This window comes from Massilia brevitalea (assembly GCF_030711405.1).
In the GTDB taxonomy this organism is placed as follows: Bacteria; Pseudomonadota; Gammaproteobacteria; order Burkholderiales; family Burkholderiaceae_D; genus Telluria; species Telluria brevitalea.
The window spans coordinates 1-57671 of sequence record NZ_JAULSI010000010.1; the positions used below are offsets into that span (position 1 = coordinate 1).

Genomic DNA, 57671 nt, shown 5'->3' on the forward strand with positions numbered 1-57671 from the left:
GTTATCAGGAGGGTGGAGTCCATCACATTAGGGTGGGCACTTGTGTCCACGCGGTCGTCCCCGCGCCTACCCCTGTCGCGTGAGCGCATCAGTCTGTTAACAACGTTTCTATGTTGCAATAGCCGGCTCCGGCAGGGTTTGAAAAGCGCAGATATAATCGACCCATGCTCAAACAACGAACCATCAAACAACTGGTGCGCACGACTGGCGTCGGGCTGCATTCCGGCCGCAAGGTCGAGTTGACGCTGCGTCCGGCCGCGCCCGATACCGGCATCGTGTTCCGCCGCGTCGACCTCGACCCGGTGGTCGAATTTCCGTCCAGCGCGGACGTGGTTGGCGACACGCGCATGGCCTCGGTGCTGGTCAAGGATGCAGCGCGCGTCTCGACGGTCGAACATTTGATGTCGGCCTGCGCCGGCCTGGGTATCGACAACCTCTACATCGAGGTCACGGCCGAAGAGATTCCGATCATGGACGGTTCGGCGTCGTCGTTCGTGTTCCTGCTGCAGCAGGCCGGCGTGGAAGACCAGCCGGCGGCCAAGAAATTCATCCGCGTGCTGAAGGAAGTCGAAGTGCGCCACGGCACCGGCAACAACGAGAAGTGGGCGCGCCTGAAGCCGCACGACGGCTACAAGCTCGACTTCTTCATCGAGTTCAACCACCCGGCGGTGGACGGCACCATGCAGAACGCCTCGGTCGACTTCGCCCAGGTGTCCTACGTGCACGACGTGGCGCGGGCGCGCACCTTCGGCTTCATGCAGGACGTGGAAAGCCTGCGCGGCATGGGCCTGGCGCGCGGCGGCTCGCTGGAAAACGCGATCGTGATGGACGAGTACCGCATCCTGAACGCCGACGGCCTGCGCTACGACGACGAATTCGTGCGCCACAAGATCCTGGATGCGATCGGCGACTTGTACCTGGTCGGGCACCCGCTGCTGGCCGCGTACGAAGCGCACAAGTCGGGCCACGCGCTGAACAACGAGCTGCTGCGCGCACTGCTGGCGCGGCCGGATGCGTATGAGATCGTGAGTTTCGATGCCGTCGACAGCGCGCCGCCGTCGTATGTGCGCCAGATGCGCGAGGAGTGGGCGCTGACCTGATCGGTCGCGCCGGCGTCGATGTGCGCATGACGGCGGCCGCATGGGTTTCGTAGGGTGGGCACTTGTGCCCACGCGGTCGTGCCCGTGCAGACCGCAACGCCAATTTAATATCGTAATGCCGGCGTAGGGTTGTCTTCAAACGCCGCATCAACGCGAACGGTGAAACCGCGTGGGCACAAGTGCCCACCCTACGCCCTCCGGCACACGTGACGGCCATTCACCGTTCGGCAATCCAGCCGGCGCGCCTCGTCAGCCCTTGCGACGCCTTTCCGCCAGCCGCTTCACCGCCGCCACCAGCGCCGCGTTCTGCGGCGTATCCGGCAGCGCATCCCCCAGTTCCTCGAAGGCGGCAACCGCCATCTCCGGCAAGGCCAGCGTGCGCATCTGCACCTGTTCCGGCATGGCGCGCATTACCTGCACTTTCAGGCGCAGCGAATTGACCTGCCAGCCGCGCGCCAGCAAGGTCGACTGCAGCTTCGGCAGGCCCTGCTTCAGCCTTGCCGCCACCGCCGAACTCGGCACGGCCAGCACCAATACCCCTTCCTGGAACGACAGCACGTCGCAATTGCCGGCCATCGCGGGCAGGGCCGTGCCGACGTCGCGCTGCAAATCGGCCATGCGCATGGCGGCCGGCAGCAGCCGCGCCATGCGGTCGTTGGAACGCAGGAAGTCGGTGGCGTCGAAGGAAGTCGGTTTGTTGCGGGTGCCGTAGATATGCATCAGGCTGGTGGAGCTCAGGGAGGTCGATAAGGCCACAACATACCACAGCGCATGGCCCAGCGCACGCCGGCCGTACGACCGGGCACACTACGTGGCGCACTATGTGACGCACTGCACGGCACAAGGACAGGTGCGCAGCGATGCAATTTGATAACATTCTTTCTGGAACCACACTTGTTATCTGGCCGATAAGCCCCAAGTGTGGCCGCATCGCATGATAAAATCAGTCGCTTTTTGCCTTGGGCGGTCTTCGATGGGTATCTTCTTGATATCATCCCTGGCTCTTTTCGCGGCGTCTTTATAAGAAACTTAGCATGTCATTCCTGACCCAGATTTTCGGCAGCCGCAACCAGCGGCTGATCAAGCAGTATCAAAAAACCGTGCGTCAGATCAACGCGCTCGAGCCGCAGATGGAAAAGCTGTCGGACACCGAGCTTCAGGCAAAGACCCCGGAATTCAAGTCCCGCATCGCCGGCGGCGCCTCGCTCGACGACATCCTTCCCGAAGCATTTGCCGTCTGCCGCGAAGCCGCGAAGCGCGTGCTGAAGATGCGTCACTTCGACGTGCAGCTGATCGGCGGCATGGTCATCCACGAAGGCAAGATCGCCGAAATGGGCACCGGTGAAGGCAAGACCCTGATGGCAACCCTGCCGGTCTACCTGAACGGCCTGTCGGGCAAGGGCGTGCACGTCATTACCGTCAACGATTACCTGGCGCAGCGCGACGCCGAGTCGATGGGCCGCCTGTACAGCTGGCTCGGCCTGACCACCGGCGTGAATCTGTCGCAGATGCCGCACGACGCCAAGCAGGAAGCCTACGGCTCGGACATCACCTACGGCACGAACAACGAATTCGGTTTCGACTACCTGCGCGACAACATGGTCTACGATGCGCGCGAACGCGTGCAGCGCAGCCTGAACTTCGCCGTGGTCGACGAGGTCGACTCGATCCTGATCGACGAAGCCCGTACCCCGCTGATCATTTCGGGCCAGGCCGAGAACCATACCGACCTGTACCACCGCATCAACGAAGTGCCGCCGCAACTGACCCTGCAGATTGGCGAAGAAACGCCGGACGGCAAGGGCAAGATCGAAGTCCCGGGCGACTACACCAAGGACGAAAAAGCGCACACCGTGCTGCTGACCGAAGCCGGCCACGAAAAGGCCGAGTCCATCCTCACCCAGATGGGCCTGCTGCCGGAAGGCGCCTCGCTGTACGACGCTGCCAACATCACCCTGATTCACCACCTGTATGCGGCGCTGCGCGCCCACGTCCTGTACCACAAGGACCAGCACTACGTGGTGCAGAACGGCGAAGTTACCATCGTCGACGAATTCACCGGCCGCCTGATGACGGGCCGCCGCTGGTCCGACGGCCTGCACCAGGCCGTGGAAGCCAAGGAAGGCGTGCGCATCCAGAACGAGAACCAGACCCTGGCCTCGATCACCTTCCAGAACTACTTCCGCATGTACACCAAGCTGTCCGGCATGACCGGTACCGCCGACACGGAAGCCTACGAATTCCAGGAAATCTACGGCCTCGAGACCGTCGTCATTCCGCCGAACCGTCCGTCGGCGCGCAAGGACCGCCAGGACCAGGTCTACAAATCGGCCCAGGAAAAGTACAACGCGATGCTGGTCGACATCCAGGACTGCTACGAGCGCGGCCAGCCGGTCCTCGTCGGCACCACCTCGATCGAGAACTCGGAACTGCTGTCGGGGATCCTGAACGGCGCCAAGCTGCCGCACAACGTCCTGAACGCCAAGCAGCACGCCCGTGAAGCGGAAATCATCGCCCAGGCCGGCCGTCCGAAGATGATCACCATCGCCACCAACATGGCCGGCCGCGGTACCGACATCGTCCTCGGCGGCAACGTCGAGAAGCAGATCCAGCTCATCGAGGCCAACGACGCCCTGGGCGAGGCCGACAAGGCCGCCCAGGCGCAAACCCTGCGCGACGAATGGCAGTCGCTGCACGACCACGTGGTGAACGCCGGCGGCCTGCACATCATCGGCACCGAGCGCCACGAATCGCGCCGCGTCGACAACCAGCTGCGTGGCCGTTCGGGCCGCCAGGGCGATCCGGGCTCCTCGCGCTTCTACCTGTGCCTGGACGACACGCTGCTGCGCATCTTCGCCGGCGACCGCGTGCGCGCCATCATGGAACGCCTGAAAATGCCGGAAGGCGAGCCGATCGAAGCGGGCATCGTGACCCGTTCCATCGAGACCGCCCAGCGCAAGGTCGAGGCCCGCAACTTCGACATCCGCAAGCAGCTGCTGGAGTACGACGACGTCGCCAACGACCAGCGCAAGGTGATCTACACCCAGCGTAACGAACTGCTGGAAGCAGCCGACATCTCGGAACTCATCGCCTCGCTGCGCACCGGCACCTTCACCGACGTCGTGCGCGCCCACGTGCCGGCCGAATCGGTCGAAGAGCAATGGGACATCAAGTCGCTGGAAACCGTGCTGGCGGCCGAGTGGAGCCTGAACGTGCCGCTGCAGCAGATGCTGGCGAACGAACCGAACCTGAACGACGACGACATCCTGGAAAAGGTGCTGGCGGCGGCAGACGAGTCGTACAACGGCAAGGTCGGCATCGTCGGCAAGGAATCCTTCGGCGGCTTCGAGCGCAACGTCATGCTGCAAAGCGTCGACACCCACTGGCGCGAGCACCTGGCCGCGCTGGACCACCTGCGCCAGGGCATCCACCTGCGCGGCTATGCGCAGAAGAACCCGAAGCAGGAATACAAGCGCGAAGCCTTCGAGCTGTTCGGCGGCATGCTGGACCAGATCAAGAACGAAGTCATCCGCACCGTGATGACCGTACGCATCCAGAGCCGCGAGGAAGTCGAGGCGGCGGAAGCGGCCATGGCGGCCCAGCAGGCGCACCTGGAAAACATCAACTACCAGCACGCCGACTTCAACCCGTCGGCCGCGCCGGAAGAACTGCTGGCGCCGAACCCGGTGTCGGCCTCGGAAGCGCCGGTGTCCGCCGAAGACCACAGCACCTACATGGGCGTGAAGGTCGGCCGCAACGACCCTTGCCCTTGCGGCAGCGGCAAGAAGTTCAAGCAGTGCCACGGCAAGCTGGCGTAAGCAGTCTGCTGCAATCGCCATAAAACGGCCGGAGCGATCCGGCCGTTTTTTTCGTCTGTCCGGCGCTTATGCGCTTCGGGTTTTTTTCACGCCGCTAAAGTGTGCGCCGGAAACGTCCTTACAATGCTCAGCATTATTCACTCGCTGATCCTATTGTGATGCATGCTGATTTCACGACCTGCGCCCGATTCCTCGCTGCGATCATGCTGTCCCTGTCCGCCGCCGGCGCATCGGCCTCATCCCTGCTGACCGAGCGCCCGGGAGGCAAGGACCACCCCCTGATTTCCCGCTACGAAGGCGGCATCCTGTACGACTACGGCAGCAATACGCTGGGAACGGCGCGCCTGGTCGAGCGCGCCAGGAGCGGCCCGGTACTGCGCCCGGTCGAAGGCCGGCTCAGCAATCGCCTGTACTGGGGGCCGAAGGAGGTCAGTGCACTGGCGGTCTTCCGCAATTACCAGCAGGCCTTGCGCACGGCGGGATTCGAAACGCTGTTCAGCTGCGAGACGGCCGAATGCGAAAACCTGCGCATCCAGAAAATGATCGAGGACCTCCCGCGCGAAGCGAAATGGGTAGGAAACGATGCGATGGTAAATATCTTTAATAGCGGCAACCAGCGCGATTTCCATTACATCAGCGCGCGCAGGCAGACCGGTTCCGGCTTCACCTATGTCCAGGTGGCGCTGGCCGGACCCAGGAGCGACGGCGAAACCGCGGGCCGGACGCGCCAGTTCATCCAGATCGTCGAACCGGCCCAGGCGGAAATGGGCAAGGTCACGATCGATGCGAAAGCCATCGGCGCCGGCCTCCAGCGCGACGGCAAGATCGCGCTGTACGGCGTGAACTTCGACACCAACAAGGCGGTCTTGCGCGCCGATTCGGCCGCGCAGCTGCAAAGCATGGCCGATGCCTTGAAAGCCCAGCCGGCGATGAAGGTGCTGATCGTCGGCCACACCGATAATCAGGGCGACATCGAGGCCAACCTGGCGCTGTCGCAGAAGCGCGCCCAGGCGGTGGTGGAAGCGCTGGCCGGCAAGTACGGCATTCCTGCCGCCCGTCTGAGCGCGCGCGGCGTGTCCAGCTTTGCGCCGGTATCGAGCAATGCCAGCGAAGAAGGGCGCGCCAGGAACCGGCGCGTCGAGATGGTCGTGCGCTGACCTGCCTGCATCGAGGAGAGAGCATGCAACGCATCCTGAGCGCTATCGCCATTGGCCTTGGCTTCGCCGGCGCCGCCCTGGCTGCCGATACCTGCTACCTGCCGCCGCCGGGCCTGTACCAGGTCGACATCGTCAGCAACCACGCCACCCAGGGCGCCGGCGGCACGTCGAAGCGCCGTCGCACCTACGACGGACCGAGCGGGGCGGTGCACATGGAGTTCGAGCATGCCAACGGCACGCGCAGCAATCACACCGTGGCCGGTACCGGCCCGAACCAGACCTGCATCGAGCCGGTCAAGCCGGGCGGCTTGCCGAAAAGGCTGATGATCGACGGCTGCACGGCCACCAGGGGTGTCGTGACGAACGGCGAAATGAATGCGGTTCACACCTGCCCGTGGGGCAGCATGAAGATCAACCTGCGCCAGGTCGACGCCAAAACCTGGCAAACCACCGTCCAGCAGGTCAAGACCGGCAACGGCGACGCGGGGAACGGTGCATTCGTCGATCCCTTGCAGATGCCGATGGAACACATGCTCAAGCATGGCAATGCCGAGGAAAAGGCCGAGGCCAGGCGCCACTTCGCCGAGATGAAGGAATTTAAGGAACAGATGAAGAATGCGCCGCAGCCGGAGCCGCTGCCCGCGGGCGCGGCGGGTAGCGTCAGGGAGCAGCAATCGGTCATGCGCCTGACCCGCATCGGCGACTGCAAAGGCTGAGCGCCAGGCCGCCCGGCGCCTTCCTCGCGTACCGGCAGGGCGCTGATGCTGCTGGCCGCCGCGCTGCCGCTGGCGCTGCCCGTAGGCGCCGCCGACAAGACGCTGCGCGACATACCCGGCGCGAAAGACAGTCCGCTGCTGTCGCGCTACGAAGGCTCGGTGCTGAGCGCGGCCGGCGACGATCCGCTCGGCTTCACCCGCCTGGTGGACGTGGAGGCGGGAAAACCCGTGCTGCGCCAGGTGGAAGGCCGCATCACCAACCGCTTTTATTTCGGCCCGAAAGGCACCGGCGCGCTCGAGGTGTTCCGCGATTACCGGCAGGCGCTGGAGGCGGCCGGTTTCCAGGTGATCTATGCCTGCGAGGAGCCGCAATGCAAGAAGGACAGGACCCAGCCACTGGTGGGGAACCTGCCCCGGGAAGCGCGCGGGGTCGGCGAGAACGCCCTGGCCCGCAGCATGTTCAACAACGGTTACCAGCCCGGCTTCAACCTGATCAGCGCGCGCAAGGCCGGCGCCAATGGCGACATCCGGGTGCAGGTGGCAATGTCGGTCGATTCCGGCTCGGGCGCCACGGCCGGCCGCGTGCAGCAGCTGCTGCAGGTCGTCGAACCCGCGACTGCCCGCACCGGCAAGGTCACGGTGGACGCCAAGGCCATCGGCGACACCCTCAAGCGCGACGGCAGGATCGCCCTGTACGGCGTGCACTTCGACACCAACAAGGCAGTGCTCAAGCCAGAGTCGGACGAGCAGCTGAAGCAGATGGCCCAGGCCCTGGGCACGGCGCGCGACGCCAGGGTCTTCATCGTCGGCCACACCGACAACCAGGGCGACTTCGAGAACAACCTGGGCCTGTCGCAGCGGCGCGCCCAGGCGGTCGCGGATGCCTTGAGCACCCGCTTCGGCATCGCCGCCAGCCGCATGACGGCGCGCGGCGTCGCCAACCTGGCGCCGGTGGCGCCGAACGACGAGGAGGCCGGCCGCGCGCGCAACCGCCGCGTCGAGCTGGTATTACGCTGAGCAGCAGGGCGGTGCCTGGCCGGGGCGGCGCGCATGCTGCGCCGGCATACCCGCGTGCGCAGTACAATATTGGATTCGTAATCTTTCAATAGAGACCACCATGGCCGTGAATTCCCCCCTGCCCGTTGCCGCCGACCTGAAGCCGGTTGCCGGTATCGAGATCGGTTTTGCCGAAGCCGGCATCAAGAAGCCCAACCGCAAGGACCTGCTGGTCATGCGCCTGGCCGATGGCGCCACCGTCGCCGGCGTGTTCACCAAGAACCGCTTCTGCGCCGCGCCGGTCCAGGTGAGCAAGGCCAACCTGGCCGCCGTGACGGATGGCGGCGCACCGATCCGCGCGCTGGTGGTCAACACCGGCAACGCGAATGCCGGCACCGGCGAGACCGGCCTGGCGAATGCCCAGGCCACCTGCGCCGAAGTGGCGAAGCTGCTCGGCTGCGAAGCGGGCCAGGTGCTGCCGTTCTCGACCGGCGTGATCCTGGAGCAGCTGCCGATTGCGAAGATCGTCGCCGGCCTGCCAGCCGCAGTCAGCAACCTGACCGCGGACAACTGGTTTAACGCCGCCGAAGCGATCATGACCACCGATACCCAGCCAAAGGCGGCCTCGCGTACCGTCACCATCGGCGGCCATGCAGTCACCATGACCGGCATCAGCAAGGGCGCCGGCATGATCAAGCCGAACATGGCCACCATGCTTGGCTACCTGGCCTTCGACGCGAAGGTGGCGCAGCCGGTGCTCGACGAACTGGTGAAGTACGCGGCCGACCGCTCGTTCAATTCGATCACCATCGACGGCGATACCTCGACCAACGATTCCTTCATGCTGGTGGCCACCGGCGCCGGCAGCCTGGTCGTGAACGAAGCGAGCGGCGCGGATTACGAAGCCCTGCGCGATGCAGTGACGGACATTTCGCGCAACCTGGCCCAGCAGATCATCCGCGACGGTGAAGGCGCAACCAAATTCATTACCATCACCGTGGAAGAGGGACGCGACCTGGAAGAGTGCCGCAAGATCGCCTACGCGATCGCCCACTCGCCGCTGGTGAAAACCGCCTTCTTTGCTTCGGACCCGAACCTGGGCCGCATCCTGGCCGCGGTTGGTTACGCCGGCGTGGACGACCTCGACGTCACCAAGCTCGATCTGTACCTGGACGATGTCTGGGTGGCCAAGGCCGGCGGGCGCAACCCGGATTACCAGGAAGCCGATGGCCAGCGCGTGATGAAACAGGCCGAAATCCTGGTCCGCGTAAAGATCGCGCGCGGCGATGCCACGGCCACGGTCTGGACCTGCGATTTGTCGCACGACTACGTCAGCATCAACGCCGACTACCGTTCGTAAAGCGGTCATGACGCCGCTCGAACAGTTCCTGCACCGCGCCGAGGGCTTGATGACGCGGCTGGAGGCGGTGCTGCCGCCGGCGGTGCCGCGCGAGCCGGACTGGAAGCGCAGCTTCGCCTTCCGCTGGCGCCGCCGTGCGGGGAATGGAGGGGGCTGGTTGCAGCCGGTGGCGCATGTATCGACCATCCGCTTCGCCGATCTGCAGCACGTGGACGCGCAAAAGCGCCAGCTGGAGCAGAACACGCGTCAGTTCGTCGCGCGTCGTCCCGCCAACAACGTGCTGCTGACGGGGGCGCGCGGGACCGGCAAGTCTTCCCTCATCAAGGCTTGCCTGAACGATTTCGCCGGCCAGGGCCTGCGCCTGATCGAGGTCGACAAGGCCGATTTGGCCGACTTGCCCGACATCGTCGATTTGGTGGCGGCGCGGCCGGAACGCTTCGTCATCTTCTGCGACGATCTGTCGTTCGAGGAAGGCGAGGCCGGCTACAAGGCGCTGAAGGTGGCGCTGGACGGCAGCATTTCGGCGCAGTCGGACAATGTGCTGATCTATGCAACCTCGAACCGGCGCCACCTGATGCCGGAAAAGATGTCCGATAACGCCGGTTACAAGCACGGCGAGGATGGCGATTTGCATCCGGGCGAGACGGTGGAAGAGAAGATTTCGCTGTCCGAGCGGTTTGGCTTGTGGCTGTCGTTCTATCCCTTCCGCCAGGACGATTACCTGGGCATCGTCGCGCACTGGCTGGCCAGCTTCGGCTGCACGCCGGAGCAGATCGAGGCCGCGCGGCCGCAGGCGCTGCAATGGGCGCTGGGGCGCGGCTCGCGCTCCGGGCGCGTGGCGTGGCAGTTTGCGAAAGATTACGCCGGCAAATTGCCCAGCGATGCCGGATCGGATACGGAACGCTGACCCGCTTTTGTAGGGTGGGCTCAAGAGCCCACCCTACCACCCCAAACCCATCACCATTCCGCCCGCGCCGCCATAACAATCCATCCCATTCGTCCAGGTTATCCCATCACGCAATTTTCTATCGGCCGGAACGCAACACCCATGATTTTCTACGCCCGCGCCTGGCGTACAATACCGGGTTTTCCAACGGACTCTCTCATGCAGCAAGCCGCCAGCAGGCCTATCGACGTAGCAGTCGGGATCGTGATGCGCCCGAACGGCGACGTGCTGCTCGGCCAGCGCCCGGCGGGCAAGCCCTACGCCGGCTACTGGGAATTCCCGGGCGGTAAAGTCGAAGCGGGCGAGAGCATCTTCGCCGCCCTGCAGCGCGAATTCGTCGAAGAGCTGGGTTTGACCATCGTCGGCGCGCAAGAGTGGTGCTGCGTCGAACACGTCTACGAGCACGCCCATGTGCGGCTCCATTTTTATATCAGCCGCGACTGGCGCGGCGAACCGCAGAGCCTGGAAGGCCAGGCCTTTGCGTGGCAAGGGGCAGCAGTCGGCCTTACCCCGCTGCTGCCCGCAACCATCCCCTTGCTCGAGTGGCTCGATCAGCTGCGCTACGCAAGGTAAAAAGCAGTCAATCTCTGTTCAAGGACTCCTGTGAAAATCATCGTCTTGGGTAGTGGTGTCATCGGCACCACCACGGCATATTACCTGGCCCAGGCAGGGCACGAGGTCACCGTCATCGACCGCCAGCCGGGCGCCGGCATGGAAACGAGCTATGGCAACGCCGGCGAAATCTCGCCCGGCTACGCGTCCCCGTGGGCTGGCCCCGGCGTGCCCGCGAAAGCCGTGAAATGGCTGACGATGCAGCACAGCCCACTGGTCATCCGCCCGAAGATGGACCCGAACCAGTGGCGCTGGATCCTGTCCATGCTGGCCAACTGCAATACCAGGAGCTACCAGATCAACAAGGGCCGCATGGTGCGCCTGGCCGAGTACAGCCGCGACGTGCTGGTGCAACTGCGCAAGGACACCGGCATCGCCTACGACGAGCGCAGCCAGGGCACCCTGCAGCTGTTCCGCACCCAGAAGCAGCTCGACGGCGCCGCCACCGACATCGCCGTGCTGAAGGAATACGGCGTCCCGTATAAAGTGCTGGACCCGGCCGGTTGCGAGATCTACGAACCGGCGTTGGCCAAGGTGCGCGGCAAGTTCGTCGGCGGCCTGCTGCTGCCGAACGACGAAACCGGCGACTGCTTCAAGTTCACCCAGAAGCTGGCCGAGATGGCCAAGGCCCTCGGCGTGAAGTTCCGCCAGGGCGTCGAGATCAAGCGCCTGTCCGTGGAAGGCGACAAGGTCACCGGCGTGGTCACCTCGCAGGGCGAACTGAAGGCCGATTCCTTCGTGCTGGCGCTGGGCAGCTACTCGCCGTTCGTGCTGAAGCAGATCGGCATCAAGATTCCGGTGTATCCGGTGAAGGGCTACTCGATTACCGTGCCGATCACCGATGCCTCTGGCGCACCGGAATCGACGGTGATGGACGAGACCTTCAAGGTGGCGATCACGCGCCTGGGCGACCGCATCCGTGTGGGCGGCACGGCCGAACTGGCCGGCTTCGACCTGACCCTGCACCAGGCCCGCCGCGACACGCTGGAACACTCGGTGACCGACCTGTTCCCGCAAGGCGGAGATGTGAGCAAGGCCGAGTTCTGGTGTGGGCTGCGTCCGATGACGCCGGACGGCACGCCGGTGGTGGGGCCGACGCCGTACCGCAACCTGTTCCTGAACACCGGCCACGGGACGCTGGGCTGGACCATGGCCTGCGGTTCCGGCCGCGTGCTGGCCGATATGGTCTCGGGCCGCCAGCCGGAGATCGGCCTGGAAGGCTTGTTCATGGACCGTTACGGCAGTGGGAACAAGCCGGTGCAGATGCCGGGTGGGATCGTCGTCACGGCCTGATTTACCCGGGGCGGCGACCCGTACGGTGGGCACTCCGTGCCCACGCGGTTACGTGCATTGCCTTGCACCTGCTGCGGTAACACATCGCCCGCGAACGTCAAAAACGGACACGCACCTGTCGTGTCCGTTTTTCATTTTGGGGGCGACACATCACGGCAGCAGGTGCAAGGATGCGCACGTAACCGCGTGGGCACGGAGTGCCCACCCTACGGTTGAGACCGATAACTGTCGGATACGGACGTACCGTTTTAAGAGAACAAACGCCTCATCCTGCGCTGGCGGCGCCGTTCCTTCCAATCGCGCCACGCCTGCTTCGGATTACTGCAATCGACGCACTGGCAGGCATCGCACACGCAGTCGGCATCGCGCCATGACAGATTGGGCATATCGCAGTGCAAATCCGGCAGGCAGCTCGCGTTGCAATCGCACGGCACGCAATCGCCGCGCTGGTGCTGCAGGAGCGGATGGGGAACCTGGACACGCCGGCGCCGATATGCCTCGCCGCACAGCCGCAGCCGGCGCCGCAACAGCGCCAGCCCGTCCCATAGCCCGAACCGTTCGATCACCCGGTAACCATGGCGCGAACAACTATCGCGCCCGGTCGCACAGCGATAGGCGCAGGAAAAGCCTTTATGCGGGGAGAGGTAACGCTGGTAGCCGCGAATCGCGGCCAGGGCCAAACGGACGAGGAATCCGGATGGCCGCTTCAAGATCAGTGTTTGTCTTCTGCCAGCGGGTCGTCCAGCGACTCGTTAGGCGCGGCGGCGGGAATGGTGTACTTCTCTTCGGCCCAGGCGCCCAGGTCGATTTGTTTGCAGCGCTCCGAGCAGAACGGGCGGAACTTGTTTGCTTCCGTCCATTCGACTTTCTTGGCGCAGGTAGGGCAGGCTACAACGGTCATGGCAATTTAACAATACTTGAATCTTAAAAATTACAGAGGGTCAGCTCGAAAGGCACGTCTTCTTCCAGCGACTTCGGCTTCAGGTCGCCGTCCTGGCTGGTAAAACGTACCCACAGCATGTACTTGTTGGCCGAGATTTCGGGAATCGCACCGAGCGATTCGTCGAGGCCCAGGCGCAGCATATGGTACACCTTCCCCTGCAACATTTGCTGGTAGCTGCCCCCGGTGGCGACCATCCTGGCCGGGCCGCCCGAGTCGCGCAGCAGGCGCAGCACCAGGGCGAGGGCGTCGAACAGGGGCGCGAGCGGCCCGAACCAGGCCATGATGTCGGCGTGGCGCTGCTCGGATGGGCGCTTCTGCCAGGCGTAGTAGGAAGGCAAATCGAATTCGCAGGCGCCGCCGGGAATGATGGTGCGGCCGCGGATGCTCATCAGCCACTCGTTGTCGCGCACGTTCTGGCCGGTCTTGCCCTGGGCGGCGCCGAGGGCGCTGCTGACCTGGTCGAGCTCGCCGAGGACGGCGTCCAGCGCTTCCGGCGCCACGTTCGGGTTGCTGCGGTAGGCCAGCAGGCTTTGCTTCTGGCGCTCGAGTTCCTGCAGCAGGTCGGACTTCAAATCGGCGCGGCCGGCCACTTCCAGCATGTCGAAGATCGTCGCCAGGGCGACGTGGTGCTGCATCGGGTGTTCCTGGCGCACAAAGAACTTGAATTTCTCGTACAGGTCTTCCAGCCGCAACAACGTGCGAATCCGCTCGTTGAAAGGATATTCGTAGACGATCAAAGTGACATTCCTCTGAATGTGGGCTGGCAGGCAACTTCGTGATTCTGAACCATGCGACGCAAAATTACAAACCTTCGATTGTAGAAGCCTGTATCAAGCATCGAATGGAGCATGAACGCGGCGCGATTCGTCGAGATAAAACGCGTGCAGGCGTTCGACTTGCGGTTGCAAAGCGTCCCGCCCGGCGTCGTTGACGACCACGTCGTCGGCCGCCGCCAGGCGCTGTTCACGCGTGACCTGGGCCGCCATGATGGCGCGCACCTGCTGTTCGCTCATGCCGTTGCGGGCCATGACGCGCGCCACCTGCATCTCCTCCGGGCAGTCGATGGCCAGCACGCGCGTCACGCGCCCGACCCAGGTGCCCGATTCGATCAGCAGCGGCACGACGAAGATCGTGTACGGGCCGGTGGCCATGGCCGCCGCGGCTGCCGTGGCATCGCGGATGCGCGGGTGCAGGATGGCTTCCAGGCGCGCACGGGCGGTGGCGTCGGAAAACACCAGCGCGCGCATCTTCACCCGGTCCATGGCGCCCTCAGGCGTGGCAAAGTCCGCGCCGAATTCCTCCAGGATGGCCGGCATCGCCGCGCCGTGCGGGGCGGTGAGCGCGTGGGCGATGGCGTCGGTGTCGACAAGCGTCGCGCCGAGGGCGCCGAACATGTCGGCCACCGTGGTCTTGCCGCAGCCGATGCCGCCGGTCAGGCCGACGGAAAAGGCGGGCGCCTGTGACGCTGCTGCTACCTGTATGGTGTTCATCCGGCGAGGATGCCCTGGAGGCCGGCGCTGAGTTGCGTGCCCCAGACCAGGGCGATCAGGCCGGCGGCCGCCAGATAAGGGCCGAAGGGAATCGGGTTGTCGCGCCCGCGCTTGGCGAACACGATCAGGCTGATGCCGACCACCGCGCCCACCACCGAGGACAGCAGGATGATGGTCGGCAGCATGGCCCAGCCCAGCCAGGCGCCGAGGGCTGCGAGCAGCTTGAAGTCGCCATAGCCCATGCCTTCCTTGCCGGTGACCGCCTTGAACAGGTGGTACACGCCCCACAGCACCAGGTAGCCGGCCGCGGCGCCGATCACGGCGTCCTGCAGCGGCACGAAGCTGCCGTTGATGTTGATGAGCAGGCCCGCCCAGAGCAGGGGCAGGGTCAGGTCGTCGGGCAGCAGCTTGGTGTCGTAGTCGATCCAGGTCATGGCGATCAGCAAATACACGAACAGCAGCGTGCCGAGCCCGGCCAGGCCCGAGCCGAAGGTCCAGACCAGGAAGGCGGACAGCAGCCCGGTAATCAGTTCCACGACCGGATAGCGCGGTGAGATCGGCGCCTTGCAGTTGCGGCACTTGCCGCGCAGGACCAGCCAGCTGACGACGGGGATGTTCTCGAGCGCGCTGATCTGGTGGCCGCAGTGCGGGCAGCAGGAGCGCGGCGCCATCAGGTTGTAGCGGTCGGTGTGCGGCAGTTCCTTGCCGCTCTCCTGCGCCACGTAGTTGTCGGACTCGCGCTGCATCATCTTCGGGATGCGGTGGATGACCACGTTCAGGAAACTGCCGATCAACAGGCCGAACAGGCCGGCAACGAGGGTAGGGCCGAGCGAGGCGGGGGCGGCGAAGAGGAGAGTTTCCAAAGAGCTAGCTTCCGGTTAGGTGGCGTCGATGCGGGCGGTGGTGCCGTAGATCAACCTATTTTAGGGGTTTTCCGTGGTTCGTGAAACGTGTGATCCGCGCGCCGGCCAGATAAAATCCATTCCGCACCAAAACACCCGAGAAACCGACATGAAAATATCCCAACGCGCCCAGGCCATCGACCCCTTCTTCGCCATGGAATTCGGCAAACGCGCCGCCGCCATGGAAGCGCAGGGCCAGCCTGTCATCAAGCTCAGTTTGGGCGAACCCGACTTCGGCCCGCCGCCCGCCGTGCTGGACGCCGCGCGCCGCGCTGTCGACGGCCCGCTGCCCTACACCGGCGCCCTCGGCACGCCGGCCCTGCGCGCGGCGATTGCCGGCTTCTACCTGCGCGAGCATGGCGTGACGATTTCGCCGAACCGCATCATCGTCACCGCCGGCGCCTCGGCCGCGCTGCTGCTGGTGACGGCCGCCCTGGTCGACGGCGGCGACGAAGTGCTGGTCGGCGACCCATCGTATCCCTGCAACCGCCAGTTCCTGAGCAGCTTCGGCGCGCAAGTGAAACTGGTGGCCACCGACGCCGCCTCGCGCTTCCAGCTCGACGCCGCCAGCGTGCGCGCCAACTGGAGCGACCAGACGCAAGGCCTGATGATCGCCACGCCCTCGAACCCGACCGGCACCTCGGTGCCGCTGGACGAACTGCGCGCCATCTGCGACTGGGCGCGCGAGCATGGCGCCTGGCGCATCGTCGACGAGATCTACCTGAACCTGGGCGACCGCGATGCCGGGGGCCACGCGCCGCAGACCGTGCTGTCGGTGGACGACGACGCCATCGTCATCAACAGCTTCTCGAAATACTTCGGCATGACCGGCTGGCGCCTGGGCTGGGCGGTGGTGCCGGAAGCGCTGGTGCCGACGGTGGAGCGCCTGGCCCAGAACTACTACATCTGCGCGTCCAGCTTGTCGCAGGGGGCGGCGCTGGCCTGCTTCACGCCGGAATCGCTGGCCGTATGCGAGGAGCGGCGCCAGGAGTTCGCGCGGCGCCGCGCGCTGGTGCTCGACGGCCTGGCCGGGATCGGGCTGCCGGTGCCGGTGCCGCCGGATGGGGCGTTTTATGTCTACTTCGACGTCAGCGGGACCGGGTTGACGGCTTGGGAATTCTGCGAGCGTGTGCTCGACGAAGTGCAGGTGGCGCTCACGCCGGGCAAGGACTTCGGGCACTGCGGGGCGGACCGCTACGTGCGGCTGTCGTATGCAGCCAGTAGCGAGCAGCTCGCCGAAGCCATCCGCCGCCTTGGCGTATTCATGGCAACAGCCGGCAACAGCCGGGGTCAGGTCTGACATTCGGACACAAGCTCTGCGCTAGCCGTCCTGTCCTGGCAGTCGCTGCGTGGGGAAGACGCCGTTTCATGCGGACTACGGCTGAGGCCGTGTCCGAATGTCAGACCTGACCCCAGCTTTGCCAGCTTTGCACGAAGGCGTAAAATCGCGCTATAGTCGTCCTGGCGGCCAGGCCGCGCGCAGTCTGCGCAGTCTGTCTACGCAATGACACCGTGCATCCGTGATGGATAAAGGCTGACATGATGAACACTCGTCCACAGCGTAGCACCTGCCCGTATGTGTTCCTGAGCCTGATGGTGCTGGCCTGGTTGGCTTGCCCGCCAACGGCAAGCGCCCAGGCTGCCGATGCGCCCTGGGCCGCATTGCAGCAGTCTTACTTTCCCGGCAAGCAACTGGAGCAGGCCTCCTTCATCCGCCTGACGGCGCCCGCGCGCGCAGCCAGCGGCGACCAGGTTCCTTTCGCTTTCAGCATCGATCATCCGATGACGGCGAGGCAGTACATCAAGTCGGTCACCGTGTTCGTCGACGCCAATCCGGTGCCCCTGACGGCGGTATTTCGTTTTCGTCCCGAAAGCGGCAAGGCGGAAGTGGCCACCAGGATTCGCTTTGAATCCGATTCGCCGGTGCACGTCGTTGCCGAGTCGAACGACGGCCGCCTGTACGTGAATAGCCTTACCGTGAAAGCATCCGGCGGTTGCGGCGGCACGATCCCGGGCGACAATGCGCAGGCGCTGGCGGAAGCGGGAAAAATGAAGATCGCACTGGATGGTCCATTCAGGCGCGGCGAACTCACCAAGGCCCGGCTCCTGATCCGGCATCCGATGTACACCGGCTTGCAGCGCGACCTGGCCACGCATGGCTTCCGTCCCGCTTTCTTCATCGACAAGATCGACATCACCTACGACGGCAAGCCGGTGATGACGGCCGACATGTCGATCGGCATCAGCGAAAATCCTTCGATCGGGTTCGGCTTCGTCCCCAGCCGGGCCGGCACCCTGCAAGTGCTGATCCGCGATAGCGACGGCGCCAGCTTCCGCCAGGCTATCGACGTGGGCTGCTAGATGCGGCGCCTGATCCACGCGGCCTGGCTGCTGGTGGTGGTGCAGCTTGCCGCCGCCGCATCACTTGCCGCACCGTCTGCCACTTCAGCGCTACGCCTCGACCAGGTCGCGCCGGGCGTGTATGTGCACATCGGGCAGCACAAGGATTTCGAGGAAGGCTACGACGGCGACATCGCGAATATCGGCTTCGTGGTCGGCAGCGACGCGGTTGCGGTCATCGATACGGGCGGCTCGTACGCCGTCGGCATGGCCCTGAAGGCAGCGCTGCGCGCCGTTACCCGGCTGCCGATCCGCTACGTCATCAACACGCATGGGCATCCCGACCATGTGTTCGGCAACGCCGCCTTCATCGAGGCCGATTCCGCCGCAGGTGGCGCGCAGGCGCGCGTCATCGGCCACGCCACGCTGCCGCGCTTTCTCGCCTTGCGTGGCGATGCCTATGTGCGCAAGCTGAAACAGCAGCTGGGCGCCGGCGCCGATGCGAGCCGGCTGATCGCGCCGGACGAGACCGTGCAGGAGCGGCTGACCCTCGACCTGGGCGGGCGCAAGCTGGAACTGCGGGCCTGGCCAAAGGCGCACACGGACAACGACCTGACCGTGTTCGACGCCGCGAGCGGCACGCTGTGGACGGGAGACCTGCTGTTCATCGAGCGCACACCGGCCATCGATGGCGACCTCCAGGGCTGGCTCGCCGCCATGGGCGGATTGGACAAGATGCCGGCCGTGGTCACCATCCCGGGCCACGGCCCCGTGACGCGCGACAGGAAGGCGGCGCTGGCCAGGCAACGCCACTACCTGGGAACCCTGCTGCACGACGTGCGCGCCGGCATCCGGCAGGGCGCCGACATGCCCGCCACGATGGCCACGGCGGCGGCCTCCGAGCGCAGCCGCTGGCAACTCTTCGACGTTGTCAACCGGCGCAACGTCAACCTGCTCTACCCAATCCTCGAATGGGAGTAGGGCGATGCGCAGGCGCGATATTCTCGGGTTGGCACTGGCGGGATCGGCCTGGTCGTCGCTGGCGGCGGGGGCTGGTCCTGTCCGCCACAAGCGCCATGGAAGCCATGGGCGCCTGGGGCGGGTCGTGGTCGTGGGCGCCGGCTATGGCGGCGCCACTGCGGCCAGGTATGTGCGGCTTCTGGGCGCCGGGCGCATCGAAGTCATTCTGGTCGACCAGAACGCCAATTTCATTTCCTGCCCGGTCAGCAACCGCGTGCTGGGCGGGCAAAAAACGCTGGAGCAGCTCACGTTCGGCTACGATGCGCTCCGGCAGGAGCATGGCGTCCGGTTCATGCGCGGCAGCGTGACGGCGATCGATGCGGACCGATCGCAGATCATGGTGGCAGGGCAAAGGCTGCTGTACGACAGGCTGGTCGTTGCTCCCGGCATCGACTTCATCTACGACGATTTTCCCATACTGGCAGAGGCGCAGGAGCGCATTCCGCATGCCTGGAAGGCCGGTCCGCAAACCCGCAACCTGCAGCGGCAGCTGGCCGCGATGCCCGACGGCGGGGTGTTCACGATCGTGGTGCCGGCCCAGCCTTACCGATGTCCTCCCGCGCCGTACGAGCGCGCGTGCCAGGTAGCCTTCTACCTGAAAACGCACAAGCCCCGGTCCAAGGTCGTGGTGCTCGATGCCAATCCGGTCATCACCTCGAAACGCGCACTGTTCGAACGGGCCTGGCGCGATTTGTATCCGGGCATGATCGACTACGTGCCGGGCAGCGAACCGAGGGAAGTCGACGTGGCGACGAAGACCGTCAGGACCGCCTTCGATACGGTGAAATCGGATGTGCTGAACGTCATTCCGCCCCAGCGGGCGGGCCGGATCGCGCAACAGTGCGGCCTGGCCAACGTGGAGCAGCGCTGGTGCGAAGTTGACTTCCTGACGTATGCATCGAAGGTCTTGCCGCGTGTGCACGTCATCGGCGATGCCATCGACGCCGGCCTGCCCAAGTCGGCGCACATGGCCAATGCCCAGGCCAGGATCTGCGCGCGCGCCATCGTGGATGTGATGCTGGGGCAGGCGCCTGATCCGGCGCCGGCCTTTGCGAATACCTGCTACAGCTATGTCGACGACAGGCAGGCGATGCATATCTCGACACTGTACCGTTACGACCCGGCTACCGGAAGCATGCGGGCCGAGGGCAGCGGCATCCTGTCGGAGCATCCGTCCGCGCAGGAAGGCAGGGATGCCGATGCCTGGGCGCGGCAGATCTGGGGTGATGTGCTGGGCTAGCGGGCGGCATGCGCCTGCGGTTTCAGGACCGTGTTCGTGCGTCGGCCCCACGAACACGGTCCGAGGCAGAGCACCGAACTCGCACCGGAACGCGCCGGGGATGTCGTTGCTGATAGTCTCATCGAAGACGCCGACCTGCTCGGCTGCCCTCAACTTCGACGATAAAGGAACCTGCACATGACGCAACCGAATGAACGCCCGCTCGCCCTGGTCACCGGCGCTTCCAGCGGCATCGGCTATGAACTGGCCCGGCTGTTCGCGGCCGACGGCTATGACCTGGTCCTCACCGCGACCAATCGCGAACTGCTCGAACGCACCGCCGAAGCGGTACGCGCCACCGGCGCCGGCGCCGAGATCGTCGTGGCCGACCTGACGAAGTTCGATGGCGTCGAGTCGCTGTACGCCGCCATCGGCGCTACCGGCCGGCCGCTGGCCGCCGCGGCCCTGAACGCAGGGGTCGGTCTCGGCGGCTACTTCATCGGCGGCACCGAGCTGGAAGCGGAACTGAACATGATCCAGCTGAACATCGTCTCCCAGGTGCACCTCACGAAACGCATCCTGCCGGACATGGTGGCGCAGGGTTCCGGCAAGCTGCTGTACACGGCGTCGATCTCGGGCACCATGCCGACGCCGTACGAGTCCGTGTACGGCGGCACCAAGGCCTTTTTGATTTCGTTTGCGGAAGCGGTGAAGTCGGAGACCAAGGACAGCGGCGTGACGATTACCTTGCTGTTGCCGGGCCAGGTCGATACGCCGTTCTGGCACCGCGCCGGCATGGATACCAACAAGCTCGGTCTGGGCGAGAAGGCTGCCCCGAGCAAAGTTGCGGCCGAGGGTTACGAGGCCATGAAGGCCGGAAAGGACCGCGTTGTTGCCGGCATGACGGGCAGTAAGGTGATCGGGAACATCGTGAATAACCTGGCGCCGGATACGGTGAAGGCTGATTTGCATGCGGCCGATGCCGAGCCGGGGTCGGGGTTGAAGGACTAAGCGCTTGCTGGCAGTAGCTCTACGTCGGCAGAGCTAGAGTTACTGTCAGCACGAATGCCTACCCCGTATGGATCAACTAAAGGTCATTAAATGACGATCTTTCATTGCATTGCCCTCGGCCTGGGGCTCGGTATGACCTGTGTTGCTTCCACGACCACAGCCGGGGAAAAGGCGCTGACCATTGATGGAAAAACGATTACCATCGCGGACCCGGGAAAATGTTCGTCGGTTCATCGTCCAGGTCGGGAGCTGGCCAGATATCTACGCCAGTATGATCCGACTTGGGAGTCGAAGCAGGATGCGAACGACGAAACGCCGTACACAAAAGAAGATATTCGGTTGATAAAGAACGGTCTCGTCGAAGCCGGCTTCCGTTACCCGAATACCGAGGAAAGTGTTATTACCTGGATGGACGTTGACGGCGATGACGTCTGCGATTTCACTGCCTCGACTGGCGTGGGAGGAATGCGCTCGATCGACCGGATGTTCCTGTTCCGCGGTTTGGCAAAAGGGAATTTCCAGCTGATCGACTCGGATCACAGGTATATGGAAGGAAGCATCACCGTGGTGCCCTACATTCCACTCACCGTGTCTGGCGAAAGACTGCCCGTCCTGGTCAAGGAATACACGCTGCTGCAATGGCAGGCTGATTCCAAACAATTCGCGACGTGCGAAACAATACAATACGGCCCGGAAGCGGCAAAGCAGCGCGCCGGATTTCCGCTACTGGCGCAGTTGTGCCCGAAAGCGCGGGAGATCTATGACTGGGCTGCAGACCAGCTTCCGCACAAAAACGCCATTCCGCACTGACAAGCCGGATCCGGTATTCGCGCCTACAGGCAGTGCTGCAGGCGCCGGTACTAGGAAGTACAGGGACTTACCGCATCTCACAGTCGCTTTTACACCACCGACCCCAGCTTGAAGATCGGCAAATACATCGCAATCACCAGCCCGCCGATCAGCACGCCCAGAATCACCATGATCAGCGGCTCCATCAGCGACGACAGCGCACTGACAGCCTCGTCGACTTCCTCTTCGAAGAAATCCGCCACCTTGCCCAGCATCGAATCGAGCGCGCCGGATTCCTCGCCGATGGCCACCATCTGCGTCACCAGGCTCGGGAACACATTCGCGTTCTGCATCGCCACCGTCAGGCTGGTGCCGGTGCTCACCTCGGTCTGGATGCGCTTGGTCGCTTCCAAATACACGTTGTTGCCGGAGGCGCCGCCGACCGAATCGAGCGCTTCGACCAGCGGCACGCCGGCGGCGAACATGGTCGACAGGGTGCGGGTCCAGCGCGCAATCGTCGCCTTGCGGATCACGCTGCCGAAGATCGGCAGGCGCAGCAGGATGCGGTCCATGGCCTGCTGCATCTTCAGCGAGCGGCGCCAGGACTGGAAGAAGAAGTAGAGCGAGGCGAAGATCGAGCCGAAGATCGCCCACCACCATTGCACGAAGAATTCCGAGATGCCCATCACGACCAGGGTCGGCGTCGGCAAGTCGGCGCCGAAGCTGGCGAACACGGATTTAAAGGCCGGCACCACCCAGATCATGATGATCGCGGTGACGATGAAGGCCACCCCCAGGATCGCGATCGGGTAGGTGAGGGCGGACTTGATCTTGGCCTTGATCGCCAGCGTCTTTTCCTTGTACACGGCGAGGCGGTGCAGCAGCTCTTCCAGGATACCGGCCTGTTCGCCGGCGCCGACCAGGTTGCAGAACAGCGGGTCGAAATAGCGCGGGTACTTGCGGAAGGCGTTGTTCAGGCTGGTGCCGGTCTCGATGTCGGCGCGCAGGTCGAGGATGAGTTTGGACACCGACGGATTCGCATGGCCCTTGCCGACGATGTCGAAGGACTGCAGCAGCGGCACGCCGGCCTTCATCATGGTGGCCAGCTGGCGCGTGAACATGGTCAGGTCCTTGTCGGTGATCTTGCGCCCGGAGCGGTAGATCTTCTTCTTGACCTTGGTGACCATGATGCCCTGGCGGCGCAGCGTCACGTTGACGATGGCTTCGCCGCCGGCGCGCAGCTCGCCGCGCACGGTCTTGCCGGTCTTGTCCTTGCCTTCCCAGGCGTAGACCGATTCCTTGACCTGTGCGCCGCCGCGGCTGCGGGTGGGGAGGGAGGTAGCCATAGTTGTCCTGTCTGTCGCTTGCTTGTTTCGTCGTTACTCGATGCGCGTTGCGCGTTACTCGTTCGTACAGCCGAGCACTTCTTCGAGGCTGGTCAGCCCCTGCTTTACTTTCATCAGGCCCGAGCGGCGCAGCGAGTTCACGCCGTCCTTCTCGGCCTGGGCGGCAATCTGCATCGCGTTGCCGTGCGCCAGGATCAGGGCCTCGATCGCCGGGGAAATCGGCATCAGCTGGTAGATGCCGACGCGGCCCTTGTAGCCCGAGCCGAGGCAGCGCTCGCAGCCCACCGGGCCGTAGGGCTTCCAGTCGTCCTGCAAATCGCTCTCGCGGTAGCCGGCGCCGATCAGGGCGTCGCGGCTCATCTCGAGCGGCTGCTTGCAGGTGCACAGGCGGCGCGCCAGGCGCTGCGCGGTAATCAAAATCACCGACGAGGCGATGTTGAAGGGCGCCACCCCCATGTTCATCAAACGCGTCAGCGTCGACGGCGCGTCATTCGTGTGCAGGGTCGAGAACACCATGTGCCCGGTCTGCGCGGCCTTGATCGCGATGTCGGCGGTCTCCAGGTCGCGGATCTCGCCGACCATGATGATGTCGGGATCCTGGCGCAGGAAGGATTTCAGCGCCACCGGGAAGGTGAGGCCGGCCTTGTCGTTGACGTTTACCTGGTTCACGCCGGGCAAATTGATCTCGGCCGGGTCTTCCGCGGTCGAGATGTTGATGCCCGGTTTGTTCAGCACGTTCAGGCAGCTGTACAGCGACACGGTCTTGCCGGAACCCGTCGGCCCCGTCACCAGCACCATGCCGTAGGGGCGGGTGATCGCGCCCAGCAGCAGTTCGCGCTGGTCGGGGTCGTAGCCGAGGGCGTCGATGCCCATCTGCGCCTGGGTCGCGTCCAGGATACGCATGACGGTCTTTTCGCCGAACAGCGTGGGCAGGGTGCTGACGCGGAAGTCGATGGTGCGTGTCGGCGAGAGGATCAGGCGCATGCGGCCGTCTTGCGGCACGCGCTTTTCCGAGATGTCGAGTTTCGCCAATACCTTGATGCGCGAGACCAGCTTGTCGCGGATGGAGAGCGGCGGCATCGCGTGGTCGCGCAGCACGCCGTCCACGCGCATGCGGATCCGGTAGTATTTTTCGTAGGGCTCGAAGTGGATGTCCGAGGCGCCGAGGTTCACGGCATCCATCAGGATCTTGTTCAGGAAGCGCACGATCGGTGCGTCCTCGACTTCGTTGGCCGCTTCCGGCTGGGCTGCGGCGGCGGCAGCTTCTTCCTCGGCGAATTCGATTTCGCCGTCTTCGCCGGCCAGGTCGGCCAGGCTTTGCTCAGCGCCCTTGGCCAGGTTGGCCAGCATATTCAGCAGGGCGTCGTGCGGCACGATCACCGGCTCCACCGCGGCCTCGCTCTGGAACTTGATCTGGTCCAGGGCCTGCGAGTTGGTCGGGTCGGAAATCGCCACCGACAGCCGGTTGCCGCGCTTGGCCAGGGCCACCACGCGCTGCGCCGCCATCAGCTTGGCGTCGATGGCGCCCGCGGGCAGGGCGTCCAGGTTGAAGCTGGACAAATCGAACAGCGGGTAGCCGAAGGTCTCGGCGCAGAACACGGCCAGCGATTGCGAATCGATCGCGCCGCCTACCACCAGGGCGTCGATAAAGGAGACGCGTTCGAGCGTGGCCTTCTTTTGCAGCGTATCGGCCTGGCCCGCGGTCAGGCGGCCAGCCTGGACCAGGGCGCGCGCCAAACCCGACATCGGTGTGCCTGAAGTCGCGTTCGGGAGGACTGCTGCCATATGCGCTGTGGTGTTAGAGGAGAGACAAGGGAGCCGCGCGGAGGCCTGAACCACGCGGGAGAACTCTTCGGATGATGCCTATGGGCATCAAATTTGTAAAGCGAATCCAATTGAGACAGATGCGTGCGCGCCACGTAGACAGATTGGCACGCGGCGGGTCGTGTTGATGCCTGAATAACGCTTGTGGACGATTTGACCAGACTGAACGGCCATTGTATCCGGCGCTTGCGTTGATGCGGCGCATGCGTTGGCTCGCAACCGTCGCGACGTGTCACGCGTGGGCACGGGGCGCCCACCCTACGTTGCCACCGCTAGTGATGGATTCACACGTCGTCTTAATGCCGCCACAAATAAAAACAGGCGCCCGCAGGCGCCTGTCTCTTATATAGAGCGCAAACCGATCAGCGCAAAGCCAGCGGCGCCGCGCGCTTGGCGAACGCCGGGCCGGAACCCTGCTCGGCCAGCTTGAACACCGACAGCGCCCCGGTCAGCTGCCCGGTCTGCTCGGTCAGCGATTCCGCCGCCGCCGACGCTTCCTCGACCAGGGCCGAATTCTGCTGGGTCATCTCGTCCATGCTGTCGATCGCGCGGCCGATGTCCTCGATGCCTTCGCTCTGGCGCTGGCCGGCCATGGTGATCTCGGCCATGATGTCGTGCACCTTCTTCACCGATGCCACGATCTGGCCCATGGTCTCGCCGGCCTGGTCGACCAGCGCGCTGCCGGCGTTCACCTTCGACACCGAGTCGCCGATCAGTTCCTTGATCTCCTTGGCCGCCGCAGCGGAACGCTGGGCCAGGTTGCGCACTTCGCCGGCCACGACCGCGAAGCCGCGGCCCTGTTCGCCGGCGCGCGCCGCCTCGACTGCCGCGTTCAGCGCCAGGATGTTGGTCTGGAAGGCGATGCCGTCGATAACCGAAATGATCTCGACGATCTTCTTGGCCGAGGTGTTGATGTCGCCCATGGTGGCGACCACGCCGCCCACCACTTCGCCGCCGCGGGTGGCGATGTCGGTGGCGTTCACCACCAGCGCGTTCGCTTCGTTGGCATTCGCCGCGTTCTGGCGCACGGCGCCGGTCAGTTCGTCCATGGCGCGCGCGGTGCGTTCCAGGCTCGATGCCTGCGATTCGGTGCGGCCGGCCAGGTCGGCATTGCCGCTGGCGATTTCGGCGCTGGCCACGGCGATCGTCTCGGCCGAACCCTTGATCTCGGCGACCATCGTCGCCAGGCGCAGGCGCATCTCCTTCAGCGCCACCAGCAGGCTGGTGCTGTCTTTCGCATCGGTGCGGATGTCCATCGCCAGGTCGCCGGCGGCCACCGCACGGGCGATCTCGCGTGCATATTCCGGCTCGCCGCCGAGCTGCTGCCAGATGGTGCGCACCACGAACCACGACACGGTGGCCAGGCTGGCGATCACGATCAGCGCGGTCAGGATCATGGTCCACAACACGCGGCGCACGTTGCCTTCGCTGCTGGCGATGCCGGTCTTGAACTGTTCTTTCGCCTGCGCCTGGGTTTTCTCCAGGTCGGCGTTCAGGGCGGCCAGGCTGCTCTGCATCTTGCCGACCACGGCCTGCGGGTCGCCTTCTTCCATCTCGAGCATGATGCGCGCGGCCGACAGCGCCGGCGCATAGTAGTCGTTGAATTCCTTCAACAGGCGCGCGCCGTTGGCGGCCTGGCCGTCGATGGCGCCGAACTGCTGCAGGTGCGCGCGCACCTTGTCGGCCTGCTTGCCGACTTCGTCGATGCGCGCCTTGTCGCCTTCGGTGACGGCGTCGCGCAGGGCGTCGGTGACGTCGCCGATTTCAAGCGTCAGTGCCTTGGACGCGTCCAGCACCGGGTAGTCCACGCTTTCGGTGGAGTTGATCGACTTCAGGGCGTCGGTCGCGATCATCGCGCTCACGCCGATACCGAGGCCGAAAATCAGGGTCGAAATGACCGGAAGGGCCCAAATCCTGCGCTTGATGCTCATGTTTTGTCTCTCACTATTCATGAAACCGCCCCGCAGGCAGGGCCGGCGGGGCGGGAATTCCGAAAACAGCTTGTCGGCCCGTTGTTATGGCGCCGTGTACACGACTTTGACGCTGGCGTCGACCGAGGCCTTGTCCATGTAGCCGATCGCCTTCGGGTTGGCGGCGACAGCGGCCTTGACGGCGGCGCTGTTGGCGACTTCCTTCGGCATCGTGGCCTTGCCGGTGAAGACCAGCTTCGACCACAGGGCCTTGGCCTGCGAGGCGTCCTTGTCGGTTACCTTCTTGTAGAACTCGGCGCGCTGCGGCGAATCCTCGGACTGGTCGACCGGGGGCATCGCGGACGATTTACCGAGGAAGAACTGGGCGACCTGGTCCTTCGTCATCGACGATTCGGCGGCCTTCGGGTTCACCACCACGACCACTTCGGCCATGGCAGGGACGGAGGCTGCCAGGGCGGCTGCAGCGACGATTGCGGAGATCAGTTTGTTCATGCTGCGCTCCTTAGAAGAGGAAGTCGACGGCAACGGCGCCGACGGTCACGTCGCGGTTGAAGCCTGGCTTGGCGTTGAGAAGCAGGCCGCTGCCGACGCCCGGCTTGACGCGGTCGAACTGGACCTTCAGTGCGGCCGAGCTGTGGAAGTCCCAGCGCACGCCGAGCGAGGTGGTGCTTTGCTCGCCCTGGCCGATGCCGGTGTACGGCAGCGAAGCGGCGCCGGCGCGCAGTGCCGCCAGCGCAGGAACGCCGGCCGGCACCACGTTGGCCGGGTAGCCATCGATGCTCAGCTTGCCGTGGATGACGTAGGGAAGGAACTTCTTGTAGCGGTAGCCGCCCATCACGTACCACGAGGTAGTGTCGTTGACGTAGGTGTAGGTCTTGCGCTTGGCGAACTCGGACTGGGCAACGATGTTGTTCCAGTCCATGGCCAGGCCGAACGAGGTGAAGGAGGCATCCTTCTCGGTCGGGTCGAGCTGGTCGGCCATGGCGATCAGCTGCGGCTGGCGCAGGGCGGCGCCGGCATTGCGCAGGCCGCCGACCAGGGTGGTGAGACCGACGGAGTGCTTGACCGAGACCTTGGCGTCGACGCGGCCGAAACGGGCAGTGAACGGGCCGTGTTCGGCGACCACGTTCAGGGCCATCACGTCCTTGCCTTCGGCTTTCAGCACGCCGCCCGACAGGCGGCCTTCCGAGCGGCCATAGGCCAGCTGGCCGGTGACGGTGGTGTCGCCGAAGCTGCGCTGCCAGGTGGCGTCGATGCCGTCGAGCTTATCGAACGGGACTTGCGAATACATCTCGCCGGGCGGGCGCAGGAAGGTGTGCGCGTAGCCGACGTTGCGGTAGTCCGAGATCATGAAGGCCGGCAGGCCGGTACGGCCGACGCGCACGCTGATTTCGTCGTTGATGCGGGCCTTGGCAAAGGCCAGCATCAGTTCCGCGCCGAAGTCGTCTTCTGCATCGCGGCGCACCAGGCCCTGACCGGTGAACGAGAGCCAGCTGTTGACGCCGACGTCGGCCTGCAGTCCGAGGTTCGAATCGACGCCGGTGCGCGGCGATTTCTTTGCGCCGGAAGCCTGGTTCGGGCGGCCGAATTCGGCGTCGTTGGTGTTGGTCCAGGTGAGGGCGCCGGTGCCGAAGCCGCTGATCTTGACGGTTGGGCTCTGCGCTTCTTGCGCAAACGCCGACGAGATTGCCAGCGGCAGGGCCAGCACGGCGGCGATGATCTGCTTATTCATAAGTTAACCTGTTACAGGATTTCCGTTTATAAGATTTGCTTCTAGTTATTGTTTTGTCCGCATGCAGCTAGCATGGATAGAACGAAACGATTCTATCCATGGAGCAAAAGTAAAGACAAGCAAAAGGACGGACTGCACCAAAAACAGGACTTTGCGGTAGATCAATGCGTTGTTTTGGTGAAACAGATGAGCTGAGATAATGAACTTCTGTTAAGTAGCTTTGCTGAAACGATATAAATCGTTATTCATTAGCTAATTCCACCGGTGCGTGGTGGTCCCCAGGGCGGGCCTGGACGGCTTCGTGGATGAGGCCGGCGCGTACGGCCTGTTCGGCCGTATAAATGCGCGCGTTGCCGAACAGGTGAGGGCGGATGTCGCCGGCGTCCTCAGCTCCCGCGGTAGGTCGAGTACGACCAGGGCGTGACCACCAGCGGCACGTGGTAGTTCTGGCCGGCGTCGGCCACGCCAAACGCGATCGTCACCCGGTCGATGAAGCGCGGTTCCGGCAGCGCCACGCCCCGGGCCGCGAAATAATCGCCGGCCGCGAATACCAGTTCGTAGCGGCCGGCATGCAGGGCCTCGCCTTCGAGCAGCGCGGCGTCGCAGCGGCCGTCGCGGTTGGTGGCGTCGGTCTTGACCAGCCTGCGCCCGTTGGCGTCGATGGCATACAGTTCGATGGCCACGCCGGCGGCCGGGCGCCCGTGCGCGGTGTCTAGTACGTGGGTGCTGAGCTTGCCCATGGGTCCCCTATACGGAGTTGGTGAAGGTGGCTATTCTCCGGATCATATACCTTTACACTTTCGTCAATATAAGATCGGCCTTATAGCTGTCATCCTCGAAAGAACCCATGGACACCCGCTACCCGCGCGACATGATCGGCTACGGCCGCAACCCGCCCCATCCGCAGTGGCCCGGCCAGGCGCGCGTCGCCCTGCAGTTCGTGCTGAACTATGAGGAGGGCGGCGAGAACAATGTGCTGCACGGCGACCCCGCTTCCGAGACCTTTCTCTCCGAGATCATCGGCGCCCAGGCCTTTCCGATGCGCCACATGAGCATGGAATCGCTCTACGAATACGGCTCGCGCGCCGGCCTGTGGCGCCTGCTGCGCATGTTCGAGGAGCGCAAGCTGCCGCTCACCGTGTTCGGCGTGGCGATGGCGCTGCAGCGCCATCCGGAGGCAGTGGCCGCCTTCCGCGAGCTGGGCCACGAGATCGCCTGCCACGGCCTGCGCTGGATCTCCTACCAGAATATGGACGAGGCCACGGAACGCGCCCACATGCGCGAGGCGGTCGAGATCATGCGGTCGCTCACCGGCGAAGCGCCGCTCGGCTGGTACACCGGCCGCGATTCGCCGAACACGCGGCGCCTGGTGGTCGAGCACGGCGGCTTCGTCTACGACGCCGACCATTACGGCGACGACTTGCCGTTCTGGCAAACCGTCAGCGTAACAAGCGCCGACGGCGCGCCGGATGAACGCGCCCATCTGGTCGTGCCGTATACGCTCGATACCAACGACATGCGCTTTGCCGCCATGCAGGGTTTCAATTCCGGCACCCAGTTCTTCGACTACCTGAAGGATGCCTTCGACGTGCTGTATGCGGAAGGCGACCCGAATGGCTTGAACGCGCCTAAAATGCTCTCGATTGGCCTGCATTGCCGCCTGGCGGGACGCCCGGCCAGGGCCGCCGCGCTGGCCCGTTTCCTCGACTACGTGCTGCAGCACAAGCAGGTGTGGGTCACGCGCCGCATCGACATTGCGAACCACTGGCGCGCTACGCATCCTTTCATAGGGTGATTCATATCATTGCGGTGATAAGCAATATCAATTATCTGCTATAGTTGTCGGCTGCCCCGATGGGGTACTCTCCACCTTGGACCAATCCGAGACTAGCCATGGCCGAACCGATCCGCTTCTATTTTCGCAACGCCGTCCACGAAGTGACCGGCGTGGCGCCGACGCAAACCATCCTGCAGCACCTGCGGGAGGACCTGCGCTGCACCGGCACCAAGGAAGGCTGCGCCGAAGGCGACTGCGGCGCCTGCACGGTAGTGGTCGGTTCGCTGGAAAACGGCGAACTGGAACTGAAGGCAGTGAATTCCTGCATCCAGTTCACGCCCACGCTCGACGGCAAGGCCCTGTTCACGGTCGAGGATTTGCAGCTGCCCGACGGCCGCCTGCACCCGGTCCAGCAGGCGCTGGTGGAATGCCACGGCTCGCAATGCGGCTTCTGCACGCCGGGTTTTGCGATGTCGCTGTGGGGCATGTACCTGAAGCAGGAAGGGCAGGCACCTTCGCGCTGCCAGATCGACGATGCCCTGTCCGGTAATCTGTGCCGCTGCACCGGCTACCGTCCCATCATCGACGCCGCCGTGCGCATGACCGAATTGCCGCATGCCGAATTCGACCGCGCCGCCGTGCTGGAACAACTGCGTGCCTTGCAGCGCGGTGCCGGCGCCACTTATGTGCATGAGGGCCGCAGCTTCCACGCGCCGCGCACGCTGGACGAGCTGGTGGCGCTGCGCGCCGCGCATCCGCAGGCGCTGATCCTGGCCGGCTCGACCGACGTCGGCCTGTGGGTCACCAAGCAGATGCGCGAGCTGAACGACATCATCTATCTCGGCCATGTGACTGAGCTGAAAAGCGTGAGCGAGGACGAGGGCATGCTGGTCATCGGCGCCGGCGTCACCCTGCAGGACGCCTACGCCGCCATCTGCCGCCACTATCCCGATGAACTGAACGAACTGTGGCAGCGCTTCGCTTCGCTGCCGATCCGGAATGCCGGCACGCTGGGCGGGAATGTCGCCAACGGTTCGCCGATCGGCGACTCCATGCCCTGGCTGATTGCGCTCGGCGCCCGCCTGGTGCTGCGCGGTCCTGGAGGCGAGCGCGAACTGGCGCTGGAGGATTTCTACCTCGGCTACCAGCAGAAGGACATGCGGCCCGACGAATTCGTCGCTGGTTTGCGCGTGCCGCTGCCGCAGGCCGGCGTGCGCTTCCGGACCTACAAACTGGCGAAGCGCTTCGATCAGGATATCTCGGCCGTGTGCGCGGCCTTTGCACTTGCCTTCGATGGCGAGACCATCAAGGAAGCGCGCATCGCCTTCGGCGGCATGGCCGCCACGCCAAAGCGCGCCGCCGCGGCCGAAGCAGTGTTGAACGGCCGCGCCTGGGACGAAGCCGCGCTGCAGGAAGCCATGGCCGCGCTGGCCCAGGATTACCAGCCGCTGTCCGACATGCGCGCCTCCAGCGCTTACCGCATGAAGACGGCGCAGAACCTGCTGCGCCGCTTCTGGCTTGAAACCCGCCTCGACAACCCGCTGCCCGCTAGCGCAGTCAACGCATTCGCAGCCATCGCGTAAGGAGATCACCATGAACGACGCAGGCGCACCTGAAATCAAGGCGGCGGCGTGGCGCGCGGTCGGCCGCTCGCGGCCGCACGAATCGGCCACGCTGCACGTGCTCGGCCAGGCCACGTATACCGACGACATCGCCGAAGTGGCGGGCACCCTGCACGCGGCGCTGGGTCTGTCCAGTAAACCGCATGCCAACATCCTCTCCGTCGACCTGGCGCCGGTGCGCGCGGCGCGCGGCGTGGTGGCGGTGCTGACGGTGCAGGACATCCCCGGCACCAACGACTGCGGCCCCATCATCCACGACGATCCCATCCTGGCCGACGGCAAGGTGGAGTACGTCGGCCAGCCGGTCTTCATCGTCGTCGCCGACAGCCACGACAACGCCCGCCGCGCCGCGCGCCTGGCGAAGATCGACTACGAAGCGCTGCCGGCCATCCTCACGCCGCAGGAAGCGCACGCCGCCCAGTCCTACGTGGTGCCGCCGATGCGCCTGGCGCGCGGCGATGCCGAGACCGCATTCGCGAACGCGCCACGCAAGGTAAAAGGCCAGCTCTTCGTCGGCGGCCAGGAACAGTTTTACCTGGAAGGCCAGATCGCCTATGCGATTCCGGGCGAAGACCGCGGCATGCTGGTGCAATGCTCGACCCAGCACCCGAGCGAGATGCAGCACGTGGTCGCGCACGCGCTCGGCCTGCATTCGCACCACGTCGTGGTCGAGTGCCGGCGCATGGGCGGCGGCTTCGGCGGCAAGGAATCGCAGTCGGCGCTGTGGGCTGCCGCTGCCTCGATCGCGGCGGCCAAACTCAAGCGCCCCGTCAAACTGCGCGCCGACCGCGACGACGACATGCTGGTCACCGGCAAGCGCCACTGCTTCTATTACGACTACGAAGTCGGCTACGACGATGCCGGCCGCATCCTGGCCGCAAAGATCGACATGGTCTCGCGCGCCGGCTATTCGGCCGACTTGTCCGGGCCGGTCGCCACGCGCGCGGTCTGTCACTACGACAACGCCTACTACCTGAGCGATGTCGACATCCGCGCCGCCTGCGGCAAGACGAATACCCAGTCGAACACCGCCTTCCGCGGCTTCGGCGGCCCGCAGGGCGCGATCGCCATGGAATACGTGATCGACGAGATCGCGCGCAACCTGGGGCAGGACGCGCTCGACATCCGCAGGCTGAACTTCTACGGCAAGACGGAGCGGAACGTCACGCCCTACGGCCAGGCCGTGGTCGACAACGTCATCCACGAGCTGGTGGCCGAGTTGGAAACCTCCAGCGAATACCGGGCGCGGCGCGATGCGGTCAATGACTTCAACCGCAGCAGCCCGGTGCTGAAAAAGGGCCTGGCGCTCACGCCCGTGAAATTCGGGATCGCTTTCAACGTCACCCACCTGAACCAGGCCGGCGCGCTGGTGCACGTGTACGTCGACGGTTCCATCATGGTGAACCATGGCGGCACCGAGATGGGGCAGGGCATCAACACCAAGGTGATGCAGGTGGTGGCGCACGAACTGGGCGTGGACGTGGAGCGCGTGCGCGCCACTGCCACCAACACCAGCAAGGTGGCGAATACCTCGGCCACGGCGGCATCGACCGGCGCCGACCTGAATGGCAAGGCGGCCCAGGATGCGGCGCGCCAGATCAAGGAGCGCCTGGCCGCGTTTGCCGCCACTACCTACGAATGCACGCTTGATGACGTGCGCTTCGCAGCCGACACCGTGTTCGCGGGCGGCATGGAAATCCCCTTCGAGCACCTGGTGCAAAGGGCCTACCTGGCGCGCGTGCAGCTCTGGTCCGACGGCTTCTATGCCACCCCGGGTTTAAGCTGGGACGCCAAGACCATGAGCGGGCGGCCGTTCTCCTACTTCGCCTATGGCGCGGCGGTGGCCGAGGTCGTGGTCGACACGCTCACTGGCGAATGGAAGCTGCTGCGCGCCGACGCGCTGTACGACGCCGGCAATTCGCTCAATCCCGCCATCGACATCGGCCAGGTCGAAGGCGCCTTCATCCAGGGTATGGGCTGGCTCACCACCGAGGAGCTCTGGTGGAACGCGGGCGGCAAGCTGATGACGCATGCGCCGTCGACTTATAAAATCCCGGGCGTGTCGGACTGCCCGCGCGACTTCCGCGTGCGCCTGTTCGAGAACCGCAATGTCGAGGACTCGATCCACCGCTCGAAGGCGGTCGGCGAGCCGCCGCTGCTGCTGCCGTTCTCGGTCTTCTTTGCGCTGCGCGATGCGATTTCCAGCGTGGGTGGGCACAAGGTGAATCCGCCGCTGAATGCGCCGGCCACGAGCGAGGCGATCCTGGACGCCATCGCGGCCGTGGAAGCCGCCGCCCCGAGCGCGTGATGGAAGACTGGCTGACAGCCGCGCTGCGCGCGCCGGCCGTGCTGGTCACGGTCGCCATCGTCGAAGGCTCGGTGCCGCGTGAGCCCGGGGCCAAGATGCTGGTTACCCGCGACGGCTTTGCCGGCACGGTCGGCGGCGGCCATCTCGAGCACCGTGCGATCGACATGGCGCGCACGATGCTGGAAGAGGGCGGGTTGGCGCGCTTGGAACGCTTTGCGCTGGGGCCGAGCCTGGGGCAGTGCTGCGGCGGGATCGCGCACCTGGTGTTCGAGGTCGTCGACCGCGAGCAGATGGCTCTGCTGGACAAGCGGCGCAACGAGGACACCTGGCGCCTCATCGCTATTGGCGGAATGGGTCCATCCCTGTTCGACGGCGCGGGCCGGCAACTGGCCGGCGCGCCCGCGCCCGGCTTCGACCGCACGCGCGGCACCCACGTCTTCACCGATGCCGATGGCCGCCGCTGGCTGGCCGACTCCGTCTTCGCTCCGCGTGCCCACCTGATGCTGTTCGGCGCCGGCCACGTCGGCGCGGCCATCGTGCGTGCGCTGGCCGAGCCGCCCTGCCGCGTCACCTGGGTCGACGAGCGCGACGACATGTTCCCGGCCGAGGTGCCCGCCAACGTCACGGTCGAAGCCACCGACACGCCGGAAGCCCTGGTCGCCCAGGCCGCCCCCGGTACTTCTTTCCTGGTGATGACACACAGTCATGCACTTGACCTGCGCCTGTCGATTGCGATACTGTCCCGTCCCGGCGCCGACTGGTTCGGCCTGATCGGCTCCGATACCAAGCGCCGCCAGTTCGAGCACCGCCTGCGCGAGCGCGGCATCGCCAACGAGCGCATCGACGCCATGGTCTGCCCGATCGGCCTGCCCGGTATTGCCGGCAAGGCGCCGGCCGTGATCGCCGTCGCCGTCGCGGCCCAATTGCTGACCGTCTGGGAAGCTGCCGCTGCAGCAGCCTCCAGCCTTCTTGACGCTTCTCCGGAATCCAACTGATGTCCACCGCACACCCTACCGTGCAAGCCTACCGTGCGAGCTTGCTGCATTTTCACGCCGACCCGGCTTTTGCCGAGGGCGCCTATTCCTGGCACACGGACGGCCTGCTCGTCATCGAGGATGGCCACGTCAAGGCGGCCGGCGACTACGCGCAACTGAGCGCGACCCTGCCGCCCGGCGTCGAACCGGTCGACTACCGCGGCAAGATCATCACGCCCGGCTTCATCGACACCCACCTGCACTACCCGCAGACCGACATGATCGCCTCCCCAAGCGAGGGCCTGCTGCCCTGGCTGGAGACCTACACCTTCCCGACCGAGCGCCGCTTCGAGGACCCGGTACATGCGCGTGCCACCGCCGAGTTCTTCCTCGACGAACTGGCGCGCTGCGGCACCACCACGGCGGTGGTCTACTGCACCGTGCATCCGGGTTCGGTCGACGCCTTTTTCGAGGCGAGCGAAGCGCGCAACTTGCGCATGGTGGCCGGCAAGGTGCTGATGGACCGCAACTGCCCCGACTTCCTGCGCGACGCCGAAGGCCAGATCGGCGACAGCGAAGCCCTGATCAACAAGTGGCACAAGCGCGGCCGCGCGCTGTACGCGATCACGCCGCGCTTTGCGCCGACGTCGAGCGAAGCGCAGTTGCGCCTGACCGGCGAACTGGCCGCCAGCTATCCGGACACCTTCATCCAGACCCACGTGTCCGAGAACAAGGACGAGTGCAGCTGGGTGAAGGAGTTGTACCCGAAGTCGCGCAGCTACCTGGGCGTGTACGAGGACTTCGGCCTGATGCGCCCGCGCGCGCTGTTCGGGCACTGCATCTGGCTGGACGACGAGGACTTCGCGCGCATGGCGGCCACCGGGTCGGCGGCGGCGGTGTGCCCGACCTCGAATTTGTTCCTGGGCAGCGGGCTGTTCGACTTCGAAAAGGCGGATGGCGCCAGGGCGCTGCTGTCGCTCGGGACCGACGTGGGGGCGGGGACCTCGTTCTCGATCCTGCAGACCATGAACGAAGCATATAAAGTGGCGCGGCTGAAGGGCAGCTACTTGCCGGCGCTGCGCATGTTCTATCTTGTCACGCTGGGCGCGGCGCGCGCGATGGACCTGGAAGGAACGATCGGCAGCTTTGCGGTGGGGGCGGAGGCGGACTTCGTGGTGCTCGATCCGCGGGCCACGCCGCTGATGGCGCGGCGTAGTGAACATTGCAATACGCTGGAAGAGCAGCTGTTTGCGCTGGCCTTGCTGGGGGATGACCGGACCATTTTCGCGACGTATGCGATGGGGAGCAAGGTTCACCAGCGGTGAGTTGAGGGTAATGGGGCTGTTGCCTGTGACGGTATCGGTCCCTCCGATCCGCGTGGGCACGAGTGCCCACCCTACAAGTGACGCCGCGGGTTCGTCGCTGCGCGCCTCGGCCACCAAGCAATGCCGGGTTTGCGGCCTGGAACGTATCCCGTAGTCCTGTAGGGTGGGCACTCGTGCCCACGCGGATTCAACACACCAATACCAGCGCAGGCAACAGCCCCGATAGCGCCAGCACACCCTCCCCGCAACAAAACGGCACCCACCCCATCCATTGCCAATCCTGCACTTAGCAGTTAGAGTTTCGCGGTCCGCACCAACCAACCGTTACGAAAGAATCCCGATGCAGAAGAAACTGAGCAGCCTCCTGATCGCGCTCGCCTGTGCCGCCGCCGCCGCGCCCGTGGCCGCCAAGGAGCCCGCGAGCGCCACGCGCCAGGCCAACGAAGCCGCCACCGCCCGCCACTACGCCGGCCTGGTTGCCGGCAGCGCGCCGAAACTGGCCGAGCTGACCATGTTCTTCACCCAGATGCCGAAGGGCGGCGACCTGCACCACCATTACTCCGGCGCCATCTATGCCGAGCAGTACGTCGACTTCCTCGACAAGCAGGGCGTCTGCGTCAACAAGCAGACCTACCGCATCGAGACCAACAAGGACGTCGTCGCCGCCGAGCGCGCGAAGCCGGCCAAGGAACGCAACTGCCTGTCCAGCGCCGAAGTCTATGCCGACGACGCCACCTGGCGCGAGCTGGTGCAGCGCTGGTCGAACAAGGACTTCGGCAACCACGGCGCCCTGCAGCCGCCGCCGGACCGCCTGTTCTTCCAGACCTTCAGCTTCTTTGGACCAGTCTCGAACGCCAACTTCGCCGAAGGCTTGCAGGAACTGAAAAAGCGCGCGATCGCCGAGAACGTCGGCTACATCGAGACCATGTTCAAGATGGCCCCGGCCGTGGCCAATCCCGAGTTCGACGCCCGTGCCTGGCAGTTGGTGAACGACGACGCGGCCCTTAAGGCCGAGCTGAACACCTGGATGGAAACCCTGGCGCGCGACCCGGCCTTCAACAAGACCCTGGGCGAGTTCGTCGCCAGGATCGACGAAGCGGCGCAGGGCATCGACGACGAGCGCTTCACCATGCGCTACCAGACCTATGTGCTGCGCCTGCTGAACCCGTCGCAGGTGTTTTCCTCGATGATCGGCGCCTTCAAGGCGGCATCGGCGAACGGCAAGATCGTCGGCGTGAACATCGTCGGCCAGGAAAGCACGGCCGTCTCGATGCGCGACTACACGCTGCACATGAAGATGTTCGGCTTCCTGAAGTCGGTGTATCCGGACGTGAAGGTGGCCATGCACGCCGGCGAGCTGGCGATGGGCGACGTGCCGCCGGAAGGCCTGAAGTTCCACATCGACGAGGCGCTGGTGCTGGCGAACGCCGACCGCATCGGCCACGGCATCGACCTGGCCCACGAGACGAATGCCCTGGCGATCATGGCGAAGATGCGCAAGGACGACGTGCCGGTGGAAATCAACCTGACCTCGAACGATTTCATCAACGGCCTGAAGGACGAGAACCACCCGATCACGCTGTACCGCAAATACGGCGTGCCCTACGTGATCTCGACCGACGACGCCGGCGTCACCCGCCACACGCTCAGCAACGAATACGTGCTGTTCGCCAGCCGCTACAAGCCGGACTATGCGGAGATGAAGAAGGCCTCGTACAACAGCATCCGCTACGCCTTCCTGCCGGCGGCCGAGAAGACGCGCCTGACGCGCCAGCTCGACGCGCGCTATGCGAAGTTCGAGGCCGACATCGCGCGACTGGCAAAAACCGTTGTGCCAGCACCACGCACAAAAATCAAATAAGCAACAAATAAATGGTTTCGATAACGGCAGCGCAAGGCTGCCGTTTTTGCATGTGCACCATGCCCTGCACCGCCCTGGGGCGGACGGAAGTTAGTGCTGAGCCAACATTTGTGGCCTCCTCACCACAGATTTACAAGGCCACCCCTGCGTTTTCCGAAAATGCTTATCTAAATATTTCATCAAAGAATGCCTTCCGTATAATCGCGCCTTGTGATTTTGCGCGAGAAAGCGCGTTGCGGTGCACCAGATGCACGTTTTTTGGGCGATTCAGACGCCCAGCCTCTAAATGGCGAAGGAAAAACGTATTTGTCTGGCCGGTGGGGCTCATGCATATTTGTTGATGTTGGTAAATATGCTTGAAGTTTTTTCAAGGGTAAGGTGTAACAGGGATGACATTTTTCCTGTCTACAATCGCCCGGTTCCAAGGCTGGCTGTGCCGCTGCGTTTCGCAGCAACCAGGGTTGCAGTACTTGTAAAGAGGGACACCTTCGGGTGTCCAAAATAACTAAAGTCTATTTTTGGGGTTTTAACAATGATCACTCACAAACAGATCCGGCTCACCAAGCTGGCCCTGGCTTTGTCGATTGCGTTGTCGGCGGCGCCGACCTTCGCACAGAACACCACCTCCGCCATTGGCGGCCGTGTCGCTGGTGCGGATGGCCGTCCAGTGGCCGGCGCTCAGGTGTCGATCCAACACGTCGAGTCGGGATCTGTCAGCAACGTCGCTACCGACGCTGAAGGCCGTTACGTCGCACGCGGCCTGCGCGTCGGCGGTCCGTACACGATCATTTACACCAAGGATGGCATCTCGGAAAAACGCGAGAACGTCTTCGTCCAGCTGGCCGAGACCGCGTCGATCGATGCGACCCTGGGCCAGGCGATGCAGACCGTGACCGTGTCGGGTTCGGCCAACCGCTCGGAACGCTTCAACCGCACCACCATGGGTGCCGGCACCAGCATCGGCGCGACCGAACTGGCAACCCAGGCATCGATCCAGCGCAGCCTGCAGGACTACGCCCGCGCCGACCCGCGCGTGTCGCAGACCGACAAGGACCGCGGCGAAATGTCCGTCGCCGGCCAGAACTCGCGCTACAACTCGATCACCGTCGACGGCGTGGCCATCAACGACACCTTCGGCCTGGAATCGAACGGCAGCCCGACCGCGCGCCAGGCGATCTCGATCGAAGCCATCCAGTCGGTGCAAGTGAACGTCGCCAACTACGACGTGACCCAGAAAGGCTACACCGGCGCCAACATCAACGCCGTCACCAAGTCGGGCACCAACACCTGGAAGGGCGGCGTCTACTACGTATGGCGTAACGACCGCTTCGTCGGCGAGCGCTACAACAACGTCACCGACACCTACAGCGACGCACCGAAGTTCAAGGAAACCACCAAGGGCGTGTGGGCCAGTGGCGCCCTGATCGAAGACAAGCTCTTCATCTACGCCCTGACCGAGAAGTCGGAAAGCAGCCGCGCCAGCCCGGACTTCGGCATCATCGGCAGCACCGCCGGCACCACCGTGCCGATCACCGCCGCATCGGTTGCAGCTGCCCAGCAGATCGCACGCGACCGGTACGGCATGGAAATCGGCGGCCTGAACGTGCCTGCCGGCTCGAAGATGGAATCGGAAGAAAAGCTGCTGAAAGTCGACTGGAACATCAGCGACAACCACCGCGCTAACTTCCGCTACGGTAAGACCACCCAGTCGGAACCGGCATTCCCATCGTTCGCGCGCGACAGCGTGACCCTGGACTCGATGTTCTACAGCAATGAGAAGAGCATCGAAACCGGCGTGGCCCAGGTCTTCTCGGACTGGACCCCGACCCTGTCGACCGAATTCCGCGTATCGTCGCGTGACTACAAATCGGTTCCGCAAAACAGCACGCGCCTGCCGTCGATCCGCCTGCAGTTCAGCGGCCCGCTGCCTGCCGGCACCCCGGCCGGCGTCCAGAACGGCACGCGTGACCTGAACTTCGGCACCGAATATGCACGCCAGCTGAACGTCCTCGGCACCAAGACCATGGACTACTACGGCGCGGCCAACTGGATCGTGGGCGACCACGAAATCAAGGGCGGCTTCGACTACAGCGTCAACGAGATCTACAACGCCTACCTGCAGAACGTGTTCGGCAGCTACACCTTCGCCTGCGACAACACGATCAATGCCAACGCCTGCCTGAACGGCAATGCCGCGCAGATCGAAGCCGCGGTGCTGGACAACTTCCGCAACGGCCGTCCGACCTCGTACACCGTGCAGGTGCCCGCACCTGGCAAGACCCTGGACGACGGTATCGCATCGTTCAAGATGAAGAACACCGGCCTGTTCCTGCAAGACACCTGGACCGTCAACAAGAACCTGACCGTGACCTACGGCCTGCGCGTCGACGAAACCGGCGTCGGCAGCAAGCCGCTGGCCAACGCCGCCGTGGCAGCACCTGTCATCGCCGGCACCGTCACCACCGTGGGCAACACCACCACCTTCCGTGGCCAGACCGGCGGTTTCGGCTACGACAACACCGTCACCCCTGACGGCAAGAAGCTGTGGCAGCCACGCGCCGGCTTCAACTACAAGTTCGACACCGCGCGTCCAACCCAGATCCGCGGCGGCGCCGGCCTGTTCCAGGGTGCAGCTGCATCGGTCTGGATGGCCAACCCGTTCTCGAACCCGGGCGTTGCTACCCGTACCATCACCTGCTCGGGTGTCGGCTCGACCCGTTGCCCGGTCACCGGCCCAGGCATCTTCAGCCCGAATCCGGACGCCCAGCCGACCAACATCGCCGGCAGCACGCCGCTCGCCAACGTCGACATCCTCGACCCGGGCCTGCGCCAGCCATCGATCTGGAAAGCCAACCTGGCGTTCGACACCGAACTGCCATGGTCCGGCATGGTCTTCGGTGCCGAGTTCCTGTACACCAAGAACAAGGACTCGATCTTCTATGAGCACCTGAACCTGGGCGCGCCTACCCGTACCGCCGGTACCGATGGCCGCCAGATGTTCTGGAACACCCAGGGCCTGTCGACCGCCTGCTACTCGGCAGGTACCGCCGGCACCACGCTGAGCACCGTCAGCGGTTGCGGCGCGCAGAACAAGGCGCTGCGCAACACGTCCTACAACAACGTCCTGGTTGCGAAGAACACCAGCGAAGGCGACGGCAAGCTGGTTACCGTGTCGCTGTCGAAACCGCTGACCAAGGGCTTCGGCTGGTCGCTGGCCTACACCCACACGGATGCGACGGAAGTCTCGCCGCTGTCGTCGTCGGTCGCCAACTCGAACTTCAATGCCCGCTCGGTATTCAACCCGAACGAAGAAGTCGCGGCGAACTCGAACTACATGGTCAAGCACCGCCTGAACGCCCTGGCTAACTTCCAGCGCAAGTTCTTCGGCGCCTACAACACCCGCTTCGGTATCTTCTACGAAGCACGTTCGGGCAAGCCTTACAGCTGGACCGTCAAGAACGACATGAACGGCGACGGTATCTCGGGTAACGACCTGATGTACATCCCGACGGCCTTCGGTTCGGGTGAAGTCGTGTTCTACGGCGATACGGCAACCAGCCACACCAACGAGCAGCGCTTCTGGGACATCGTCAACGGCAACAAGGCCCTGCGCAAGGCAGCCGGCGGCGTGGTCGAGCGTAACAAGAGCTTCTCGGACTGGACCAACGTTGTCGACATGCGTATCAGCCAGGAAATTCCAGGCATCTTCGCACGCAACAAGGCTGTGTTCACGCTGGACTTCTTCAACGTCGGCAACCTGCTGAACAAGAAGTGGGGCCACACCGAAGAGCCGTCGTTCGCATCGGCTGGCGGCACCACCCGCGGCTTCGTGGACTATGCCGGCCTGGACAGCCAGGGCCGTTATGTCTACTTCGTTCGCAACAAGGCAGACGACAACGTCGTCAAGCAGGCCAAGAACGAATCGCAGTGGGCGATCCAGGCGACCGTCAAGTACGAATTCTAAGTTCCTGAATTTGTCTTGATGTTCCCAAGGCGGCCGGTGGAAACACCGGCCGTTTTTTCGTTTACGTGAACGGGTAGGGCGGATGACATCCGGGCTGTAAGGATTTCCCCATGCTCTCCTACGTGCAATAATCCGGGTCGCCTCGCAAGGGCACCCGTTTTCTTCAATCAAGGACCACCATGATCGCTTCCCCGCGCGCCCGCGCCGTTCTTTCCACCCTGGTGCTGGCGCTTGCCGCGGCCGGCTGCGCGAGCACGCCGCAGGAACCGATCACCCTGAACCTGGTCGCCATCAACGACTTCCACGGCAACCTGGAACCGAGCAAATACACGTACACCAGCGCCGCCGGACAAAGCGAGACCCTGCGCGCCGGCGGCATCGAAACCCTGAGCGGCGCGCTGGCCGCCTGGCGCCAGGAAGACAAGGACCTGCTGTTCATCGGCGCCGGCGACCTGATCGGCGCCAGCCCGGCGCTGTCCTCGATGTGGGCCGACGAGCCGAGCATCGAAGCGATGAATCTGTTCGGCCTGCGCGTGAGCTCGGTCGGCAACCACGAATTCGACCAGGGCCGCAAGGAACTGCTGCGCCAGCAGCACGGCGGCTGCGATTCGCCGCGCCCGAACAAGGCCTGCAAGCTGGCGCCGGACTTCAAGGGTGCGCGCTTCACCTACCTCGCCGCCAACGTCCTCGATAAAGCCACCGGCAAGCCCTTCATGCCGGCCTACCGCATCGAGACCGTCAAGGGCGTGAAGGTCGGCATTGTCGGCGTGGTGCTGCAGGACACCGCCTCGGTGGCGATGAGCTCGGCCATTGCCGGCCTCGACTTCATTGGCGAAGCCGAAGCCATCAACCGCACGCTGCCGCAGATGCGCGCCGAGGGCGCCCAGGTGATCCTGGCCCTGGTGCACGAGGGCGGCCGCACCGACGAGTCCCCCGAGCAGCCGAATTGCAAGGGCCTCACCGGCGGCGTGGTCGACATCGTCAAGGCGCTGGATCCGGCGATCCGCCTGGTCATCACCGGCCACTCGCACCAGGGTTATTTGTGCCAGGTCGATGGCCGCGTCGTGACCCAGGCCGATGCCGCCGGCCACCTGCTGTCGCGCATCGCGCTGAAGGTCGATGCCAAGAGCGGCGCCGTGGCCGACATCGACGTACGCAACGTGGTCATGGACCCGAGCAAGTTCACGGCCGATCCGAAGATCAGCGCCTACCTGGCGCGCGTCAAGGAACGCAGCACCGCCGCACTGGCGCGTCCGCTGGGTAAACTCGGCACGGCCACGGTGGCGCGCAAGGCGAACGACGCCGGCGAAGCACCGCTGGGCAACCTGGTCGCCGACGCCATCGTCGCCGCCACCCGCAACCAGGGGGTGCAGATCGGCTTCATGAACAGCGGCGGTATCCGCAAGGACCTGGAAACCGCGGACGGGCAGCTTGCCACCTTCGGCAATGCCCAGGCGGTGCTGCCGTTCGGCAATACCCTGGTGGTGATGGACCTGACCGGCGCCCAGCTGCGCCGCCTGCTCGAGCAGCAGTGGGACCGCCCCAGCAGCTCCGGCGCCACCATCCTGCAGGTGTCGCAAGGCTTTACCTACACCTGGGACGCGAAGCGCCCGGTGGGCAGCCGCGTGCTGCCGGGCAGCCTGAAGCTGAACGGCGCGGCGATCGAAGACGGCAAGACCTACCGCGTGGTCGCGAATAACTTCCTGGCCGAAGGCGGCGACAATATTCCGGAATTCGCCAAGGGCACGAACCGCGTGGACACCCAGTTGGTCGACCTCGACGCGCTGAGCGATTTCATTGCGAAAAACCCGGGCGCCGGCGCACCGGCTGCGGGCATGGCCTCGACCGTGCGCATCGACAAAATCAAGGCGGCGAACTGATCATGGACCAGAACATCGTCATCATCGTTGCCATCGCGCTGGCCGTGATCGGCGTCACCGTGGTCAAGCGCCTGCTGCTGAAGTCTTCGCTGCCGCCGGCACGGCGCGCGCTGTTGCTGGCGGCGCTGGCGGTGGCCCTGATGACCGTCATGTCCATCGTGCTGACCACGCAGCAATAAACAAACGCTACATCCCAAGGAACATCATGAAAAAACTAGCTTGTGTACTGGCGCTGGCAAGCGCCTTCGTGTCGTTTGACGCGGCCGCCTGGGGCGGCGATGGCCACCGCGCGGTGGGCGCGATTGCCGACCGCCTGCTGAAGGGCACGAACGCCGAAAAGCAGATCGCGGCGCTCCTGCTGCCGGGCGAAACCCTGCAGTCGATCGCCAACTGGCCGGACTGCGTGAAGGGCACTTACTGCGGTCCGCAGTCGCCGGAAATGGTCGAGTACACGAATGCCAACCCGAAGCACAGCGAGTACCACTACACCGATGTGCCGTTCCAGCTCGCGCACTACCATGACCACGGCGTGGGCACGAGCGAGCACGACATCGTGCAAACGCTGAAGCAGGCCATCGCCGTGTTGCAAGGCAAGACCGACCCGGCCCTGAATCCGCACAAGTTCACCAAGCGCCAGGCGCTGATCTTGCTGACCCACATGGTCGGCGACATCCACCAGCCGCTGCACGTGGGCGCGGCCTTTGTCAGCAAGGACGGCAAGTTCGTGGTGCCGAAGACCCATGCCGAAGTCGACGAAGCGGCGATCTTCGATTCGCGCGGCGGCAACAACCTGCTGCTCGACGACGAGCGCCTGACCCGCCTGAGCGATGCCGTGATTCCGCCGGGCGAGCCGAAGCCGATCAGGGAAGGCGTGCCAAAGGCGCTGACGAAACCCTTCCACTCGTACTGGGACAGCACCACGGTCGACTACGCCTTCCGCCGCATCCGCACCAGGACCCCGGACCAGTTCGCCGACGCGGCGATTGCCGGCAAGCCGGCCATCCAGGCGAATACGGGCGAGCTCGCCATCTGGCCTTACCAGTGGGCCGACGACAGCCTGATTGCGTCGAAGATCGCCTACGGCGACGTGGTGCCGGGCAAGCTGGTGCCGCAGACGGGCAAGAAGGGCGACGTGTACTACACCTTCACGCTCGAAGTGCCGGACAACTACCCGGTGCCAAGCTCGCAGTTGGCCAAGGAACAATTGATCAAGGGCGGCTACAAGCTGGCCGAGGTGTTGAAGGCGATTTACGGCTGATCGACCGTAGCGTTGCCGCATCGACGAAGAGGGCCGCAGCACGCTGCGGCCTTTTTATTTGATGCGCCGATATCCGTATTCGACGCGCGAACGGGGAACCGTACGGTGGGCACCCCGTGCCCACGCGGTACGTACGTATCCTTGCACCTGCTGCCGCGACCCATCGCTCGAAACAACGAGCGAAGCCGATTTGCCGTCCGTCGCATGCCGAGCGAGCGACACCTTTCCGTACGTGATTCCAGACACGCACGTAACCGCGTGGGCACGGAGTGCCCACCGTACGATGCCTATCGCGGTCCGGTCTACCAGGCCATGATTGGCGCGTCCCGGCCCACCCGACGATGACGCAACCGCCATCAACCAGAACCCGCATAATCCCGCCCATCCTGCTGCTAAAATAACAAGCCCCGCGCCCCGCGCCTTTTCCCTTTTCACATGAACAAAATCTTGCCCGCCATCGTCGGCCTCGCAGGCCTGGCCTGCTCGCTGCACGCTTCCGCCCAGATCATCGATTCGGCCGCGTCCCCGAGCGAACCGCCGGGCCGCCCGCTGTGGGAACTCGGCCTGGGCGGCGGTGTCATCAGCACCCCGGCCTATCCCGGCGCGGATGACCGCGAAACCCGCGTGCTCGGCATTCCCACCGTGATCTACCGCGGCAAGATCCTGCGGGCCGACCAGTCCGGCATCGGCGCGCGCCTGTTCCGCAGCGAGAACGCCGAACTCGACGTCGGCCTGGCGGCCTCGCTGCCGGCCAGGTCCGACGACGTCGACGCCCGCGCCGGCATGCCCGACCTTGGCGCCCTGGGCGAATTCGGCCCGCGCCTGAAACTGCGCCTGGCGCGCTTCGACGCCTACAGCGGCCTGCGCGCCGAGCTGCCGCTGCGCGCGGTGTTCGAGGTGCGCAGCGGCGTGCGCCACCAGGGCTACACCTTCGAGCCGCGCCTGGTCTACGAACGCCGCACCGCCGACGGCAAATGGATGTTCGATACCCAGCTCTCCACCGTCGTCGGCGACGGCAAGATCAACCGCTACTTCTACGAAGTCGCGCCGCAGTACGCGAGCGCCGACCGTCCGGCCTATGCCGCCAAATCCGGCCTGATCCTGGTGCGCGTGGGCGCCTTTGCGGCGCGCCAGGTCAACCCGGATCTGCGCGTGTTCGGCTTCGTGCGCGCCGAGAACTACGGCGTCGGCGCCAACGACGACAGCCCGCTGCACCGCAAGAACAATGGCGTGTCGGGCGGCATCGGGCTGTCGTGGACGCTGTGGCGCTCCAGGTCCATGGCGCGTGACTGATCAATTCGAAGCCTTGTCCGGCCACAAGCCGTGACCCCCGCCCGCGCGGAAGATGAGCTGTTCGCCCTCCACACAAGGAATCGAAAATGCTCATCCGCAACGCATGCCTCTGCCTGGCCGGCAGCCTGCTCGCGCTCGGCGCGCTGGCTGCCAGCGTCAATCCCTACGCCGACCACAACGGCAAGCTGCCGCCCGCCGACTATACCGGGCCGCTGTTCAGGCTCAGCTATAACTATCCCGCCGGCCTGCCGGCGCCCCACATGCCCTGGCGCACGGCGATCGGCAATGGCGCCATCACCACTGCCAGCGCGCCGGCCTACACCCAGGCCCTGAAGGACAGCATCGCGCGCGACATGGCCACGCTGCTGGCCGACTACGAGGACTGGAACGCGGCCAAGCGCGGCTGGTACAACGACCCCTGGCTGGGCGCCCAGCGCGAGCCGGTGCACGGCATGCTGGTCGGGATCGAGAAGGTCGACAATACCCTGTTCCCGAAAAGCGGTTTGACGAAACCCTTTACGACCTATGTGCTGACCTACTACAACCGTACCGCCGCGCAAACGCTGGGGAAAATCTGGAGCCGCAACCCGAACGCCCCGATGCTCGACGGCGGCGCGACCCAGTACGCCGAGGGCTCGATCACCGTCAAGCTGGCGTTCACCACCGCCGACCCGGCCACCTGGCCGGCGATGGAAGGCGCGCTGGCCTGGCCGATGATGATGACGGCGAATGCCACCACCGGCCACAACGACAGGCCACGGCTGGACAAGGCGTACCTGATGCAGGTCGACGTCGTGGTGAAGGACACGCAGTCGGCGCCGCAGACCGGCTGGGTGTTCACGACCCTGGTCTACGACCGCGACACGCGTCCCGGCAGCGCCGGCGTGTGGGACCAGATGGTGGCGCTCGGCGCGCAGTGGGGCAACGATCCGCAGGCCAACAGCGCGCTGAACCCTGGCGCGGCGCTGCAGGAAACCTGGGTGAATCCGAACGCGCCCTTGTACGCTACTGAAACCCTGGGCTGGGGCGGGCGCCTGTCGGGGCCGAACGACCACGCGCTGAACGATATCTCGGTGGCCGGGGAGGGCGGGCGCGTGCTGACCCGGAACGCCGCGAATTCATCCTGCCTGAGCTGCCACGGCGCCGCGCAGTGGAATGCCGCCAATCCGAAGCAGGGGATGGCGTCGTTCTTCATGCCGCTGGCCGCACCGGGCGAAGGCGCGGCCGCCAACGCCGGCGCGCCCTACATGAATTCGCCGGCGCCGGGGTCCGTGGAATGGCTGCGCTGGTTCCAGAACCGCGCGGGCGACGTGCCGATGGACACCGGCAGCATCCCCGGCGACTACGACCTGGCGCTGACCTTCCGTGTGCTGCCGGCCTGGCACGCGGCGATGACGGGCAAGGAGCATGCGCTGCGCAAGCTGGACGCATCCGGAAAGTAGGGTGGTCGGCTTCGCCGCCCACGCGTACCGTTAGCGCCCACCCTACATTGCAACCGGTACCTCAAATAAAAAGGCGGCCATCTGGCCGCCTTCCCGTTCACATCAAGTGCAGATCAGCGCGACTTCACGAACGGCTTGCCAACCGCCTTCGGCGCCACCGACTTGGCCATCAGCCCGGCCAGCACGATCACGGTCACGACGTACGGAATCATCTGGATCAGCGAGCCGGGAATGCGGCCCACGAGCGGCAAATCGACGCCTTCGATCTGGATCTGCACGGCCGAGAAGAAGCCGAACATCAGGCAGCCGAGCACGGTCTGCAGTGGACGCCAATTGCCAAACACCAGGGCCGTCAGGGCCAGGTAACCGGCGCCGGCCGACATGTCGCGCAGGAAGAAGCCGCTCTGGACGATCGACAGGTAGGCGCCCGAGAACGAGCACAGCACGCCGGCCACCAGCATCGCCATGTAGCGGGTGCGCTCGACCGAGACGCCGGCGGCATCGGCTGCGTGCGGGTTTTCTCCGCAGGCGCGCAGGCGCAGGCCGAAACGGCTGTGGTAGACCACCCAGTGCACGACCGGCAGCAGCAGGAAAGCCAGGTAGACCAGCGGCGAGTGGCCGCCGATCAGGCTGTTCCAGATCCAGCCCAGCACTGGCACGCCGGCCAAGGCTTCGGCGCCCGGCAGGGTCACGCTGGCCAGGCGCGCCGCGCCCAGGTCCGGCGTGCGGCCGCCCTGCTGGAAGATGTACTGGGCGACCACGAAGGTCAGGCCGCTCATGGCGATGTTGATGGCGATGCCGGCCACCAGCTGGTTGCCCTTTTGCGTGATCGAGACGAATGCCTGGACCATGGCCAGCGCCACCGAGACGGCGATGCCGGCGGCGATGCCCAGCCACGGGTTCTGCGTCGTGTAGCCGACCGCGGCGGAGACGAAGGCCGAGGCGAGGATCTTGCCCTCGAGGCCAATGTCGACCACGCCGCTGCGTTCGGCGAACAGGCCGGCCAGCGCGGCGAACATCAGCACCGGCGCGTTGCGGATCGTCGAGACGACGATGTTGGCGATATCAAAGCCTTCCATGATTTAACCCTTGCGTGTTGCGTTGATCAGTTTCAGGAGCGCCGGACCGTACAGGTTTTCCATTGCGCCGCAGAACAGGATGATCAGGCCCTGGATGAAGACGAAGGTCTCTACCGGGATGTTCGGTTTTTCCAGCGACAGATCGAAGCCGCCCTGGATCAGCGCGCCGAACAGCACCGACGACAGGAAGATGCCGACCGGGTGCTGGCGGCCCATCAGGGCGATGGCGATGCCGATGAAGCCGGCGCCGGCCGGGAAGTTCAGGCTCAGGTAATGGGTCGAGCCCATGATGGAGTTCACCGAGGCCAGGCCGGCCAGGGCGCCCGAGATCAGCATGGCGACGATGATCATGCGGCTGATGCGCACGCCGGCGTAGTGGGCCGCGTGCTGGTTCAGGCCGGTGGCGCGCAGCTGGTAGCCCCAGGTCGAGCGCGAGACCACCACGCCGTAGATGACGAGGGCGGCGATGGCGACCAGGAAGCCGATGTTCAGCGGGGTATCGCCGAAGAAGGGGAACCAGGTGTTCAGGGTCGGCAGCATGGCGCTGTCGGCGAACACGCGGCTGGCCGGGTTCTGCTCGCCCTCGGGGATGAGGTACTTCACGATGATGAAGTTCATCAGGCTGGCGGCGATGAAGTTGAACATGATGGTCGTGACCACCACGTGGCTGCCGCGCCTGGCCTGCAGGTAGCCCGGCAGGAAGGCCCACAGCGCGCCGAACACGGCGGCGCCGACCATGGCCAGCGGAATCAGCAGCCAGGGCGACAGGGTGTTGTCGAACGCCAGCACGGCCAGGGTCAGGCCGAGGCCGCCGAAGTACATCTGGCCTTCGGCGCCGATGTTGAACAGGCCGGCCTTCATGGCGATCGACACGGCAAGGCCCGTGAAGATGAAGGTGCTGGCGTAGAACAGCGTGTAGGCCAGGCCTTCCGGATTGATGACGGCCGAGTCGATCAGGATCTTCATCGACTCGATCGGGCTTTCGCCCAGCAGGTGGATGACGAGCGCGGCGACCAGCAGCGCCGACAGCAGGTTCAGGAGCGGCAGGGCGATACCGGTCGCCCAGCGTGGAAGTTCGGTGAGTTTCATCTGTTTCATGACTTGTGCATGCCGCCCATCAGGAGGCCGATGCGGGTAGTGTCGAATTCGTCGATGGCCAGTTCGCCGGTGACGCGCCCGCCGGAGACAACCACGATGCGGTCGGCCAGGGCGCGCACTTCTTCCAGCTCGGTCGACACCAGCAGGATCGCCACGCCTTCGTCGCGCAGGCGCAGCAGCTGGGTGTGGATCGACTCGATGGTGCCGATGTCGACGCCGCGCGTCGGCTGGCCGACCAGCATCAGTTTCGGCTGGGCCGAGACTTCGCGCGCGATCACCACCTTTTGCTGGTTGCCGCCGGAGAGCAGGCCGATGCGCATGTCGGGGTTGTTCGGACGCACGTCAAACGCCTGCAGCAGGTGCGCGCAGCGCTTGGCAATCGCCTCGAAGTCGAACAGGCCCCAGCGGTTTTTCACGCGACTTTCGTAGCCGAACACAGTGTTCTGCATCACCGAGTAATCCTTGATCACGCCGTCGCGCAGGCGGTCTTCCGGCACGTGGCCGATGCCGAGCTGGCGAAAGGTGGCCGGCAAGCCGTCGGCATTCGAGCGGCCGGAATAGGGCAGGGGCTTGCCATCGAACTCGACCTGGCCGGACGTCGGCAGGCGCATGCCGGCCAGGATTTCCATCAGCTCGCTCTGGCCATTGCCGGACACGCCGGCAAGCGCGACGATCTCGCCGGCGCGCACGGTCAGGTTGATGTCGGCCAGCAGCTGCACCTTGTTCGCATCCTGCAGCTGCAGGTTGTTCACTTTCAGGACAGGCGCGCCGGGATTGAAGGGCTTGCGCGGCAGGTTGCCTTCGATCGGGCGGCCGACCATCATGTTGGCCAGTTGCTCCTTCGAGGTCTCGCTGGTCGTGACGGCGCCCGCCACGCGGCCGGCGCGCATCACCGTCACCTGGTCGGTGATGTCCATGATCTCGCCCAGCTTGTGGGTGATCAGGATGATGGTCTTGCCCTGGTCCTTGAACAGGCGCAGGATTTCGAACAGGGACGCGGTTTCCTGGGCGGTGAGGACGGCGGTAGGCTCGTCCAGGATCAGGATGTTCGCGCTGCGGTAGATCTGCTTCAGGATCTCGACGCGCTGCTGGGCACCCACCGACAGATCGTGGATGGTGGCCAGCGGATCGACGTCGAGGCGGTAGCGCGTGCAGATCTCGCGCAGCTTGTTTTCGACTTCCTTGCGTTTCGCAGCCAGCTTGAAGCCGCCCTCGGCGCCGAGCATCACGTTGTCGAGCACGGTCATGTTTTCGACCAGCATGAAGTGCTGGTGAACCATGCCGATGCCGAGATCGATGGCTTCCTGGCTGGTGCGGATATTCCGCGCCTGGCCATCGATCAGGAGTTGCCCGCTGTCGGCATGGTAATAGCCGTACAGGATGCTCATCAGGGTGGATTTGCCGGCGCCGTTCTCCCCGATGACGCCATGGATGGAACCCTTGGCGATCGTGAAGCTGACGTCAGCGTTCGCTTGCACCGGCCCGAAGGCCTTGCTTATGTTGCGAAATTCTACGGCTGGCTGCATAGCGATCAGTAGTAAAAATGTTTGCTTAAAAATGATGAATGCATTGGGTGGCACGGTGGCCAGCCCAACGCATTTAAAAGCGCGCCGCGCCGGGGTCTCCGGCGCGGCGCGCTTGTCGTTACAACGATATGAAAATCAGACCGGGCAGCTGCTGCCTGCGCGGTAATCGATGACCTTGATCTTGCCGTTGATGATGTCGGCTTTTACGCCATTCACGCGTTTTTCGATTTCCGGGGTGACGACCTTGCGGTTGTCCTTGTCCAGCACCCAGTCCACGCCGCCTTCTTTCAGGCCTTTATAGGTGGTGCCGCCCTTCCAGGTGTTGTTCTTGACCTGCATGAAGGAGTCGTAGATCGCGATGTCGACGCGCTTGACCATCGAGGTCAGCATGTTACCCGGGTGCAGGTAGTTCTGGTTCGAATCGACGCCGATCGCCAGCTTGCCTTTTTCCTTGGCCATCTGCAGGGCGCCCATGCCCGAGCCGCCGGCCACGGCGAACACGACGTCGGCACCGCGGTCGAATTGCTGGCGTGCCAGCTCGCCGCCCTTGGCCGGGTCGTTCCAGGCCGCGGCGGTGGTGCCGACCATGTTCGACATGATCTCGATCTTCGGCTGCTGCGCCTTGGCGCCCTGGTTATAGCCGCACGAGAAGGCGCGGATCAGCGGAATGTCCATGCCGCCGACAAAACCGATCTTCTTGGTCTTGGACGCCATGGCGGCGGCGACGCCGACCAGGTAGGAGCCTTCCTGTTCCTTGAACATGATCGAGTTCACGTTCGCGCCTGGCGCGATCGAGTCGATCAGGACGAATCGGACTTTCGGGAATTCCTTGGCGACCTTGGCCACGGCCTGGGTCTGCGAGAAGCCGATGGCGGCGATCATGTCGAGCTTCTTGCGCGCGAGACCGCGCATCACCTGCTCGGCCTGGGTATCGCTGTTGGCCTGGACTTCGATGTAGGAGATGCCCGTTTCCTTCTTGAAGCGCTCGGCGCCTTCGAAAGCGGACTGGTTGAACGACTTGTCGAACTTGCCGCCGGCATCATAGACGATGCCCAGTTTCGGATTGGCTGCGCTTGCCGTGCCGGCGATGCACAGTGCTGCAATCGTCATGCTGAGTTGCTTGAATTTCATGAAATAGCTCCTGGAATTTCGATATTGTACCCGGCGCAACGGCTGCGTTGGGAAGGGCGGCATAAAGGCAAGGCATCGAGCGGCACTGGATCGCACTTGCACACTGCCGTGCAGGCACCATTCGTTCACGCAATTCGATGACGTGCGGATTGTGTCAGCCCCAAACGTTTCACGGGGTTACGATTTGTATCGCGGCCTGCTCAACCCGTGCATTACGCGCGCGAATGTCGCAGCGTCGCAACAGCAAACGGGGAGGGTAGCCCGGCCATGCGCTGCGTGGCGCCGGGTATCGGAAAACCTGCGCAGCTCAACCTGTCAAATATGCATCAGCCCGTGGATGCATGACAAATACGATTTTACTTGGCAATTTATTCGAAGGAAATATAAATGCCGACAACATTCGGCATCTTTTTTCCTTCACGCCACAGTTTCGAGGAGTTGCGGGGCGGGCAGGGGCTGGCTGAAGCGCTCGCTCAGGAAGCTGGCGATGCGGGCCTGGGTCGCTTCCAGGTAGGGAATGTTCAGGTGGTCCGAGCCGGGCACGATCTCGTCGGCGATCAGGTTGGCCAGCTTGCCGCATAGCTGGTCGGTATGCGAGTGGGGCACGATGTCGTCGCTTTCCGCGCGCAGCACGCAAGTGGGAACGGTGAGCGAGGGCGCGTACTTGATCGACTCGAAGCGGTGGCGCAGCATGTACTCGATCGGCATGGCGCGGAACTTGCGCTTGGCAATCGCCAGGATCGAATCGTAGGGCGTGATCAGGACCACCGAGTGGGCGGCGCGTTCCTTCGCCACCTGTACGGCGACGCCGGAACCGAGGCTGCGCCCGACCACGGCGATGCGGCGCGCGTCGACCTGGCCCAGGGCGGCCAGCCAGTCGTACAGCGTGCAGCCGTCGTCGATCATCAGGGTTTCGTCGGGGATGCCGTGCGAATTGCCGTAGCCGCGGTAGTTCATCGCCAGCACGGTCATGTTGGGGAACAGATTACCGGCGTCGCGCACCACCCAGGACACTTCCTCGGAGCGGCCGCCGAAATACAGCACCGCCGGGCGCGGACCCGGCGTGCGCGGCGTCATCAGCCAGCCGCAGAGGCGGGTGCCGTCCTTGGCGCGCAGGACGATCGGGCGGGTGCGATGGCCGCTGCTGCGCGGGCTATTGACCTCGGGGATGATGGTCGGGTTGAACACCAGCCGTCGCTGGTTGGCGGCCACCGCAGCCGTCAGGCCCAGCCACAACACGCTGGCGAATCCCGCCATCCCTGCCGCCATTTTTTTCGATGTGTTCATGAGCCACAGTCTACGCCTACAGCGCTAACTCTTCTGTGCGGCAAGTCGCCATGCACTGCAGCAAAGGACTGAGCTGGCGCGAGAGTATGGTTTGCGCAACAGTGGCCTCTCCCGATCAGCGCGCCGGCACCAGTTTCAGCACCATGTTCTGCGAAGTGGCCGCCAGCGAGCCGGCCGCCAGCACCGTGATGCCGCGCGGCGCGTTCAGGCTGCCTGGCAGGGGGCCGAGCACCACGTTCCGGGTGCCGGGGGTGCCGGCCACAGTGTTCACCGCGCCCGAGCTGCCGATGCGGCGGATGGTGCCGTTGCCGGTGTCGGCCACGAACAGGGTGCCGGCGCCGTCCATCGTCAGCGCGGCGGCGTTGCAGAAGCGCGCGCTGGCGCCCGGGCCGTCGGCGGTGCCGCATTGGCCGGCGGCGCCGGCGACCGTGCGCACTTCTCCGGAAGGCGAGATTTCGCGGATCGTGGAATTGGCCGTGTCGGCCACGTACAGGTAACCGTCGTCGTCGACCTCGATGTCGCGCGGCTCGCAGAAGCGGGCCGCATTGCCGCGTCCGTCGGCACTGCCACAGGCGCCGGCCGTCCCGGCCACCGTGGTGACGGCGTTGTTGCGGTCGATGCGGCGGATGGTGTGGTTCATGGTGTCGGCCACGTACAGGTTGCCGTTGCGGTCGAGCGTGATGCCCTGCGGGTTGCAGAAGCGTGCATTGCCGGCGCTGCCGTCCTGGCTGCCGCACTGGCCGGCGGCGCCGGCGAGCGTGGTGACGGCGCCGGCCGCGCTCACCTGGCGGATGGTGGAGTTGCCGCTGTCGGTGACGTACAAATTGCCGTCGACGTCGGCCTCGAGCCGGGTCGGCCCGTTGAAGCGCGCCGCGCCACCGGCGCCATCGCTGCTGCCGCTGGCGCCGGCGCTGCCGGCCAGGGTCACCGCCACGCCCTGCTGCGAGACCTTGCGGATGGTGCCGCTCGTGCGTTCCGCCACGAACAGATTGCCGTCGGGGCCGAGCACGATGCCCTCGGGGGCATCGAAGCGCGCGGCCGAACCGGAGCCGTCGAGCGTGCCGCCGCAGGTGGGGCACAAGCCGCCGGCGATCAGGAAGATGCCGGGATCGGACGACGTTCCGCCGCCCGGCCAGCCCGGGTGGTACGGGTAGTCGTCGTAGCCATCGTCGTAGTCGACGTAGCCGAAGCCGAGCGAGACGCCGCCTCCGCCGCAGGCGGCGAGGGTGGCGGACAGGAGCAGTGCCCCGATGCGCAGGCCGGCATGGCGCAACAGGCGCCGGATACGCGGGAACAGGGCGAGGATCGTCGGGCGCATGGCATCTCCTTTGGTGGACGTCGGCGGCTGGCCGTTCGTGACCGTATCGAGATTAGTGAGGCTGGGCGTTCCAAGTATGAGCGCGATCAAGCGTGCGCGGGAGCACGCCAGAACTGCGCAGCGGTCCACAGGTGCGTTACTATGCATTTACCATTCATTCACGATCAATCCACACCGGAGTCAACGTGCATTACCTGCTCATCTACGATCTCGCTCCCGACTACCTCGAACGCCGCGCCGAATTCCGTAACGAACACCTGCGCCTGGCCTGGGAAGCACAGGAGCGCGGCGAGATGGTGCTGGCCGGCGCCCTCGACGAACCGGCCGACCGCGCGATGCTCCTGTTCGACGTCGACAGCCCGGAAGTGCCGCAGCTGTTCGCCGCCAGGGATCCTTATGTCACCCATGGCCTGGTGCGCGCTTTTCACGTGCGGCGCTGGAATACCGTGGTGGGCGACCTGGCCGGGAATCCGGTGCGGCCAGAGTAGGCGCTCCTACGTTTGTCTTCTTCCCTTGTTTTGCGGTTTCACTAATGCAATCTGCCTTCGGTTAAACTCATCCGGCTAATAACGACAAGCCGGAGACGATGTTGCAAACTGCTGTCAATCTGTGGCCGCTGCTGGGCGTGGCCGTCATCGCCGCCGGCTTCCTGCTGCGCGCCAATCCCGTGCTCGTGGTCGTGGCCGCCTGTGGCGTCACCGGCGCCGCGGCCGCCATGCCGTTCATGCATCTGCTGGAATCGCTCGGCACCGCCTTTGTCAAGACGCGCAATTTGCCGCTGGTGCTGCTGCTGCCGCTGGCGGCCGTCGGCCTGCTCGAACGCTTTGGCCTGAAGGAGCACGCGATGGCCAGCATCGCGAAAATCCGCTCGGCCACCGCCGGGCGCCTCCTGATCGTCTATTTGTTCCTGCGCGAGACCACGGCCGCCGCCGGTCTCACCAGCCTGGGCGGCCAGCCATCGATGGTGCGCCCGCTGGTGGCGCCACTGGCCGAAGGCGCGGCCGAGGCGCGCAACGGCACGCTGTCCGACAAGCTGCGCTACCGCATCCGCGCCATGGCCGCCGCCACCGACAACGTCGGCCTGTTCTTCGGCGAAGACATCTTCGTTGCCTTTGGCGCCATCGTGCTGATGCAGACCATCCTGCGCGCCGAGGGCATCGAGGTCGATCCGCTGCACATGGCGCTGTGGGGCATCCCGACCGCCATCTGCGCCTTTATCATCCACAGCTGGAACCTGCGCCGCCTGGACCTTGCGATCCGCCGCGAAGGAGAGGGCAAGTGATCTTTTCGCTGCAGTTCTTATACGTTCTCGTTGACCTGCTGCTGGGCACGGTTGCACTGCTGACCCTGCTCGACAGGGGCCACCCGCGCCGCTTCACCAGCGCGCTGTTCTGGGGCCTGTATGCCTTCGTCTACCTCGCCGGCGACTACATTCCGGCGGCAGCGGCCGGCGCGATCATGATCGCGATGGCGCTGCTGGCCGGCTGCGGCCTGGTGCGCCAGGGCAAGCACGGCAGCCTGGATGAATCCACCCGCCGCGCCAGCGCCGCGCGCCTGGGCAATAAACTGTTCCTGCCGGCGCTGGTGATCCCGATCGTGACCGTGCTCGGCGCCACCGTGCTGAAAGAGGTGCGCATCGGCGACTGGCTGCTGTTCGACCAGTCGCACCTGACGCTGGCCAGCCTGGGCCTGGGCTCGCTGCTGGCCATCGGCGCCGCCTGCTGGCTGACGAAGGCGACGCCGGTGCAGGGCGTGCGCGAGGCGCGGCGCCTGGTCGACGCCATGAGCTGGGCGGTGACCCTGCCGCACATGCTGGCCGTGCTGGGTCTGCTGTTCACCGAAGCCGGCGTCGGCAAGGCGGTGGCCCAGGTGAGTACCAGCTGGTTCGACGTCGACTCGCGCTTTGCCGCCGTGGCGCTCTACTGCATTGCCATGGCGGTGTTTACGATTATTATGGGGAATGGCTTTGCTGCCTTTCCGGTG

48 protein-coding genes (1 of these 48 running past the window's edge) are annotated in these 57671 nt (G+C 64.8%); 30 read left to right on the forward strand and 18 right to left on the reverse strand.

The window, feature by feature from the left end; translation table 11 throughout:
• The first annotated feature begins 164 nt into the window (after nucleotides 1-164).
• On the forward strand, nucleotides 165-1100 hold the full coding sequence (gene lpxC / locus QWL29_RS08000) for a UDP-3-O-acyl-N-acetylglucosamine deacetylase (RefSeq protein ID WP_305822359.1): 936 nt from the start codon (nucleotides 165-167) through the stop codon (nucleotides 1098-1100).
• A gap of 249 nt (nucleotides 1101-1349) precedes the next feature.
• Here lpxC and QWL29_RS08005 read toward each other — a convergent pair whose 3' ends face one another.
• On the reverse strand, nucleotides 1350-1820 hold the full coding sequence (locus QWL29_RS08005; protein WP_305822360.1) for a DciA family protein: 471 nt from the start codon (nucleotides 1818-1820) through the stop codon (nucleotides 1350-1352).
• A 314-nt stretch (nucleotides 1821-2134) separates the two neighbouring features.
• On the opposite strand from QWL29_RS08005, the gene secA reads away from it, so the two are divergent.
• From secA to QWL29_RS08045, 8 genes are all read left to right on the forward strand, one after another.
• Nucleotides 2135-4918, forward strand: coding sequence for a preprotein translocase subunit SecA (gene secA / locus QWL29_RS08010; RefSeq protein ID WP_305822361.1), 2784 nt, complete (start codon nucleotides 2135-2137; stop codon nucleotides 4916-4918).
• Between the two features lie 203 nt (nucleotides 4919-5121).
• Nucleotides 5122-6075, forward strand: a complete 954-nt coding sequence (locus tag QWL29_RS08015) for an OmpA family protein (RefSeq protein ID WP_305822362.1) — start codon at nucleotides 5122-5124, stop codon at nucleotides 6073-6075.
• A 23-nt stretch (nucleotides 6076-6098) separates the two neighbouring features.
• On the forward strand, nucleotides 6099-6791 hold the full coding sequence (locus QWL29_RS08020) for a hypothetical protein (protein ID WP_305822363.1): 693 nt from the start codon (nucleotides 6099-6101) through the stop codon (nucleotides 6789-6791).
• A gap of 45 nt (nucleotides 6792-6836) precedes the next feature.
• Entirely contained in the window at nucleotides 6837-7808 is a 972-nt protein-coding gene (locus tag QWL29_RS08025; RefSeq protein WP_305822364.1) for an OmpA family protein, read from the forward strand.
• 100 nt (nucleotides 7809-7908) lie between these two features.
• Nucleotides 7909-9147 (forward strand): bifunctional glutamate N-acetyltransferase/amino-acid acetyltransferase ArgJ, encoded by a 1239-nt coding sequence (argJ, locus tag QWL29_RS08030; RefSeq protein ID WP_305822365.1) that lies wholly within the window; start codon nucleotides 7909-7911, stop codon nucleotides 9145-9147.
• A 7-nt stretch (nucleotides 9148-9154) separates the two neighbouring features.
• Nucleotides 9155-10054 carry an ATP-binding protein gene (locus QWL29_RS08035; RefSeq protein WP_305822366.1) on the forward strand — a complete coding sequence of 300 codons (900 nt, stop codon included), beginning with the start codon at nucleotides 9155-9157 and terminating at the stop codon, nucleotides 10052-10054.
• A gap of 198 nt (nucleotides 10055-10252) precedes the next feature.
• The gene (locus tag QWL29_RS08040; RefSeq protein WP_305822367.1) at nucleotides 10253-10666 is read left to right on the forward strand and encodes an NUDIX domain-containing protein; all 414 of its coding nucleotides are present in this window, start codon (nucleotides 10253-10255) and stop codon (nucleotides 10664-10666) included.
• 30 nt (nucleotides 10667-10696) lie between these two features.
• Nucleotides 10697-11998, forward strand: coding sequence for a D-amino acid dehydrogenase (locus tag QWL29_RS08045; protein WP_305822368.1), 1302 nt, complete (start codon nucleotides 10697-10699; stop codon nucleotides 11996-11998).
• A 248-nt stretch (nucleotides 11999-12246) separates the two neighbouring features.
• On the opposite strand, the gene yidD is transcribed toward QWL29_RS08045, so the two are convergent.
• The 5 genes from yidD to QWL29_RS08070 form a co-directional block, all read right to left on the reverse strand.
• The gene (yidD, locus tag QWL29_RS08050) at nucleotides 12247-12708 is read right to left on the reverse strand and encodes a membrane protein insertion efficiency factor YidD (protein ID WP_305822369.1); all 462 of its coding nucleotides are present in this window, start codon (nucleotides 12706-12708) and stop codon (nucleotides 12247-12249) included.
• A gap of 2 nt (nucleotides 12709-12710) precedes the next feature.
• On the reverse strand, nucleotides 12711-12899 hold the full coding sequence (gene yacG / locus QWL29_RS08055; RefSeq protein WP_305822370.1) for a DNA gyrase inhibitor YacG: 189 nt from the start codon (nucleotides 12897-12899) through the stop codon (nucleotides 12711-12713).
• Between the two features lie 23 nt (nucleotides 12900-12922).
• Nucleotides 12923-13678, reverse strand: a complete 756-nt coding sequence (zapD, locus tag QWL29_RS08060; protein WP_305822371.1) for a cell division protein ZapD — start codon at nucleotides 13676-13678, stop codon at nucleotides 12923-12925.
• Between the two features lie 93 nt (nucleotides 13679-13771).
• Complete coding sequence (coaE, locus tag QWL29_RS08065; protein ID WP_305822372.1) at nucleotides 13772-14431, reverse strand: dephospho-CoA kinase; 660 nt, start codon at nucleotides 14429-14431, stop codon at nucleotides 13772-13774.
• Nucleotides 14428-15294 carry a prepilin peptidase gene (locus QWL29_RS08070; protein ID WP_305822373.1) on the reverse strand — a complete coding sequence of 289 codons (867 nt, stop codon included), beginning with the start codon at nucleotides 15292-15294 and terminating at the stop codon, nucleotides 14428-14430. The genes coaE and QWL29_RS08070 overlap by 4 nt, the downstream gene beginning before the upstream one ends.
• Nucleotides 15295-15442: 148 nt before the next feature.
• Here QWL29_RS08070 and QWL29_RS08075 point away from each other — a divergent pair, with 148 nt between their 5' ends.
• The 6 genes from QWL29_RS08075 (at nucleotide 15443) to QWL29_RS08100 (ending at nucleotide 21733) form a co-directional block, all read left to right on the forward strand.
• Nucleotides 15443-16633, forward strand: a complete 1191-nt coding sequence (locus QWL29_RS08075) for a pyridoxal phosphate-dependent aminotransferase (protein WP_305822374.1) — start codon at nucleotides 15443-15445, stop codon at nucleotides 16631-16633.
• 242 nt (nucleotides 16634-16875) lie between these two features.
• Entirely contained in the window at nucleotides 16876-17694 is an 819-nt protein-coding gene (locus QWL29_RS08080) for a quinoprotein dehydrogenase-associated SoxYZ-like carrier (protein ID WP_305822375.1), read from the forward strand.
• Nucleotides 17695-18654: a quinoprotein relay system zinc metallohydrolase 2 gene (locus QWL29_RS08085; RefSeq protein ID WP_305822376.1), complete on the forward strand. Its 960-nt coding sequence runs from the start codon at nucleotides 17695-17697 to the stop codon at nucleotides 18652-18654. It abuts the gene before it with no gap.
• A gap of 4 nt (nucleotides 18655-18658) precedes the next feature.
• The gene (locus QWL29_RS08090; protein WP_305822377.1) at nucleotides 18659-19933 is read left to right on the forward strand and encodes an NAD(P)/FAD-dependent oxidoreductase; all 1275 of its coding nucleotides are present in this window, start codon (nucleotides 18659-18661) and stop codon (nucleotides 19931-19933) included.
• Between the two features lie 177 nt (nucleotides 19934-20110).
• Nucleotides 20111-20923, forward strand: a complete 813-nt coding sequence (locus tag QWL29_RS08095; protein ID WP_305822378.1) for an SDR family NAD(P)-dependent oxidoreductase — start codon at nucleotides 20111-20113, stop codon at nucleotides 20921-20923.
• A gap of 90 nt (nucleotides 20924-21013) precedes the next feature.
• Nucleotides 21014-21733 (forward strand): hypothetical protein, encoded by a 720-nt coding sequence (locus QWL29_RS08100; RefSeq protein ID WP_305822379.1) that lies wholly within the window; start codon nucleotides 21014-21016, stop codon nucleotides 21731-21733.
• Nucleotides 21734-21822: 89 nt separating this feature from the next.
• Here the strand turns inward: QWL29_RS08100 and QWL29_RS08105 are convergent, their stop codons facing one another.
• From QWL29_RS08105 to uraH, 6 genes are all read right to left on the reverse strand, one after another.
• The gene (locus QWL29_RS08105; protein WP_305822380.1) at nucleotides 21823-23058 is read right to left on the reverse strand and encodes a type II secretion system F family protein; all 1236 of its coding nucleotides are present in this window, start codon (nucleotides 23056-23058) and stop codon (nucleotides 21823-21825) included.
• 54 nt (nucleotides 23059-23112) lie between these two features.
• Entirely contained in the window at nucleotides 23113-24843 is a 1731-nt protein-coding gene (gene pilB / locus QWL29_RS08110) for a type IV-A pilus assembly ATPase PilB (protein ID WP_305822381.1), read from the reverse strand.
• A gap of 401 nt (nucleotides 24844-25244) precedes the next feature.
• Nucleotides 25245-26813 (reverse strand): methyl-accepting chemotaxis protein, encoded by a 1569-nt coding sequence (locus QWL29_RS08115; RefSeq protein ID WP_305822382.1) that lies wholly within the window; start codon nucleotides 26811-26813, stop codon nucleotides 25245-25247.
• A gap of 84 nt (nucleotides 26814-26897) precedes the next feature.
• The gene (locus QWL29_RS08120) at nucleotides 26898-27305 is read right to left on the reverse strand and encodes a hypothetical protein (RefSeq protein ID WP_305822383.1); all 408 of its coding nucleotides are present in this window, start codon (nucleotides 27303-27305) and stop codon (nucleotides 26898-26900) included.
• Between the two features lie 10 nt (nucleotides 27306-27315).
• Nucleotides 27316-28545: a hypothetical protein gene (locus QWL29_RS08125; protein ID WP_305822384.1), complete on the reverse strand. Its 1230-nt coding sequence runs from the start codon at nucleotides 28543-28545 to the stop codon at nucleotides 27316-27318.
• A gap of 386 nt (nucleotides 28546-28931) precedes the next feature.
• Entirely contained in the window at nucleotides 28932-29285 is a 354-nt protein-coding gene (uraH, locus tag QWL29_RS08130; protein WP_305822385.1) for a hydroxyisourate hydrolase, read from the reverse strand.
• A gap of 107 nt (nucleotides 29286-29392) precedes the next feature.
• Between uraH and puuE the strand changes: the two genes are divergently transcribed.
• The 12 genes from puuE to QWL29_RS08190 all read left to right on the forward strand — a co-directional run bounded on the left by puuE (nucleotide 29393) and on the right by QWL29_RS08190 (nucleotide 48249).
• Entirely contained in the window at nucleotides 29393-30340 is a 948-nt protein-coding gene (puuE, locus tag QWL29_RS08135) for an allantoinase PuuE (protein ID WP_305822386.1), read from the forward strand.
• A 98-nt stretch (nucleotides 30341-30438) separates the two neighbouring features.
• Complete coding sequence (xdhA, locus tag QWL29_RS08140) at nucleotides 30439-31905, forward strand: xanthine dehydrogenase small subunit (RefSeq protein WP_305822387.1); 1467 nt, start codon at nucleotides 30439-30441, stop codon at nucleotides 31903-31905.
• Nucleotides 31906-31915: 10 nt separating this feature from the next.
• The gene (gene xdhB / locus QWL29_RS08145; RefSeq protein ID WP_305822388.1) at nucleotides 31916-34252 is read left to right on the forward strand and encodes a xanthine dehydrogenase molybdopterin binding subunit; all 2337 of its coding nucleotides are present in this window, start codon (nucleotides 31916-31918) and stop codon (nucleotides 34250-34252) included.
• Nucleotides 34252-35247, forward strand: coding sequence for a xanthine dehydrogenase accessory protein XdhC (xdhC, locus tag QWL29_RS08150; protein WP_305822389.1), 996 nt, complete (start codon nucleotides 34252-34254; stop codon nucleotides 35245-35247). Before xdhB ends, xdhC begins: the two co-directional genes overlap by 1 nt.
• On the forward strand, nucleotides 35247-36551 hold the full coding sequence (gene guaD, locus QWL29_RS08155) for a guanine deaminase (RefSeq protein WP_305822390.1): 1305 nt from the start codon (nucleotides 35247-35249) through the stop codon (nucleotides 36549-36551). The genes xdhC and guaD overlap by 1 nt, the downstream gene beginning before the upstream one ends.
• A 340-nt stretch (nucleotides 36552-36891) precedes the next feature.
• Nucleotides 36892-38412, forward strand: coding sequence for an amidohydrolase family protein (locus QWL29_RS08160; protein WP_305822391.1), 1521 nt, complete (start codon nucleotides 36892-36894; stop codon nucleotides 38410-38412).
• 532 nt (nucleotides 38413-38944) lie between these two features.
• Nucleotides 38945-42376 (forward strand): TonB-dependent receptor, encoded by a 3432-nt coding sequence (locus QWL29_RS08165; protein WP_305822392.1) that lies wholly within the window; start codon nucleotides 38945-38947, stop codon nucleotides 42374-42376.
• 179 nt (nucleotides 42377-42555) lie between these two features.
• Nucleotides 42556-44256 carry a bifunctional metallophosphatase/5'-nucleotidase gene (locus QWL29_RS08170; protein ID WP_305822393.1) on the forward strand — a complete coding sequence of 567 codons (1701 nt, stop codon included), beginning with the start codon at nucleotides 42556-42558 and terminating at the stop codon, nucleotides 44254-44256.
• 2 nt (nucleotides 44257-44258) lie between these two features.
• The gene (locus QWL29_RS08175) at nucleotides 44259-44435 is read left to right on the forward strand and encodes a hypothetical protein (protein WP_305822394.1); all 177 of its coding nucleotides are present in this window, start codon (nucleotides 44259-44261) and stop codon (nucleotides 44433-44435) included.
• Between the two features lie 26 nt (nucleotides 44436-44461).
• Nucleotides 44462-45514: a S1/P1 nuclease gene (locus QWL29_RS08180; protein WP_305822395.1), complete on the forward strand. Its 1053-nt coding sequence runs from the start codon at nucleotides 44462-44464 to the stop codon at nucleotides 45512-45514.
• Nucleotides 45515-45949: 435 nt separating this feature from the next.
• Nucleotides 45950-46807, forward strand: coding sequence for a MipA/OmpV family protein (locus QWL29_RS08185; RefSeq protein WP_305822396.1), 858 nt, complete (start codon nucleotides 45950-45952; stop codon nucleotides 46805-46807).
• Between the two features lie 86 nt (nucleotides 46808-46893).
• Nucleotides 46894-48249, forward strand: a complete 1356-nt coding sequence (locus QWL29_RS08190) for a hypothetical protein (protein WP_305822397.1) — start codon at nucleotides 46894-46896, stop codon at nucleotides 48247-48249.
• A 113-nt stretch (nucleotides 48250-48362) separates the two neighbouring features.
• Here the strand turns inward: QWL29_RS08190 and QWL29_RS08195 are convergent, their stop codons facing one another.
• From QWL29_RS08195 to QWL29_RS08220, 6 genes are all read right to left on the reverse strand, one after another.
• Entirely contained in the window at nucleotides 48363-49328 is a 966-nt protein-coding gene (locus tag QWL29_RS08195; protein ID WP_305822398.1) for an ABC transporter permease, read from the reverse strand.
• 3 nt (nucleotides 49329-49331) lie between these two features.
• Nucleotides 49332-50417 carry an ABC transporter permease gene (locus tag QWL29_RS08200; protein WP_305822488.1) on the reverse strand — a complete coding sequence of 362 codons (1086 nt, stop codon included), beginning with the start codon at nucleotides 50415-50417 and terminating at the stop codon, nucleotides 49332-49334.
• 5 nt (nucleotides 50418-50422) lie between these two features.
• The gene (locus QWL29_RS08205; RefSeq protein WP_308635119.1) at nucleotides 50423-51952 is read right to left on the reverse strand and encodes an ABC transporter ATP-binding protein; all 1530 of its coding nucleotides are present in this window, start codon (nucleotides 51950-51952) and stop codon (nucleotides 50423-50425) included.
• A gap of 135 nt (nucleotides 51953-52087) precedes the next feature.
• Nucleotides 52088-53083, reverse strand: a complete 996-nt coding sequence (locus QWL29_RS08210) for a BMP family lipoprotein (protein ID WP_305822400.1) — start codon at nucleotides 53081-53083, stop codon at nucleotides 52088-52090.
• Nucleotides 53084-53500: 417 nt separating this feature from the next.
• Nucleotides 53501-54370, reverse strand: a complete 870-nt coding sequence (locus QWL29_RS08215) for an alpha/beta hydrolase (RefSeq protein ID WP_305822401.1) — start codon at nucleotides 54368-54370, stop codon at nucleotides 53501-53503.
• A gap of 115 nt (nucleotides 54371-54485) precedes the next feature.
• Nucleotides 54486-55688 (reverse strand): NHL domain-containing protein, encoded by a 1203-nt coding sequence (locus QWL29_RS08220; RefSeq protein ID WP_305822402.1) that lies wholly within the window; start codon nucleotides 55686-55688, stop codon nucleotides 54486-54488.
• Between the two features lie 185 nt (nucleotides 55689-55873).
• On the opposite strand from QWL29_RS08220, the gene QWL29_RS08225 reads away from it, so the two are divergent.
• From QWL29_RS08225 to QWL29_RS08235, 3 genes are all read left to right on the forward strand, one after another.
• On the forward strand, nucleotides 55874-56176 hold the full coding sequence (locus QWL29_RS08225; RefSeq protein ID WP_305822403.1) for a YciI-like protein: 303 nt from the start codon (nucleotides 55874-55876) through the stop codon (nucleotides 56174-56176).
• A gap of 101 nt (nucleotides 56177-56277) precedes the next feature.
• Nucleotides 56278-56970, forward strand: a complete 693-nt coding sequence (locus tag QWL29_RS08230) for a DUF969 domain-containing protein (RefSeq protein WP_305822489.1) — start codon at nucleotides 56278-56280, stop codon at nucleotides 56968-56970.
• Nucleotides 56967-57671, forward strand: partial view of a DUF979 domain-containing protein gene (locus QWL29_RS08235; RefSeq protein WP_305822404.1) — the 5' portion only. The gene runs 252 nt beyond the window's last position; only the first 705 of its 957 coding nucleotides appear in the window; the start codon lies at nucleotides 56967-56969; its stop codon lies off the right edge, out of view. Before QWL29_RS08230 ends, QWL29_RS08235 begins: the two co-directional genes overlap by 4 nt.

What these genes read in the sequence shown, in the direction of transcription:
- QWL29_RS08080 (WP_305822375.1), top strand. Translation starts at nt 16,876, where the DNA reads ATGAACACTCGTCCACAGCGTAGCACCTGCCCGTATGTGTTCCTGAGC.
- QWL29_RS08180 (WP_305822395.1), top strand. Translation starts at nt 44,462, where the DNA reads ATGAAAAAACTAGCTTGTGTACTGGCGCTGGCAAGCGCCTTCGTGTCG.
- QWL29_RS08025 (WP_305822364.1), top strand. Translation starts at nt 6,837, where the DNA reads ATGCTGCTGGCCGCCGCGCTGCCGCTGGCGCTGCCCGTAGGCGCCGCC.
- QWL29_RS08210 (WP_305822400.1), bottom strand. Translation starts at nt 53,083, where the DNA reads ATGAAATTCAAGCAACTCAGCATGACGATTGCAGCACTGTGCATCGCC.
- guaD (WP_305822390.1), top strand. Translation starts at nt 35,247, where the DNA reads ATGTCCACCGCACACCCTACCGTGCAAGCCTACCGTGCGAGCTTGCTG.
- QWL29_RS08105 (WP_305822380.1), bottom strand. Translation starts at nt 23,058, where the DNA reads ATGGCTACCTCCCTCCCCACCCGCAGCCGCGGCGGCGCACAGGTCAAG.
- QWL29_RS08120 (WP_305822383.1), bottom strand. Translation starts at nt 27,305, where the DNA reads ATGAACAAACTGATCTCCGCAATCGTCGCTGCAGCCGCCCTGGCAGCC.
- QWL29_RS08190 (WP_305822397.1), top strand. Translation starts at nt 46,894, where the DNA reads ATGCTCATCCGCAACGCATGCCTCTGCCTGGCCGGCAGCCTGCTCGCG.
- QWL29_RS08035 (WP_305822366.1), top strand. Translation starts at nt 9,155, where the DNA reads ATGACGCCGCTCGAACAGTTCCTGCACCGCGCCGAGGGCTTGATGACG.
- QWL29_RS08215 (WP_305822401.1), bottom strand. Translation starts at nt 54,370, where the DNA reads ATGAACACATCGAAAAAAATGGCGGCAGGGATGGCGGGATTCGCCAGC.
- QWL29_RS08160 (WP_305822391.1), top strand. Translation starts at nt 36,892, where the DNA reads ATGCAGAAGAAACTGAGCAGCCTCCTGATCGCGCTCGCCTGTGCCGCC.
- QWL29_RS08220 (WP_305822402.1), bottom strand. Translation starts at nt 55,688, where the DNA reads ATGCGCCCGACGATCCTCGCCCTGTTCCCGCGTATCCGGCGCCTGTTG.
- QWL29_RS08020 (WP_305822363.1), top strand. Translation starts at nt 6,099, where the DNA reads ATGCAACGCATCCTGAGCGCTATCGCCATTGGCCTTGGCTTCGCCGGC.
- coaE (WP_305822372.1), bottom strand. Translation starts at nt 14,431, where the DNA reads ATGAACACCATACAGGTAGCAGCAGCGTCACAGGCGCCCGCCTTTTCC.
- uraH (WP_305822385.1), bottom strand. Translation starts at nt 29,285, where the DNA reads ATGGGCAAGCTCAGCACCCACGTACTAGACACCGCGCACGGGCGCCCG.
- QWL29_RS08090 (WP_305822377.1), top strand. Translation starts at nt 18,659, where the DNA reads ATGCGCAGGCGCGATATTCTCGGGTTGGCACTGGCGGGATCGGCCTGG.
- QWL29_RS08040 (WP_305822367.1), top strand. Translation starts at nt 10,253, where the DNA reads ATGCAGCAAGCCGCCAGCAGGCCTATCGACGTAGCAGTCGGGATCGTG.
- xdhB (WP_305822388.1), top strand. Translation starts at nt 31,916, where the DNA reads ATGAACGACGCAGGCGCACCTGAAATCAAGGCGGCGGCGTGGCGCGCG.
- QWL29_RS08195 (WP_305822398.1), bottom strand. Translation starts at nt 49,328, where the DNA reads ATGGAAGGCTTTGATATCGCCAACATCGTCGTCTCGACGATCCGCAAC.
- QWL29_RS08115 (WP_305822382.1), bottom strand. Translation starts at nt 26,813, where the DNA reads ATGAGCATCAAGCGCAGGATTTGGGCCCTTCCGGTCATTTCGACCCTG.
- xdhC (WP_305822389.1), top strand. Translation starts at nt 34,252, where the DNA reads ATGGAAGACTGGCTGACAGCCGCGCTGCGCGCGCCGGCCGTGCTGGTC.
- lpxC (WP_305822359.1), top strand. Translation starts at nt 165, where the DNA reads ATGCTCAAACAACGAACCATCAAACAACTGGTGCGCACGACTGGCGTC.
- QWL29_RS08205 (WP_308635119.1), bottom strand. Translation starts at nt 51,952, where the DNA reads ATGCAGCCAGCCGTAGAATTTCGCAACATAAGCAAGGCCTTCGGGCCG.
- QWL29_RS08085 (WP_305822376.1), top strand. Translation starts at nt 17,695, where the DNA reads ATGCGGCGCCTGATCCACGCGGCCTGGCTGCTGGTGGTGGTGCAGCTT.
- QWL29_RS08175 (WP_305822394.1), top strand. Translation starts at nt 44,259, where the DNA reads ATGGACCAGAACATCGTCATCATCGTTGCCATCGCGCTGGCCGTGATC.
- yacG (WP_305822370.1), bottom strand. Translation starts at nt 12,899, where the DNA reads ATGACCGTTGTAGCCTGCCCTACCTGCGCCAAGAAAGTCGAATGGACG.
- QWL29_RS08170 (WP_305822393.1), top strand. Translation starts at nt 42,556, where the DNA reads ATGATCGCTTCCCCGCGCGCCCGCGCCGTTCTTTCCACCCTGGTGCTG.
- QWL29_RS08075 (WP_305822374.1), top strand. Translation starts at nt 15,443, where the DNA reads ATGAAAATATCCCAACGCGCCCAGGCCATCGACCCCTTCTTCGCCATG.
- argJ (WP_305822365.1), top strand. Translation starts at nt 7,909, where the DNA reads ATGGCCGTGAATTCCCCCCTGCCCGTTGCCGCCGACCTGAAGCCGGTT.
- QWL29_RS08200 (WP_305822488.1), bottom strand. Translation starts at nt 50,417, where the DNA reads ATGAAACTCACCGAACTTCCACGCTGGGCGACCGGTATCGCCCTGCCG.
- secA (WP_305822361.1), top strand. Translation starts at nt 2,135, where the DNA reads ATGTCATTCCTGACCCAGATTTTCGGCAGCCGCAACCAGCGGCTGATC.
- QWL29_RS08005 (WP_305822360.1), bottom strand. Translation starts at nt 1,820, where the DNA reads ATGCATATCTACGGCACCCGCAACAAACCGACTTCCTTCGACGCCACC.
- QWL29_RS08185 (WP_305822396.1), top strand. Translation starts at nt 45,950, where the DNA reads ATGAACAAAATCTTGCCCGCCATCGTCGGCCTCGCAGGCCTGGCCTGC.
- puuE (WP_305822386.1), top strand. Translation starts at nt 29,393, where the DNA reads ATGGACACCCGCTACCCGCGCGACATGATCGGCTACGGCCGCAACCCG.
- QWL29_RS08100 (WP_305822379.1), top strand. Translation starts at nt 21,014, where the DNA reads ATGACGATCTTTCATTGCATTGCCCTCGGCCTGGGGCTCGGTATGACC.
- QWL29_RS08095 (WP_305822378.1), top strand. Translation starts at nt 20,111, where the DNA reads ATGACGCAACCGAATGAACGCCCGCTCGCCCTGGTCACCGGCGCTTCC.
- QWL29_RS08015 (WP_305822362.1), top strand. Translation starts at nt 5,122, where the DNA reads ATGCTGTCCCTGTCCGCCGCCGGCGCATCGGCCTCATCCCTGCTGACC.
- pilB (WP_305822381.1), bottom strand. Translation starts at nt 24,843, where the DNA reads ATGGCAGCAGTCCTCCCGAACGCGACTTCAGGCACACCGATGTCGGGT.
- QWL29_RS08165 (WP_305822392.1), top strand. Translation starts at nt 38,945, where the DNA reads ATGATCACTCACAAACAGATCCGGCTCACCAAGCTGGCCCTGGCTTTG.
- xdhA (WP_305822387.1), top strand. Translation starts at nt 30,439, where the DNA reads ATGGCCGAACCGATCCGCTTCTATTTTCGCAACGCCGTCCACGAAGTG.
- QWL29_RS08125 (WP_305822384.1), bottom strand. Translation starts at nt 28,545, where the DNA reads ATGAATAAGCAGATCATCGCCGCCGTGCTGGCCCTGCCGCTGGCAATC.